Genomic DNA, 56,568 nt, shown 5'->3' with positions numbered 1-56,568 from the left:
AGGGGTGCGATCAGTGTTGCATCTCCGGTTGTGTCGTCGCTTCGAGCAAAGCGTCCTATGAACTGAATCGTCGGCACCAGGGAGCGATGAGGCGCGTGCAAGGCGGCGACCTTCAACTTGGGAAAATCGTATCCCTCGCCAAACATGTCGACGCACACAATGCCTTGCAGCTCTCCAGACAGAAGCTTCTTCTCGTATTCGTCCTGCTTTCGCTTGCCAACTTTGCTGTCGATAGCTTCGACCGCGACCCCAAGGCCGCGGTAGATTGGTACAAGCTCCCGCGCGGCTTTGATGTTCGCCGCTCGAACAAACAATCGATGGTCCTTCCCCTGTTGCGCATCGGCTTGCAATTGAGCGACGGCGGTCACAGCGATGGATCGATCAATCTCAGCGTCGTTGAGGGGATCAACAACCGGAGCGGCGCGGAACGACACTGGACGGAAAGCGCCTTCGTCAACCGCACGTGTCACTGGGTAGCGATAGACCAATTTTCCCGGAATAACGCGGCCGTCACGCCTGAATGGTGTTGCCGTGAGAAAGAGGAATCGAGCGCTCTTGAAATGCGCCAAGAAGGCGGCCCACGTATCTGCAGGGGCATGGTGAGCCTCATCAAAAACGATGAGGTCGAACAGATCTTCGCGCGCACCTGGCGCCAAGGAGGGAGAAGCGCTTGACGGCGTCGAGACTACAACGTCCTGTTCAGCAAGCTGCTCCCACGCGGCAGCATCTTCAGGCCGCCCTTCGAGCCTGGCGACCATCGGATTTGGAAGCTCCGCAGGAATAGCACCGATTCTTCGAAGCGTGGAGAGCTCACGAAAATGAGAGGTGACTTGTTTACGCAGCGCGTCGGAGGGCTCAACGATGAGAACACGCTGCGCGCCTGTGAGCAGCGGCAAGGCCATCATCAACGACGTCTTTCCGTAGCCTGTAGGCAGACACACGATGGCCGGGTCCTCGTGAATGGTGGCGTGGGCGAGAACCGCATGAAGCGCGCCAAGTTGCCCGAGTCTGAAACCTTGATTCGGCGTCGAGCCCTGCTTTGCAAGGTTCAATGCGTCGCAATGTGCCGCGAAAAATCCAGCCATAGCCCCTCCAATAGTTCTTCTTGTTTATACGCGCTACATAGGGTGTAGGGACCTCCATTCCCATCAATATCATTTCAAACGCCTCTGACTCAACCGTCGTTCACTTGCAGGAAAACACCTGTCAACCCATCCGCCGGATCAGTGTGCCGTGCCCTGCGGATGGGTTGGCGATGTGCATGATGCGACGCCGTGCATGCATTCCAGACTGGTTGCATAGGCGGGATGTTTCCCACCTCAGCTATGGTCTCAAGCTGAGAGCCTCAACCACCTCCGAGGGTGCGGCCTTGTGCTGTCAATATATGGCGGGAAAGAAGCCCGTTCCCCATCGGGTGTCGCATTGATGAGACTTCTCAATTCCCGGGTCTTCGCAGAGATCCGAAGCATCGCGAACTGCATGAGCAAGCCGCTATTGCGTCGCCAATCGTTCAGCAATCTCACGCGCACCCATATCTCGGACTGCAGCGAGATTTTCGAGCTGTCCTGCCCGCGGACGGGCCTTGCCTTGCTCCCAGTGATAGACCGTCTGTCCGGACACACCAACCAGCTGTCCGTAGCTCGCGGCGGATAGACCAAGCTTTGCGCGATGTGCCACCAACCTGGTTGCGCTGAATCGACGCTTCGTACTCGCAGGCGCTTCATGATCTGGGCCAGTCGCTGGGACAGTCCGCGTCGTTGCCTTCGCGAAACGACGTAGCTCCTTCTCGAGCGCATTCACTTGGCGGCGTAGCTCGGCAATTGACGCGCGATGCGCGACCGATGCCTTCTTGAGCGTTTCGATCTCAGCGCGCACTTCTTTGCGAGCAACGCGAGAGATTTCGGTTTTAAGGATCGAGGCAATATTTGGCATGGGTGCATTGTGCCGCTTGATGGCGATACTGAAGTACGGAGGAACAGGCGGTGTTGAAAGCAACGGCAGCGGCGTCCCTGGCGTCACTTCCAAGTCGCCTCGATCTACGCATCCTGGCTTATTGGATGCGAATGACAGCGACGTTTTCCAAACGCGCATTGCGCGCATTGATCGGCACCCACACATGACCGCCACGGAGCACGCCCAGCATGGCGATCAGCGTCAGTGCGCTATTGGGCGCGTAGATGGCGACGTGCGCGCCATCCGGGATACCCGCTCGACGCATCGCGTCAGCCGCCTGATGACTCAATTGTGCCGCTTCGCCGTAGGTGTACTGCGCGGCGGAGTCCTTCACGAACACCCGCTCCGGATCCAGCTGCACGCCGCGGTCAAAGAAATCGATGACTCGCATGCATCGGCCTGGTTTGCACGGTAGCCTTCACCGCCTCCATTGCGCTTGATCTCTCGACTGATCGTCGATGCCGCTCGACCGAGCCGAGCTGCAGTTGATCGAATCGATTCGCCTGCCGCAATCGCTCTCGAGATCTACTCGCGTTCGGCCAGCGTCAGCACAGTCGATGCGCGCGATCGCTGCGCTGGTCGGAATCCCGCCTGTCTCTGCAAGTATTCGGTGGATCGACGTGTGGGGTCGATCGAAGAGCTTGCCGATCTCATGCAGCGTCCAGCCTTGCTTCCAGCGCTCCCACATCAGCGCCTTCTGGCTGTCCGAATAGTAGATCCGTGGCCGCCTCTTCATCTGTAACACTCGTTCCGCCTACGCGGTGGTTAGTGTGTTGCAGCGACCGGTTGAATCCGCCGCTCTTGAGCAGTCGTAGGCGGGCGGCTGCGGTCACGAACGTCGGCAGCGACCGCTCGCAACTGTGCAAGATGGCGCTGGATGCACGCGAAGCAATGGGAAAGACCAAGCTGCAAGCGCCGACCGATCGCGGGTACTTCAATGACACAGAGTTCAAGGCTTGCGAAGACGCGAGCATCGCGCCCTACGTTCCAAAGCCGATAACCTCGCCGCGAAGGCCGAGGGACGCTTCGACAAGAGCGACTTCATCTATATCGTGAAGTACGACGAGTATCCGTGCCCGGCGGGCGAGAGGGCCATCTTCAGATTCATCACGATCAAAAAAAAACGGTCTCAACTCACGCATCTACTGGACGAGCGCTTGCCCCAAGTGACCCATAGCGGGGCAACGACAGCGCGATGAACTGCGACGCCGACTCCGCAATCGTCGTCGACGATGGAACTGGATTCGCCCCGCGTCCGCGACGCCATTGATGCACAAGGTTGACAACGAAAAAGATCGCAAGAGTGAGTCTCTGATCATTGCCCAGTGGATTTATCTCGATCGGCGCTCGGGAGCCACGTAGCTTGCCGCCCACGCTAGAAGTGCCTGCGCAAATTCCCGCACCGCGGGCTGCTGCTCGGCAGCACGCATCAAGGCGTGAACGTCGCCGGACGGCGTGCCAGCGCCCAATTTGCAGATTGCCACAGCATCTGCGCGCAAGCGCGCCATGGACACCGGTACAAGGGCAACACCTAGTCCTGCGGCGACCAGGTTCACGACCGCAGGCACCTCTACCACCTGCTGCACGATGCGTGGCGTGAAACCTGATTCCACGCAGGCGCCGAACAGACGCTGCGCAAATGCGGACGAATCCAACCGCAGGAAGACGAAATCGTCGTCTTTGAGTTCTGCCAGCCGCAACGTTTTGCGTACCGCCAGTCGATGGCCGCGCGGCAAGGCTGCCACCACCGGGTCGCGCCACAGCAGATGGCTGGAGAGCTGATCGTCGGTCGACACGCTGCGCGAGACGCTGATGTCCACGCGGCCTTCGCGCAAGGCCAGCAGGCTGTCGATCGGGCGCAGTTCGTGCAACACCACCTCCACGCCAGGTCGCGCTTCGCCAAATATTCGAATAAAAGCTGGCAGCGGCCCCAGGAAATGCGAGCCGGAGAGGCCTAGATGTACGCGTCCCTCCAGCCCGCTGGCCACCGAGCGGACATGGCTGCTCGCTTCTTCCAGCCGCGCCAGTACGGCGCGCGCGTGCGGCAAGAATGCCTTGCCCGCTTCGCTCAGCTCTACGCTGCGACTGGTGCGGTGAAACAGGCGTGCGCCCAATTCAGTTTCGAGGTTGCCGATCTGAAAGCTCAGCGGTGGCTGCGACACGTGCAGCTTCGCCGCTGCGCGCGTGAAATTTAGCTCGGAGGCAAGCACGGTGAAGTAGCGCAGCTGACGGAGTTCCATGGCAACCATCTATCTGGATCTGGTATCAATCTATCCAAATTATGTATTTGCCTGTATGGATTGCCAAGCTCAACATTGCTCCTCCCAAGGCAATGACACATTCCCAGATGAATACTTCTCGACCCCATCGAATCGGCCTCATCGTGCCAAGCTCCAACACCACGATGGAGACTGAGATCCCCGCGATGCTGCGTGCACGCGAGGCGGTGCTGCCCGAACGCTTCAGCTTCCATTCCAGCCGGATGCGAATGCAAGAAGTGACCCGCGAACAACTGGCCGCGATGGACCGCGACTCCGATCGCTGCGCCATCGAACTCTCGGACGCGCGCGTGGACGTCATGGGCTATGCCTGCCTGGTGGCCATCATGAGCATGGGCCATGGCTACCACCGCGAATCTCAGCAGCGACTGCACCAGGTCACGGCAGACAACGATGCACCAACGCCGGTGATCACCAGCGCGGGTGCGCTCGTCGAAGGTCTGCAAGCGATGGGCGCCAAGCGCGTGTCCATCATCGCGCCCTACATGAAGCCGCTTACTCGCATGGTCATCGGCTATCTCGAGAACGAAGGCATTGAGGTGATCGACAGTGTGTCGCTGGAGATTCCCGACAACCTGGCGGTGGGCGCGCGCGATCCCGCGGCGCCGGCCGAGCTCTGGAAGAAGTTGAACGTCCAGGGCGCCGATGCGATCGTCGCCTCGGCTTGCGTGCAGATGCCGTCGCTGGCCTCCATTCCGCTGATCGAGCAGGCCAGCGGCCTGCCGGTCGTGTCCAGCGCCGCATGCACGACCTGGTCGTTGCTCAAGGCGCTGGGTCTGGAGCGCCGCACCCCGCATGCGGGTGCGCTCCTGTCCGGACGCTACTGAGCTCATACATAACTAAGTAGGAGTAGGAATGCCAGTCACCCAGCACCCCCTCCACAGATCCGTACGTGCGGAGCTACCGCATACGGCTCCTGCCTTGGGTCATGACGATCAGACGCTGGTTCGGGTACGGGTGGCAGATGTTCGCAACAGGCAGCCAATGCGCCATCAATCGATACATTCGACGCCACGTCAGGCCATGGCTCTGACTGCGGCGGCACAGCGTGCGATGCCACAGCCCGGCGACCTGGAAGCGGAATGTCCTCAGCCGCGCGCCGTTGCACGGCACGCCGAAGTAGCGCGCATGCCCGGCCACCACCGCCCGCAGGTACTGGCCCTGCTCCGGGATGGGTTGGTGCATGCGCCTTCTGAGTTCGAGCTTGACCACCTGCAGTTTGGCTCGCAGGCGTTTGGCACTGGTGAGCCGCAGGACCATGAAGTGGCCCTTCCTCGTCGTCCCGCAGCAATGCGTGAACCCCAGGAAGTCGAAGGTCTGCGGCTTGCCTTGTCCTCGGCGGCGTCGATTCTCCCGGGCGAAGCGCCCGAACTCGATCAGCCGCGTCTTCTCGGGGTGCAGCTTCAGCCCGAATTGGCCCAGCCGCTCGGCCACCGCGCGCTGGAAGCGCTCGGCATCGTCGCGGAACTGGAACCCGGCTACCCAATCGTCGGCGTAACGCACGACGATCACGTCGCCTCGGGCATGGCGCCCCCTCCACTGCTTCACCCACAGGTCGAACGCATAGTGCAGGTAGATGTTGGCCAGCAGCGGACTGATGCTCCCACCCTGAACCGTACCCACCTCACTTTGCCTCAGCCTGCCTTCTTCCAGCACGCCCGCGTGCAGCCATTTCTTGATCAGCCGCACCACGCGCGTGTCCGCCACGCGGTGTTCGATGAACTTCACCAGCCAGTCCCTTTCGATTGTGTCGAAGAACTTGGCAATGTCCGCATCGAGAATCCAGCTCACTCGTCTGCTGTGCACACCTACCGCCACGGCATCCAGCGCGTTGTGCGCACTCTTGCCGGGCCTGAAGCCGTAGCTGAACCCGAGGAAGTCCTGCTCATAGATGGCGTTCAACACTTCGACCGTGGCGCGCTGGACGAGCTTGTCCTCCAGCGCCGGCACGCCCAGCGGGCGCTTGCTGCCGTCGGCCTTGTCGATGTACACCCGCTTCACAGGCTGGGGCCGGTAGCCCCCTCGGGCCAACCGTTCGGACAGATCCAGGAGGTTGCCCTCCAGGTCCTGCCCGTACGCCTGCCAGGTCTGGCCGTCCACCCCAGCGGCCGCGTCGCGCTTGAGCGCAAGGTAGGCCGCCTCAAGGCGTTCGACCGCGTAGATGTGGTGCAGCAGTCCAGTGAACCTCGCACCACGACGGCCCTTTGCCGTCTGTCGTATGCCATCGAGCGCGGTTCCCATGTCATAGACCCGCACCGATCTGCGGGACATGCGCGCCGCGATGGCATTTCCCTTGGCCTGCCGCCTTCCCTCCACCGCCTCCGCCGCCGCAGGAGCTTCCCCCGCAGCCTTGTTCGGCAGCTTCTTCGGTACTACGCAGCAGTCCGACTTCCCGCTCCTATCGCTCATCGTCGTACGCCCTTGGGCTTCACGATGCGCTCTGCACTCGACGCTTCCCAGCGCGTTGCAGAAGGACGCGGGATCTCCCGGTTTCCGTGCAAGGTGTTTCCGCGCGTGCGCGGGGTCTCTGACCGCGCGGGGTCCCATGCCACCTCGCCAAAGCGGCAGCATCGGTGTGGCCTTCGGCAATCTCCTACTGCCTCGGCACCCCGGACCACCCGCAGCTCTCGCCGCGGGGCATGTATTACGCGGCTCGATACCCGGCCCGCGCGTACCCCTGTCAACGCTTCGCCCACACCCTCACGAATGTGCACGCATGACTCGGGGCCGCCGTAGCTGGCTAAGCCTTCAACGTATGACTCTTTCATTCACAACACCTCGCCGGCTTTGACCGGCGCACAGGAGACAAACATGACCCACCGCCACCCTGCCTTATGGGGCCGCATTGCACTCGCCGCCGGCTTCGCCCTGAGCAGCACTCTTGCCGCAGCGCAGCCGTTCCCGAACAAGCCGATCACCCTCATCGTTCCCAACCCCCCCGGTGGCCTGGTAGATGGCGCGGCACGCTTGCTGAGCGATCCGTGGGCCCGCGTCCTCAAGCAGCCCGTGGTGGTCGACAACAAAGGCGGCGGCAGCGGCAATGTGGCGTATGGGCTGGTCGCGCGTTCGCCCGCCGACGGCTACACACTGCTCGCGTCCTATTCGGCCTACCATGTGGGGAACCCGGCGCTGAACCCCAAGCTGCCCTGGTCCCAGAAGGACCTGGCGCCGATCGCCTTGATCGCCGCGGCCACCAACGTGATCGCGGTGCATCCTTCGGTGCCAGCCAATTCCCTCGGCGAGTTCATTGCCTACCTGAAGAAGAACCCGGGCAAGCTCAGCTACGCCTCCCAGGGCAATGGATCTCTATCGCACATCGGTACGGAGATGTTCAAGGCGCAGACAGGCACTGCCATGGTTCATATTCCCTATCGAGGCTCGGGGCCGGCGATCCAGGACGTGTTGTCGGGCCAGGTACAGGTCTTCATGACCACGCCGCCCTCGGTGATGGGGCACGTGCAGGCCGGCAAGCTCAAGGGCCTTGCGGTGACCGGCAAATCGCGCCACCCCAGCATGCCCGATGTGCCGACTACAGCGGAAGCGGGCCTGAAGGGCTTCGAGCTCGAGGCTTGGGTCGCCATCTTTGCACCTGCTGGCACGCCACCAGACGTTGTGAACAAGCTCAGCAGCGCCATCCGCGCGGCCCTGGATGAGCCTTCAACCAAGGCACGCGCCGCCACGGCTGGCATCGACTTGCGCTATATGCCGCCGAATGAACTCGAGGCACTGGTAGCCCGCGAAGCCAAGTTCTGGGCGAAGACCATCAAGAGCGCCGGCATCACTATCGACTGACGAGACTCAAAAGAAAAGGGGACAGCATGAAAAGCATGGCCGTATTCATCTCCGCTTGCATCGCTCTCGCCAGCATGGTCCAAGCACCGGCACGCGCTGCGGACACGGGCGACACAGCGTGCCGAACGACCGCCGAGTGCCAGGCGCAAGTCGAGCGCATCAAGGGTGGCGCCACCAGCGATGCCACCAGTGCGCAATCAAAGGCGCAAGACTTTTTCTACTGGGTGGGCCGCATCAACATGGCGTCCACCGTGGTCAACGTCGAGCAGGGAATCATTCCCGCGCCACTGGCCAGCAAGATCGCAGCCGGTGTCGCGCATTCGATCGACCAGGCCGGCAAGCCCGGCGGCAGGCGCCCCACCGATGTGCTGCAGATCGAAAAGCTCATTACCGATCAGGCAGGCCCCGAAGCCACGCTGATCCATTCCGGGCGCAGCCGCCAGGACATCCACGCCACACTGTACGCAGCCCAGTTGCGTACCGAGTTGCTGGACTTCAACGACGCACTCAATGAAGTGCGCACGCGGCTGCTGGCCAGCGCGGCAAAGAACGTGGAGACCTTCGTGCCGGCCTACACCAATGGCGTGCAGGCCATGCCCATCAGCTACGCGCACTATCTGCTCGCCTTCGCCGATTCGTTCGGGCGCGATGCAGAGCGGCTGCAGCAGGTGTACGTGCGCGTCAACCGCAGCGCGCTGGGCACAGCGGTGCTCTCCAATTCCAGCTGGCTGCTGGACCGCCGGCGGCTGGCGTCACTGTTGGGCTTTGACGCACTGCTGGTCAACTCGCTGGATGCGGGGCAGATCAGCACTTACGACATCCCCATCGAAGCCGCCAACCTCGCCGGCTCCAGCGCGATTCGCGTTGGCGCCTTCATGCAGGATGTGCACGTGCAGTACCATCAGGTCCGGCCTTGGCTGCTCTTGGCGCCTGGCAAAACATACACCAGCAGCGCAATGCCGCAAAAGGCCAATCCCGGCGTCATTCAGAACGCGCGCGGCAAAGCGTCCGACGTGGTGGGCGCGGCGCAGATGGTGACACTGCGTGCCCACAACGTGACCCCGGGCATGACCGACTATAAAAACGCATGGAGCCCGGCGGGCGCTAAGACTTTTGTCCAGGCGGTGGACATGATGAAGCAATTTGCCGACGTACTGGACTCGCTGCGCATCGACCCGAAGCGCTCGCTAGAGGAACTGGACGCCGAATGGACGACATCGATGGAGTTGGCTGAGACGCTGCAGCGCACGAACCGGATTCCATTCCGTGTCGGGCACCATTTTGCGTCCGAGGTTGTGGTCTACGCGCGCGCCAAGGACCTCAAGCCCAAGGAGTTTCCGTATGCAGAGGCCGTGCGCATCTATGCCGAGGCCGGAAGAAAATACCAGCTGACCGAACTGAAGTTGCCGCTGGATGAAATTGCGTTCCGCCAGGCCTTGTCGGCCGAAAACATGGTGCGCACCCGCGTTGGTATCGGTGGCCCGCAACCCGAGGAAGTGCGGCGCATGCTGGCTGAAGCCAATGACCTCCTGGCGCAGGACCGCGCCTGGGTTAGTGAACGACGCGCGAAACTGACGCAGGCGGATGCGAGCCTGAATCAAGCTTTCTTTAGCCTTATCAAGCGATAGGCTGTAGATTTTCGTGCTCGGTTGCCCCACTTTTCCACTAAGAGTGGCTAACAAAACCCTGTCATCGCCATGCGCGGGGCATGCGTTTGACGAGCGATGGGACGAATCAGAAACAAAGAAATCAGCGCGGCGCTGTACAAGAAGATTGCGCCATTGCTGCCCGTGGTGACACCTTCAGCCAAGGGCGGGCGGCCACGCCTGAGCGACGCGCAAGCTCTCAACGGCATCCTCTTCGTGCTGCGCACGGGCATCCCCTGGGAAGACCTCCCCCAAGAGTTGGGCTTTGGCAGCGGCATGACCTGCTGGCGGCGGCTTCGTGACTGGCAAGCTGCCGGGGTGTGGCATGGCCTGCATCTGGCACTTCTGGGGGAACTGCGCAGCGCCGACAAGCTCGACTTCAGTCGCGTCAGCATGGACGGGGCCAGCGTGCCCAGCCCCCGGGGGGCCCGCACACGGGGCCCAACCCCACGGACCGGGGCAAACTCGGCAGCAAGCGCCACGTCATCACGGACCGCCAGGGCATCCCGCTGATCTTCTGCGTCACCGGGGCCAACCGCCACGATTCGGTGGTCTTCGAGGAACTCGTCGACGCCTTGCCGGCAGTGAGTGGCAAGCGCGGCAGGCCGCGCCGGTGGCCCGAGAAATTGCATGCGGACAAGGGTTACGACTACGCGCGATGCCGTGCTCATCTCAGGCGCCGAGGCATCAAGGATCGCATCGCCCGCAGAGGCATCGAACGCAATGATCGGCTCGGACGCCACCGCTGGGTGGTCGAGCGCACTCACGCCTGGCTGGCTGCCTTCGGCAAGCTGCGCACCCGATTCGAGCGTCGCATCGACATTCATGTCGCGCTGCTTTCCCTGGCGTGTTGCGTCATCTGCATTCGCAATCTCCCCCCGTTTTGTTAGCCGCTCTAAGTGCTAGCCCACTTCTGCGCCTTGCCGTGCAGAGCTAGAGACACGCGCTCTACGATTCAGGGAGGTCCCGTGTTTACGGAAACGTGGATCACGTAGGTTTGGAAATCAACAGTCTATCGAGGCAACAAACTGCAATCACCCAGGCCGCGCAATACCCAGATCACGAATGCGGCGATGAAGGGTTGCGCGCGACACACCTAGCGAAATGGCTGCTTCGGAGACGTTCCATCCGCAGCGCTGCAGGGCTGCTTCGATCGCAGCACGTCGGCCCGTCGGGGATCCGTCTCGCAAGGCCCCTCGTTGTCCCAAGGGCGGAGGAAGGTCGGCCAGATCGATCTTTCCGTCCGAGTCCATCGCGACGGCGAACCGCATGGCATGGTGCAGCTCGCGCAGATTTCCCGGCCAACCGTGCGCGAGCAACGCCTTCATGGCAGCAACCGTCAGCAGTGGGGCCCGCCGTCCGACGCGCTGCGACGCGCCGATGACGGCCCGCTCTATCAGTTGCTCGAGATCGTCGCGCCGCCGCAGCGCCGGCAAGCGCACCGTAGCCCCAGCCAGCCTGAAATAGAGGTCTTCGCGAAAACGCCCTTCCCGCACCAGCTGCGCCACGTCGTGCAGGCTGGCCGCGATGAGGGCAAAGCGCACCTGCACCGGCCGCGTCGCTCCCACAGGCGTGAACTCACCATCTGACAGGACCTGCAGCAACCGGGTCTGCAATCCGAATGGCATGTCGCCGATTTCATCGAGGAACAAGGTGCCGCCGTTCGCCTCCAGCAACCGGCCTCGCGAGCCGTGTCGGGATGCGCCGGTGAAGGCACCGGGACGGTAGCCAAACAGTTCGCTTTCAATCAACTCCGCGCTGATCGCGGCACAGTTGATACCAACGAACTTGTCGGGCCTGCCGCCTGCATCGACATGCAATGCGCGCGCCAAGGCGCTCTTTCCTGTTCCGGTCTCTCCGTGCACGAACACCGGTACTTGGTGGGCCATGAGCCTGCGCGCCATCGACACCGCTTCGCCGACTGCCGGGTCGTCTCCAATGATCTCCTCCACCGCAGGCTGGCTGATGTCGAAGGTGCGATCGAGCTTCTCCGGCGCCGACACGGCCTGAAGCTGCCGTCTCGGCTGCTCCACGCGAAAGAAGTGCTGGCCGCTTGCAAGCTGGAGCACGAGATCCCTGCCATCGAAGGCCTTTTGCCACTGGTCCATTCCGCAGACATCGGACAAAGGGCGGCCGATCAACGGCGCTCCTGCCGGAAGGAGAATGCGCTGCGCCAACGGCGTGGCGTCGAGCACTCTGCCCGATGAATCGAGGGCGACGCGCGACTCGACAGCCGCATCGCAGAAGTCGCCATGCCTGGATACGCGAAGAATCGTCTGTCCCACATTGCGACGATCGAAATAGAGGTTCTCGATGCGTCGCGCCGACGCAATGACCACCTGGCGAACCACAGCCTGGGTCGCGCGGTCGGATGCCCGGAGCGTCGTGACATTCAACGCCGCGGCGAACTGGCCGCCGGCGCCGAAAACGGGCGCCACCGTACAGCTCACACTCGCCAGGCTCGAAGCAAAGTGATCCTGCATCACAACGGAGAGCGCCCTCTGCTCGCGGATGCACAGTGCGATTCCGTTCGTGCCTTGCATCTCCTCCGACCAGATCGAACCGGGCAAGACGCCCGCATTGCTACAGGCGTCCAGAACCAGTTCGGTCGAGCGGAAACCCAGAGCGACGCCCTGGGGATCGGTCAGCATCACGACATAGTCCTGTTCCGCCAGGAGCTCGAACAGGCGTTGAACTTCGCCCTGCGACAGCGACAGAAGATCGGCGATGGGCTCGCGATGGTCCTGGATTTCGACCGCTGTGAGAACACCAGGGCGACCCACCCTTTCCGGGTTGAGGCCATGGAGCGAAACACAGCGTTCTCTCGACGCGGCAACGCTCCCACGTTCCATCACTTCGTCCTGGATAGGGGCCAGCACTGCGGCAGCGCGCAGCACGTTCGAATGGGATGCTTTGTCCACAGCGCGTTGTCTCCTGCAGGGGGCCTGGAGCCGGCCCTTGTCGAAGGATTCTGCATCCTTTGCCCCCTGGTGTCACGCTGGCGGAACTGCGTGTCAGCCCCGCGCAGACGCCTTGCGCACCTTCGGCATCACGTCCTGTGCAAGCCTGCGCATGGTCTCCCATTCCCATTCGCGGTTGACGCCGGATCCGTCCATCGATGCCATCATCAGTCCATGGAATGGCCCCGTGCGTTCGCGGAACGCCACCAGCTTGTCCGCCACGGTGCCGGGAGATCCGTAGATCACCATGCTCTCGATTAGTTGCTCAACGGTCACGGCGTCGTCGGGTTGCTTGGGGTCGTCCTTCATGACAGCCGTGTAGTTCACGGACTTGAGAACACGCCACAAATAGTCGAAGTAGTAGTAGTTGCTGCCGGCCGGATCCATCACCCGCTCACGGGCTTCAGCATCACTGGCAGCAATGACGATGTTTCGGGCGACCCGCCAGTCATTCCCGGTGGGTTCGCGGCCCGCGGACTCGCACCCCTCGACATACTTTTTCCAGTGACTGGCAATCACATACTCCGGACAGAAGTTGGCGCTCATCGCGCCGAACCCGCGCGCTGCAGCCGTCTTCACGCTGTCGGAGAACGGCGACATCGCGGTCATCGAGATCTCGGGGTGCGGGAGCTGGTACGGCTTGGGCATGAAGCCCACGCCCAGCTCGGGGATGACCATGTCCTTCAGAGAGATCTTCCAGTGCTTTCCCTGGATATCGTAGGGCGGGTCCTGCGACCAGAGCTTGAGGATCGTGTCGATCGATTCCATCATGCGCTCGGTGCGATACGCACCATCGAGCACTTCGAACAACTCCATGTCGCTGGCCAGGCCACCGGGGCCGATGCCGAACATCAGGCGTCCTTTGCTCATGTGATCGAACTGTGCAATCTCTGCGGCCACCACGGCCGGATGGTGGTTCGGCAAGGCGATGACGCCCGTTCCGAAGCGGATGCGCTTGGTCTGGTGGATCAGTGACGCAAGGAAGATGAGGGGTGACGAGATCGGCTCCGTCGTGCAGGAAATATGCTCACCGATCCACACCTCGTCGAAGCCGATTTCATCGGCGTACACGATCTTCTCGGTAGTTTCCGTGAAGCTTTCCGACTTGGGCCGGGCGGGTGGATGCAGAGGCATGCCGAACAATCCGAGTTTCATGAAGTCTCCTTTTTTGCAGGGTTGAAAAGCGCAGCGGATGCCGCGCGGGGAACATGGAAAGACTCAGGCCACGGCTTGTTCCGCAGCGGCCTTGCAGCGGCTCGAAACGGCCACGCCCGCTCCGTCGAACCAGACGAGCGGGTCCGATTGGCCCTCTGCCAGTTGCACGGCCGTGACGCGACCGATGAACAAAGTGTGGGTCGCGTACTCGACGCGCTGGTCGACTTCGCAGGAGACCGCGGCAAGTGCCGAGGTCAGGCAAGGGAGCGAGTCGGAGCTGTCTTGCCAATCGCCGGTAACGAAGCGCTCGCCTCTGCGCGAACTCTGCGAGAACGCGCCCAGCAAGGGGTGATGAGCCCCCGCCAGCAGGTTCACGCAGAACCGCCCCTGTGCGCTGAGCGCAGGATGCAGCCCTGACGTGCGATTCACCGCCACCAGGATGGCCGGCGGGTCCATGGACACCGGAATGACGGCGGAAGCGGCCATCCCGTGAGGCTCGCCATTCGCATCGCGTGTGGTGATCAGGGTGACCGAGGACGCAACGCGACGCATGGCGTCTCGAAATGCGGTTGCGACATCGAGTGCGGCAGAGGAATCGGGGAGCGAGGACATGGCGGGAAGTCTCCTGAGTTGGTTTGGTGATGCGCTCCCAACGATCTCTGCAGATCGCATGCCCGAAGCGGATCTCAATCAAATCAAGGACTTAGTCGCGATGCGCCGTCCCGGCCGCGACACTTTGCGACACATCGGTGTCGCATCGGAAAGCCGAGCCAGTGCTTTCCTGTTGGCTTTTGAAGAAGCTCAGACGGCGCTAGGCGCCGACCTTCAAAGCCCTAGTCGGGCGCGCCTTCCCCATGCAGCCCGACGATCAGCGAGCGCAGCCACGTGATGGCCGGGTCCTTGTGAAAGCGACCATGCCAGAACAGGTTGATCGCAATCTCCGGCAGCTTGGCCGGGTGCCGGATGTAGGACAGGCCAAAGGGCCCCGCCAAAGCCTGGGCGAGCCGCTCAGGAACGGTTGCCACCAAGTCGGAGTCGTGAAGGATGTGGCCCACCGCCACATAGTGCGGAACGGTGAGGACCACCTTTCGCACCACCTTCTTCCGTCCAAGGATTTCGTCGGCGTTGCCGTGCCCCGTTCCCGCGGAGATCACGACGACGTGGTCGGCCGAGGAAAACTCACTCAATGAAACCGTCTTCTTGTCGAGGGGATGACCTCGCCTGAACATGCAGACGTACTGCTGCTTGAACAGCCGGCGCTGAAAGTAGCCCGCCTTGAGCTGCGGCAACAGACCGATCGCAAGGTTCACATGACCCGCTTCCATCTCATCCTGCAGATTCACGGCCGTGTTGCGAACGGTGCTGATGGACACATTCGGCGCAAGACGTGCCACTTCCTTCATCAGCTTGGGCAGGAAGTAGATCTCGCCGATGTCCGTCATGCCCACCGTGAAGGCGCGCTTCGAAGTCGACGGGTCGAACGACGCCTTCTGGTTGATCGCCGCGTGGATGACTTGCAATGCGCTCGCGGTGGGTCCCGCAAGCTGCTGTGCATACGGCGTCGGCTCCATGCCGTTGGGCGTTCGAAGGAACAACTGGTCATCGGTGAGCTTGCGCAGTCGAGCCAGCGCGTTGCTCACGCCCGGCTGGGAAAGACCAAGGCTGCTGGCCGCCTTCGAGACGCGCCGATCGACGAGCAACTGATGGAAAACGACCAGAAGGTTGAGGTCGATGTCTTTGAGCTCCATGACGCCTCACATTCGCGGAATCAATCTGAACTATTCCCCATATTCTATTGAGCGATGGCACCGGAATGGCGATCATTGCTGCACACAAGACGCTGTTCCCCTACGGCAGCACAGGAGACACAAGACATGGACGACACATCGGCCGTCTTCCCCCAGAAGATCCACTGGGAAAGCCAAGGCACCAGCCGGATCCCCTTCATGGCCTACACCGAGGCCGATCAGCATCGACAAGAGCTGGAGCGCTTCTTCTATCGAAACCACTGGTGCTACGTCGGCCTCGAGGCCGAGGTTCCGGAGATCGGGGACTTCAAGCGAACGGTCGTCGGCGAACGCTCCGTGATCATGGTGCGCGACGCCGCGGATTCCATCAGCGTCGTCGAGAACGTGTGCGCTCACCGGGGCATGCAGTTCTGCCGCGAGCGCCATGGGAGCCGCAAGGCGGAGGGGTTCACCTGCCCTTATCACCAGTGGAACTACACGCTCACCGGCGACCTGCAGGGAGTGCCCTTCCGCCGGGGCGTCAAACAGGATGGAAAAGTCAACGGCGGGATGCCCGCCGACTTCAAGCCCGCCGAGCATGGCCTGAACAAACTCAAGGTCGCGACCCGCGGGGGTGTCGTCTTTGCATCCTTCGACCCCGACGTCGAATCGCTCGAAGACTTCATGGGGCCGGAGATCCTGGGTTATTTCGATCGGCTGTTCAACGGCCGAAAGCTGAAGATCCTCGGCTACAACCGCCAGCGCATTCCGGGCAACTGGAAGCTGATGCAGGAGAACATCAAGGACCCATACCACCCGGGCCTGCTGCACACCTGGTTCGTCACCTTCGGTCTCTGGCGTGCCGACAACAAGTCGGAGCTCAAGATGGATCGGCACCATCGGCATGCCGCCATGATTTCAACGCGTGGTGCGAGCGGCAAGGCCGACCAGGTCACCCAGGTGTCGAGCTTCAAGGAAAGCATGCAGCTCAACGACCCCCGCTTCCTCGACATCGTGCCGGAGCCCTGGTGGGGCGGACCGACGGCTGTGATGATGACGCTGTTCCCGAGCGTGATCTTTCAACAGCAGGTCAACAGTGTCTCTACGCGCCACATCCAACCGAGCGGCCCCGGTGCCTTCGATTTTGTTTGGACCCACTTCGGATTCGAGGACGATACCGAAGAAATGACGCAGCGCCGGCTGCGTCAGGCCAATCTCTTCGGACCCGCCGGATTCGTGTCCGCGGACGACGGTGAAGTGATCGAGTTGTCGCAAAAGGGTTTTGAGCAGAAGCCTTTTCATCGCACGCTCGCCGAGCTTGGCGGACGCGAGGTCGGCGACACGGATCACATGGTCACCGAGACCCTGATCCGGGGCATGTACGAGTACTGGCGCAAGGTGATGGAGGCTTGACGTGGACTTCAAAGACTACTTCGAACTGTCTCAGCTCTACGCCAGCTATGCCCAGGCCGTCAGCTCCAGCCAATGGGAACTCTGGCCCGAATTCTTCACGGAAGACTGCATCTACAGGCTTCAGCCACGAGAGAACTACGACCGCGGCTTTCCGCTGGCGACGCTCTCGTTCGAGAGCAAGGGGATGCTCAAGGACCGTGTCTACGGGATTCGCGAAACCCTGTTTCACGACCCCTACTACCAGCGCCACATTGTCGGAACACCGGTTGTGCTGAAGGCCGAAGCCAATCGCTTCGAGTCGGAGGCCAACTACGCGGTGTTTCGCACCAAGCTCTCCGAGCTTTCAACAGTCTTCAGCGTCGGGCGCTACATCGACGTCGTCGTACGGACCGAACAGGGACTGAAATTCGCTTCGCGGCAGGTCATCTATGACAGCGAAATGATCCCGAACTCCGTCATCTACCCGTTGTGAGGCAACCCATGAGCGATCCTGATTTCCAATGGACCGACGCGACTCCGGTCGATGAAGTACCGGCAGACGATGTCGTGGGCATGCTCGTCGGCGGACGCGACATCGCCTTGTACAGCGTAGACGGTCAGATCTATGCGACCGACAACATCTGCACCCACGGACACGCCCGCCTGTGCGAGGGCTTTCTGGAGGGACACGAGATCGAGTGCCCTCTGCACCAAGGCAAGTTCGACGTGCGCAACGGCGCACCGACGTGCGCCCCCGTGACGGAAGCGATCCGCTCCTATCCGGTGAAGATCGAAGGCGGTCGGGTGTTTCTTTCACTGGGCTGATTCAGCTGCATGGCAATGCCCTTGCGGCGGCGTGAAGCGCCGCTGCAAGACGGCAGTTCGACAAGCGAAACACGAACGTCCGCTTCCCCTCGCGCCAAGAAGAATGGAGACATCAATGCGTCACATGGCGATGCTCGCGCACCGAGCGCAGACACACCGTTCCCCAGCGGCCCGGAGGCCCCATGAGTGATCGAACGATCGTGATCGTGGGCGGTGGTCAGGCCGGAGGATGGGCTGCGCAGACGCTGCGCAGCGACGGCTTCGATGGCCGGGTGGTGCTGATCGGCGACGAACCTCACCGCCCCTACGAAAGGCCGCCCCTGTCAAAGGCGGTGCTCGCAGGCGATGCGCATCCGGACACGACCTACCTGCAGAAATCGGAAGCGTTCGATGCGCTGAACCTCGACTGGCGCCCCGATGTCAGCGCAACGCGCATCGACAGGACCGCGAAACGACTGCATCTGAGCCACGGCGAGCCGATTCACTACGACAGCTTGATCCTCTGCACCGGAGGACGGGCGCGCCGTTTGGGCATCCCGGGTTCCGATCTGCCTGGCATCTTCACCCTGCGCAGCATCGGCGATGCGGCAGCGCTCGGAGCGGCGCTCGTCGCCGGAAAGCGGCTGCTTGTGGTGGGCGGAGGATGGATCGGACTGGAGGTCGCGGCAACCGCCCGAAAGAAGGGCCTGGACGTCATCGTCGTCGAAGCCATGGACCGGCTGTGCGAGCGCACGGTTCCTGCGGAGATTTCCAGCTACCTGCTGCGGCTTCACACCGCGCATGGCGTTCAGGTCGAGTTGGGTGCGGGGATCGAGCAGTTGGCCCAAGGGCCGGGCGAAGACCTGACGGCAACCCTCAGCGACGGACGGGAGCTGGCTTGCGACGTGGTTCTCTTCGGCGTTGGATTGATCGCGAACGATGAACTCGCACGCGAAGCGGGTCTGGCATGTGAAGGCGGCGTCCTGGTCGATTCCCAGTGCCGGACCTCGGATCCGGACATCCTTGCCGCTGGCGACGTCGCGATCTGGCACTGCGACTGGGCTGCCCGGCGCATGCGACTGGAGTCCTGGCAGAACGCCCAGGAGCAAGGGATCGCGGCCGCGCGCGCCGCGCTGGGAGCCACGGTGAACCATCAGCCGCTGCCGTGGTTCTGGTCCGACCAATACGACGTCAATCTGCAGATATTCGGCGTTCCGACGCCCAGGCACCAGGTGGTCGTACGCGGCGACGTGGGCTCCAACAGCTTTGTCATGTTCTTTCTTGAGGCAGACAGAGTTGCCGCGGCGCTCGGGCCGAACGCGGCACGCGACCTGCGCTTTGCGCGACGCCTGATCGAGCGCCGCACAAGCGTCGATCCCCAACAACTCGCCGACCTCCAGGTCCCTCTTTCCAAGCTCTGAAGGTCGAAAACGACCGGACGGATTTTCACCTTCAACAGACCTAAATCATGACCCCCACCTATCTCTGGAATCCCCCTGCCGTTCCTTCGCTGCCGGTGCGCGGCACCTCGCAGCGCCTGCCCATCAACCGGCTTTTCTTCGTGGGCCGCAACTACCACGCGCATGCGGTGGAGATGGGACGACCCGTCGACAAGACCATCGAGGTCCCGTTCTATTTCACGAAGAGCCCCTCGACGTTGGTCGAGTCGGGTGTGACCGTCGCCTATCCGCCCGAAACCAAGAACTACCACCATGAGATGGAGTTGGTGCTGGTGGTCGGAGCGCCTGGCTTCCGTGTCAATCGCGACGACGCCCACAAGTTGATCTATGGGTATGCCTGCGGTCTGGACATGACGCGACGGGACCTCCAGCTGGTCGCCCGCGACAAAGGTCGGCCATGGGATCTCGGCAAGGACGTGGAGCAATCGTCGGTCGTATCCGAAGTGGTGCCGATGGCCGGCAAGGTGATCGACCAGGGCGCCCTGAGGCTCAGCGTGAACGGCCAGGAGCGGCAGAGCTCCGACCTTTCGAAGCTGATCTGGAACATCCCCGAGCTGATCGAGGATCTCTCGAAGTTCTACCACCTCGAGCCGGGAGACCTGATCTTCACGGGAACACCCGAAGGCGTCGGTGCATTGCAGCCGGGCGATCGCGTCGAAGGCAGCGTTGCCGGCGTCGGAGAGATCGCCCTCACGGTCGGCCCGGCCGAATGATGCAACAACGCTCCCCAGAGCACCGCTGAATAGCCAAGCTGCGGGCGTGCACCAGTCGCGCTCGCAGCCCCGCAAAGGAACCGCCGATGACCGCCGATACCGTCCCCTCCCCTGTGCACCTGAAGGCCGTCGCCGGCCCGTCCCAGCCCGACCCCAGTCCGGCGCTCGAGCAGCTTTACCGAGGCTTCGAGCGCGAGTTGCTGGTTCCTCTCTGGACGGAGATCGGCGACCTGATGCCCCGCCAGCCACGCAGCAAGGCCGCCCCGCATCTCTGGCGGTGGGACCGCCTTGTGGAGCTCGCCGCCGAAGCCGGACGCATCGTGCCGGTCGGCCGCGGCGGGGAACGCCGCGCGATTGCGCTGGCCAATCCGGCGCTCGGCGGCAGGCCGTTCGCCACACCCACGCTGTGGGCTGCGATCCAGTACCTCATGCCGGGCGAAAACGCCCCGGAACACCGGCATACGCAGCATGCCTTCCGTTTCGTGGTCGAAGGCGAAGGCGTATGGACCGTGGTCAATGGCGATCCGGTCCGAATGTCGCGTGGCGATTTCCTGCCGCAGGCCGGCTGGAACTGGCACTCGCACCACAACGCAGCCAGCGCACCGATGGCCTGGATCGACGGGCTGGACATTCCGTTCTCCTACTACACCGAGTCGCAGTTCTTCGAGTTCGGACGCGAACGCGTCAGCACGGCCGAGCAGTCGACGCCCGAGCGTTCGCGATCGGAGCACTTGTGGGGACACCCTGGTTTGCGCCCGCTGTCGCAGCCCGAGTCCCCGGTGGCCACGCCCTTGCTCGCTTACCGTTGGGTCGACACGGACAAGGCGCTCGCAGACCAGCTGATCCTGGAAGCCGAGGGCCATGCAGCCACGCTCAGCCCGGGTCATGCGGCCGTTCGCTTCACCAACCCGAGCAACGGGCGCGATGTGCTGCCCACGATCCGTACGGAGATGCACCGCATCCGAAGCGGTGCCAGCACCCTTTCGCGGCGCGAGGTGGGCTCGTCCGTGTACCAGGTGTTCGACGGCAGCGGCAAGGTGAAGGTCGGTGACCACGCTTGGACGGTCAGGCGTGGGGACATGTTCGTTGTGCCGTCGTGGCAGGCGTTTTCGGCCCACTGCGACGAGACCTGCCCCGGATCGCTCGACCTGTTCCGCTTCAGCGACGCACCGATTCTCGAAGCGCTCCACGCGCACAGAGCCGCCTCGGCCGAGCAAGAGTGACGCGAATGCCCCGGCCATTCCCCCGCGGGCGGACGCAGGGATAGCCCGGCTTGCCAGCCGTGCCGGCCGGGGGACACTCGCGTGAGAAACACACGGCCAGAAGATTGACCACGCAGCTGTCGATGAACTCCCCCGGAACATCGTTGTTCTTCAACTCCAGGATCGAGCGTCTTGCGCTCGCGCGTCGGCGCTACTTCGAAGAAGGACTGCTGCCCTCGGGGATCGTGAGCGACGCTGTGTATCAGTCGTGGGCGCGGTGCCAGCGCCTGCATGACGGTCCTGGCGCGAAGGTCTCCTTTCAGCCGGTCTCGACGAGCCGGGCACATCTGGCGCTTCAGAAGAATCGCGATCTCGTCCACGCCTGGCTCGAAGAACTCCCGCAACTGCAGTCGGTACTGGGTGCGACCTCTTGCGCGGCCATGCTGACCGATGCAACGGGCGTACTCATCGGAGCCACGTGTGTGGGCCGCTCGCACGAACGCATCATGCCGATCGCGACCCGCACGGGCGTGAACCTCTGCGAGGAAGCGGTGGGCACGACCGCACCCGGCGTGGCCGCGCGCACGGGTCGCGCGGTGTCGGTCGACGGCGCGGAGCACTTCTTCGACGAGGTCAAGGCGATGCATTGCGCCGCAGCGCCTATTCACGACACCCGCGGCCGGCTGGTTGGCGTGCTCGACATATCGAGCGAGGCCATTCCGTTCAGCTTCGATGCAACCTCTGTTGTCGGGCTGTATGCCGCGGCCATCGAGAACCGGCTCTTCATCTCGCAGTCCGACCAGCATCTCGTAGTGCGATTTCAAGTGGATGCAATGCTGCTCGATTCGAGATTTGTCGCGCTGGTCGGCATCGACATCAACGGCCAGCTCGCCTGGATGAACGGTGCGGCAGCCCGCCTACTAGGGTTGCCGCCAGCCGAGCGCGGCGCGAATACCTCGTCCGTGGAAGAGGCCATGGGCGCCAGCATCGCGCAACTGGCTTCACTGCCCCGATCGGGCTCGGCGCCATTGCAACTGGCGAATGGACTGATGGTCTGGGCCCGCGGCGAGATGCGCGCCGCCGATGGTCACCGTGGCCTTGTCCCGGGGGTCGATGAGTTCGGGAAACGTGACCCCACTCCTGCACCAGCAGTGACTTCCCCCTGCGCCCTGGCCGCGCCAAGCGACGAAGAGACCACTGCCGAGCTTGCGACCGCGAGCGCAATCGAAGAGCCGGACGTCGCCTCCGCGCCGCCCGGACCTGAAGCGCCTCGCGATGCCAGCGAGCCATCGGTCAGGCTTCGCGAATGCGGCAACGATCTCATCGATCGAACCTTGGAAACCTACGGCGGCAACGTCACCAAGGCGGCCGAGAAACTCGGCGTTTCGCGCGGGTTGATCTATCGACGACTGCGCAATCGCGCGCAGGCCAGGCGCTAGCTTCGCATCGCCCACCGTTCCGAAACGGAACACCCGTATCGGGTCGGGTTTTCCCGATGCTTCGGCCACCGTATCCGGTGACTTACCTTCCCCCTGCGATACGACTTCGGCCTTCGTCCGGAGCGTTATCCAACGAGCATTTTTCTCCCAACCCGAGGTGGATACGCCATGCGACTCTCTCTGCATCCCCAGAACGAAAAAGACAACGACGACAAGCTGGACCGATTGGAACGTGCATTGATCGCCGGACGGCTCGACCGACGAGGCTTCCTGCGAGCAGCCGCCGCAGCAGGCATTGCCGCGACGAGTCTGCCTTCGCTCGCCGACGAGTTGGATGCCGCGCGAGCCAACCAGGCCGAGCGAACCGCCTCGCTGCTGCCCGCTTACGACTACATCGTTGTCGGGACCGGCAGCGCCGGCTCCGCACTCGTCGGCCGGCTGGCGGCAAAGACAAGCGCGAACATCCTTGTGATCGAAGCGGGCGATTGGGATGCCGCGCCCTCCGTCATGGACCCGCGGCTGTGGTTCACCAACCTGGGGACCGAACTCGACTGGAAGGACGTCGCCCTGCCATCCCCCAGCACGAACGGCCGGGCCATTCCCGAGCACATGGGCAAGGTGGTTGGCGGCGGCAGCAGCATCAACGCCACCATCTGGGCGCGCCCCTTTCGAAACAACCTCGAACACTGGGCTCGAGAGAGCGGCGATGCCGCCTGGGGCTATGAGCACTGCCTCGGCATTTACCGCCGCATGGAGAACTGGCAAGGCAAGGCCGACAGCCACTACCGCGGCAAAGGCGGCCCGGTGTGGGTCCAGCCGGCATTCGATCCGCCACCCGTCGCGCTGGGCATGCTGGCGGCATGCCGCTCGCTTGGCATGCCCATGCTCGATGACCTGAACGGCGCCCGGGAAATTGGTGCTGGCGGCTTTGCGCTGATGAACCAGATCATCCGGGATGGCCGTCGGCAAAGCATGGCGCGTTCGTACCTCTACCCCGTCCTCGGGCGAAAGAACGTCACGGTCCTCGTCAAGACGCACGTCAACTGCCTGACGTTCAGCGGCACCCGCGTCACGGGAGTGGAACTGACCCGCGACGACGCAGCGCCTGTTCGCATCCAGGCGAGGTCCGAAGTCATCCTGAGTTCCGGGGGCATCAACACGCCAAAGCTCCTCATGCTCAGCGGCATCGGCGACGAAGCGCAGTTGCGCGCACACGGCATCCAGACCGTGGCGCATTCGCCGGATGTGGGGCAGAACTTCCACGACCACCTGCTGCATGGCGGCTGCATCTGGGAGCCGAAGGAGCAGGTTCCCCATCGCAACAGCGCCGCCAACGTATCGGGCTTCCTGAAGAGTCACGCTGGCCTGAACACGCCGGACTTGAATCTCGTGCAGATCGAGTTGCCCTATGCCAGCGACGTCGTCGGAAAGCAGTTCTCTCCGCCGCCAAGCAGCTGGGCGCTGTGCGCGGGCCTCGTGGCCCCCAAGAGCCGCGGCGAGATCCGGCTTCGCTCAGCAAATCCGGCGGACCGTCCGATCGTCGACGCACGCTTTCTCAGCCACCCCGACGACGTCAAGGCGCTGGCGCATGGCATCGAGGTGTGCAGGGAGATCGGCAATTCGGCGGCCATGCGCGATTTCGTGAAACGCGAAGTCGCACCGGGCGAGAAGCTGTCGGGCAAGGCGATGGAAGACTTCGTGCGCAACGGCGCAACGACCTACTTCCATCAGGTCGGCACCTGCCGCATGGGCAAGGATGCGAGAGCCGTGGTCGATGCCAGATTGCGCGTGAACGGCGTGCAGAACCTGCGAATCGCGGACAGCTCGATCATGCCAACCATCCCGGCGGTCGCAACCATGGCGACTTGCGCGCTCATCGGCGAACGCATGGCGGAGCTCCTGCGCCTGAAAGCCTGAACACCCGCTCCCCCGCCGCTCTCACTCATCCCGTTTTATTCAACACTCCATCGACGGAGCACTCTCATGCAAACAGAACTGATCATCGACAACCAGAAGCGCGCTGCCCACGGAAATGCCATCTTCGAGCGCCGGCATCCGACCAGTGGCGACATCGTCACCCGCGCTGCCGCGGGGGACGTGGCCGATGCCATCGCGGCGGCTGACGCGGCCAGCATCGCGTTTCAATCGTGGCGGCACAGTTCGCCGTCGGAGCGTCGCCGCATCCTGCTGAAGGCGGCCGACGCGCTGGAAGCGCGGATGCCGGATTTCATCGAAGCCATGGCGGCCGAAGTCGGCGCCGCCGCACTCTGGGCAGGATTCAACGTCGTCCTGGCTGCAACCGCATTTCGCGAGGCCGCATCGATGACCACGCAGATCCAGGGCGAGACCATCCCGACCGACAAGCCCGGCGCGTTGTCGATGACCGTGCGTCAGCCCGTGGGCGTGATCCTGAGCATCGTGCCGTGGAACGGTCCGGTGGTGCTGGCCGCCCGGGCCATCGCCTACCCACTGATGTGCGGCAACACCGTGGTGTTCCGAGCATCCGAAGCCAGCCCGCGCACCCACATGCTGGTGGCGGAGGCGCTGGTCGATGCAGGGCTTCCGCCCGGCGTGCTCAACTTCCTGACCAATGCGCCCCAGGACGCACCGGAGGTGATCGATGCGCTGATTGCCCACAAGGCCGTGCGGCGCGTCAACTTCACCGGTTCGACGCGTGTCGGCCGCATCATTGCGCAAAAGGCCGCCGTGCATCTGAAGCGCTGCCTGCTGGAGCTCGGCGGAAAGTCGCCGCTGGTGGTCCTGAAGGACGCGAACATCGACGATGCGGTGAACGCAGCCGTGTTCGGATCGTTCCTCTATCAAGGCCAGATCTGCATGTCCACCGAGCGAATCGTCGTCGATGAATCGATTGCCGATGAATTTGTCGCGAAGTTCGCCGCACGCGCGAAGGAACTGCCTGCGGGCGACCCGATGAAGAACCCGCAATGCGTGATCGGCCCCATGGTGTCCAAAGACTCCGGCCCGCGACTCAATTCGCTGCTCGAGGACGCTCTCGCCAAAGGTGCAAAGCTGGCGTGCGGCGGACGTGCCGAAGGTGCGTCGATGCCGGCGACCATCGTCGATCACGTCACCCGCGACATGAAGATCTACGACGAGGAAACCTTCGGGCCGGTCACGACCATCGTTCGCGTCAACGGCGACCAGGAGGCCGCGACCGTGGCCAACGACACGGCCTACGGGCTCTCCGCGGCTGTCTTCTGCAAGGACGTCATGCGTGCCCTGGATGTTGCGATGCAGATCGACACCGGGGCGTGCCACGTGAACGGCGCGACGGTGCAGAACGAAGCACAGGCGCCCTACGGCGGAACCAAGCACAGCGGCTATGGCCGCTTCGACGGGCGCGCGGTCATCGATGAATTCACCGAGCTGAAGTGGATCACCATCGAGCCGTCCGGACAGCAGTATCCGATCTGAGGTTCATGCAAGGCATGATGGGTGCTCCCAGCCGTCATCGCTGACCAATGGCCTGCTCAAGCCACCTGTTTCGCGGGTCGTCGAACTCCCCATTCGATGGCCACGAGCAGGAGGTAGAGCAGGCCCAGCGCGGAGATGCCCCAGAAATAGTCCGTCGTCGCCATGAAGGTCGATTGCACAGCTACCTGCTGTCGCAGGTATCGCCCGTGGTACTTGAGCTTCTGAGCGAGCGAAGACACCCAACTCATGCGGCGCCAGGCCATCCCTTGCCCGTTCAAAAAAGCCATGCGGTTACTGCCTCGCACTCCGCTGCCTCGGAATTGAACGAACGAATTCCAGGGGTCGGCCCACTGAAGACCGAGGCCGTATCGCGTCGATTTTTCTTGCGATTCGCTGCGTGCGAAAGGCATCTTTCCCGACGAGGCGTTCGACCGGTAAGCACACACCAAGCCCCCAGAGAACGCTTGGCTATCGGTGGCGGCCCGCCCCTTGGTCTCGACTCTTGAGAAGCGAATGCTATCTGCCCGAATATTGCAACCGAGCCAACCCTATGGCCTGCTCACCGCCCGCGGCATACAACAAATACTCCTTGCCCCCATCGACGAACACCGCAGGATCGCGCAGCTGCTGCACCAACTCAAAGACAGGGCCTCGGCGTGATGGCGTGTCGGGCATCGCTGCTCCCTCCCAGGCCAGTTCAGGCCGCAACATCGTGGTGACATCCCCGTGCCTCCAGGTGGTCCAGTGGGGCCTGAGATCGACGGTGGTGTGAAGGATGCGCTCCGGCGTATCGCCTACGCGCGTGAAATAGACGTGCAGCAGCAAACCATCCACACGTACTGCGCAATGCCGAAAGCTTGGCTCGAATGGCACGGGGCCAAGCTCGAAATCGCCGTGTTCGTCGATGCGATAGAACGCCCCGGGCATTGCCAGCGCATGCCGGCGCCCTTGCCATTCGAACACGCGGAAGTAGGAGGCTCCCAGCACCTGTGGTTGTGCCGAAAAGTGCAAGCCATCATCTGAAATGGCCAGCTTGCTGCGCTGGTTGCCGATCCAGCGCGCTGCTTCCCCGAACTGCGTTTCGTGCCCATCCGTCTGGCCTGCGGCGAACGCCACACCGTGAAAGTACATGCGTATCTTTCGCGCAGCGTGATCCACATGCACGTCGGGCGAGGCAACGTGATCGAAGCAACTCGAATTTGCAACCGGCAGTACGCCCGGAGCATGGATGGTCCACGGGCCCATCAAGTCATCAGCATAGGCGAGCCGGATGTGCTGGCCCTGATGGTGCGCAAAATACAGGTAGTAGCGCCCGAGCGGGTTTGGCAACCAATCGGGCACCCGAATCAGCGACGGGCCGTTGATGTTGTTGCCAAGCGAGGCATCGAGTCCCGCATGTATCAGTGGCTGCGACAGGCAGCGCTGCGCACGCATCATGCGACGCCCTCCGAAGTCGGGCGGGTCTGGCGGTAGACGGTTTCCACCACCATCATGTGCGCGCGGACTACCGGTGCCAGCAGATGAGCATCGACCTCACCAAGATCATCTGCGCGTGTGTGAAAGGCTCGCGGTATACCCAATACCGCCAGCGCGCGGCCATAGCCCCGCTCTACGATCGCGCCAAGCTCGCTGACGCCAGACATCGGTGTCGTGACTCGCTCCAGACCGGGGAGGCCGCGAAAGGCCGCCCGCGCGGCGTCGTGCAGCGACTCGGTCGCCATCGTCATGCGGTTCGCGTCGGCTGAAGGAAGCTCGAAGAGCTCGCCGCGAAACTCGAGCCGGTCACGCGCCGCAAGCGCTGCGCCCAGATGGATCCATGCCAAGGTGTCGGCGGGCGCGGGGGCTTGTGCCAGCGCGCGATGCGCGCCGGCAAACCGATATTCATGCGCCCCTGTATTCAGCAGGAACAGCGAGAGGTCCGGAAAGCGCTCGACGGCCCACGCCGCCATGGCCAGAAATGCCGCAGTTCCCGTGCCACGTTCGGCAACGCAGCCGAACCAGCCAGTGCGTGGCGTGGACAGGCACAGCCATCGCGGGCCGCGCCGTAGCGTAGCTCGCAGATTCGAGCTCTGCCGCACGTTCATCTGGCCGTGCAGAAACAGCGTGGCGCGCAGCTCGCTGCGCGCTGCGCGCAAGAATGGTTCGGCAAGCACCGGCGCGAGAACCGCGGTTGGCACTGGTGCGACGGGTGCCCCGATACCGGCATTCAATGCCACCACCTCACCGGTTGGACCGACTGGCACGATGACCAGCGCGACGGCGCCCGCTGCCGACGCAGCCGCAATCAGGGGCGCGACGAGAGGTGAATCGACCGAGGCATGGCGTGCATGTGGCAAGACCAGCAGCGCAATACGGCCGGCCGCATCCACAGCCTCATACGGCGCGCGCACCACCGCCAACGGTGCGCTCAAGCCTTGTATCCCGGTTGCCGTGGCGGGCGATTGCCAGTACACCGGCGCCGTGGTCTCGCCCGCTGCCAGGCGGCAATCGATCGGATCGAAGAAGGGCACATCGATGCCCTGATGCTCAACGTCATAGCCCAACTCGGCGAGGCGGCCCGCGATCCATTGCGTGGTCGCCGCATCGCCGGGTCCTCCCGAGATTTTGTCTCCCAAAGCGGCATGTCGAACCATGTCCGCCGCCAAGGTGCTGGTCAGCGCATCCATTTCGTCAACCATGCGCATCACTCCTTCTGCACACCCAAGGATGCGGCGATCTTTCCCCAACGCTCGTAAGCCTCTCGAACCATCGCCGCAAATTCCAAGGGCGTTGAGGAGACGGCCTCGTACCCGCCTTTCTCGAATTCACGCTTCAGTTCGGGTGTCGCAAGCACTTTGACGAGCACTGAGTTCAGGCGCGCCGTGATTGGTGGTGGCAGGTTCGCTGGCGCAAAGACGCCGACCCAACCATCGATGTCCAGGCCCGTGCCGCCTTGCTCCACGAGTGTCGGCACGCCAGGCAGCAGCCGCGAGCGCTGCGGCGCTGCGATGCCGATCATCCTGACGTTGCCAGTGCGTACGAATTGCAAGGCACCCCCTGCGGCGGCGAACATGATCTGCACACGCCCGCCGATCAAATCCTTCTGAACGTCACCGGCACCCTTGTAGGGGATGTGCACCATGTCGAGGCCGTAAAGCCTGGCCATCCACTGGCCGAAGAGGTGCGACGAACTGCCATTGCCGAACGAGGCGTAGTTCAGCTTGCCCGGGTTGGCCCGGGCATAGGCCACGAGTTCCTTCAGATTCTCCGCCGGCACTGACTTGTGAGCGACGAGCACGAGCGGACCGACGCTGGCAAGCGACAGCGGTGTGAAGTCCTTGAAGGGGTCGAATGGCAGCTTGGCGAACGAGTGCGGATTCTGGGCGAAAGGGCTCAAGGGGCTGTAGAGCAGCGTGTAGCCGTCTGCCGCGGCCCGGGCGACCTCCGCCGTGGCCATGTTCATGCTCGCGCCAGGGCGATTTTCAACAACCACAGCGGTACCCAGCTCCTTGCGTAGCTGCTCAGCCAGGAAACGCGCCTGCTGGTCCGTCGGCCCACCTGGGGCAAGACCGACGACGAGACGGATTGCTTTGCCGCCCGTCGGGAAATCGGCCGCGGTCGCACTCATCGTTGGCAGCGCCAAGAAGGTGGCAAGCAGCGCGGCAAAACATCTTCTCATCAGACCTGTCTCCATCATTGTTGGCGCAGGAGCGCCGTTGACAGAGCATAGGCCGCACAGCACTTATGAGAACATTGATATGTTTTCAATCAGCCATAACTTAATGGAATGCCTTGCCATGCAAGACGAGCTCGATAGCCTGGTGTCACGCCTGCGCTTCCGGCATCTGCGGTTACTGGTGGAACTGCACCGCTGCGGCACCCTGAGCAAGGCCTCAGCCACGCTGCATCTGTCTCAGCCCGCGTTGAGCAAGACGCTCAAGGAGGTTGAGGGAGCCTTCGGGTTTCCGTTGTTCCGGCGCGGTGCACGCGGCTTGGTGCCCACGTCTCGTGGCGAAGTGATCGTGCAGGGCGCGGCAACGCTGCTGGCAGGGCTCGGGCATCTGGCCGAGGCGGCACAGGCCTCGAGCGAAGAACCCGTCGCAGTGTTGCATCTCGGCGCACCACCCGCCGTAGCGGCCGGCGGCGCGCTGCCCGCTGTGCTGGCAAGGCTACAGGCTCGTCGTGAGCGCGTTGTCGTTCGGCTGCGCGAGCAGGCGGTACCGCAGCTGTTTGAGGCCCTGCTGCAGGGAGAACTCGATGCCTTGTTGACCTCATTCAATCAAGCGGCGTTTGCCGCCAAGCGAGCCACGCGTCTGATCTACAAACGTTGTGCGGAGCACGAGTACGTGGTGATTGCCCCGCCCACGCATCCCTTGGCAAGAAGAAGACGCGTCGGGTGGGATGCACTTGTGGATTGCCGATGGATCATGCCGGAGCCGGCGCTACTGAGCCGCCAAGCGCTTGAGGGCCAGTTCCTGCGGGCGGGTGTCGCAGTACCAGCGCCGTGCATCGTCTCGAACAGCCCATCCACCAACGTACAACTGGTGGCGGCCGGGGCGGGACTGGCCGCAGTGCCACGGGCCATGGCCACGGCAGAACAGCGCTTGGGGCGGATCGCGGTTCTTCGCGTCGAGATGACGCCCTCTCGAGTTCCGGTCGCGCTTGTTTACCGCGCTGCGTCAGCCGGTGAGCCGGTGATAAAGCTGCTGCACGCTGTCGTTCATGAACTCACGCTTTAGCAGGCTATGGCAGGCACTGGCTTGCATCGAGACCGTGGCAGTATCGTTATTCGGGGTGCTAGCGATCCTTGCCCACTTTCGCCACAGTGGGCACTCTGTGGGAGTGCCGGTATCTTTGTAGGTACCTTTGGCGCCCAAATCGTCTGAATCAAGCATTCACGGGCATCTCAGCCTGATGCTCGATACCTCCACGCGCCATGACGACGCGAAATCAATATTCGCCAAATCTATGCGCTGTATTCACTACATACTATTGGCTTACGTCTCCGGTGGCGCAATGATTGCGCCACCCACACCCACGAACAGGCGCCCAGCGAGCAGCCTACAACGGAGACAAAAATGCACCGGTTCCATCTCTCATAGGGCCTCGGCGCCCGCCGCAGGAGCGTCAATACGCGCTGACTCGCAGACCGAACGAGCAGTTTGAACGCGATGCCTTGACGCCCTTCCCGTGACGATCGAAGTTTGAACTTCGAGCTTCCTTGAGCCAACACGAGCTCCCCTGAGCACTCCTGGCGCATCCCCCAAATGATGCGCACAGATCGCGCTCGGCCCGGCTACGCGCGGCCGCATCTGCCTTCGCTTCGACGCAACGGCAATCCACCTTTCCTGCTACCTCACGCAACCCAGGACCTGGCTTCGCCAGAACGACCATGACGACACCGAACACCTCTTTCCGCCGCACTGCTTTGGCACTCACCGCACTGGCCAGCGCGGGCATAGGTCATCTCGCGAGCGCAGCCACGATCGGCCTCATGGCGCCGCTTTCCGGGCCTATTGCTGTCGTGGGTCAGGACCAGGTCGACGGCTTCATGCTGGCCGTCGAACAACTGGGCGGCAAGCTCGGCGGCCAAGCGGCCACCGTGCTGAAAGAGGACGACCAGCTGAAGCCGGAGATCGGCGGCCAGATCGTGCGCAAGTTCATCGACAAGGACAAGGTCGACGCCATCGTTGGCCTGAGCTTCTCGAACGTCATGATGGCAAGCCTGCCGCGCATTGCCGAAACCGGCACCGTGGCCATCGCGACCAATGCAGGACCGTCGCCAGTCGCTGGCGCCGGCTGCAAGGCGAATGTCTTCTCGACGGCTTGGCAGAACGACGGTGCAGCCGAAGCGATGGGCAAGTTCGCGCAGGACCGCGGTGTGAAGAAGGTCTACCTGATGGCGCCGAACTACCAGGCCGGCAAGGACATGCTGAGCGGCTTCAAGCGCTACTTCAAGGGGCAGATCGTCGAAGAGGTCTACACGCAGGTGAACCAGCCGGACTACTCCGCCGAACTCGCTCAACTCCAGGCGGCCAAGCCTGATGCGGCGTTCGTGTTCTATCCGGGCGGCATGGGTGTCAACTTCATCAAGCAGATGGCACAGGCCGGCCTGATGGCGAAGATTCCGCTGTACTCAGTCTTCACGGTGGACGGCACCACGTTGCCCGCATTGCGCGATGCGGCCGTCGGCAGCATCAGCGGCGCGATGTGGGACGCCGCGCTGGACACGCCCGAGAACAAGAAGTTCGTCGCCGCCTTCGAAGCCAAGTACAAGCGCACGCCAAGCGAATACGCAGCCACCGCGTACGACGCGGCCAACCTGTTGAACATCGCGCTCGGAAAGGTCAAACCGGGTGACAGCAAGGCCCTGTCTGCTGCGGTCCGCGCCGCCGGCAGCGAGCTGAAATCGGTGCGCGGCCCTTTCGCATTCAACAACAACAACATGCCGGTGCAGAACTACTACGCCTTCGAGACCGTGAAGGACGGCGGGCGCATCACCGGCAAGCTGCTTGCAACGCCACTGACGAAGCACGTCGACGCGTATCACACGCAGTGCGCACAGAAGTGATCTCATGAGCAGCACGCTCGTTCTCGCACAGCTTCTCAACGGGCTCCAGTACGGGGTCCTGTTGTTCCTGCTGGCCGCCGGCCTGACACTGGTCTTCGGCATCATGAGCTTCGTCAACCTGGCGCATGGATCGCTCTACATGATGGGCGCGTACTTCGCGGCCACCGCCTTCCAGTACACCGGCTCGTTCGGCCTTGCCGTTGCCGCGGCCATGGGCGGCGCGCTGCTGCTGGGCCTGGTGCTCGAGCTCGCAGTCGTGGCTCGGCTCTATCGCCGCGACCACCTCGACCATGTACTGGCCACGTTCGGACTTGTGCTCTTCTTCAACGAGCTGGTGCGCATCGTCTGGGGTTCGCAACCGGTCTTCCTGCAGGTGCCCGACTTGCTGAGCGGCGCCATCGACATCGGCGGGTTCAGCTATCCCTCCTATCGGTTCGCGATCATCCTGGTCGGACTCGCGGTTGCAGTGGGTTCCTGGATGTTGATCAACAAGACAAGAGTGGGCATGCTGATCCGCGCGGGCGCCGTCAACCCGGCAATGGTTGCGGCCCTGGGCGTGAACATACGGCTGCTCAACGCCATGCTGTTTGCCGTTGGCGCCATGCTGGCAGGACTGGCCGGCGCGATGGCCGGGCCGATTCTTTCGGTTCAGTCGGGCATGGGCGAGTCTGTCCTGATCACCACGCTCGTGGTCATCGTCATCGGGGGTATCGGCTCGGTGACGGGGGCCTTCTATGCCGCCTTGATCGTGGGCATCGTCGACACGATGGGCCGTGTGTTCCTGCCGCTGATCCTCCGGCAGATGACGGAGCGCTCCTTCGCCGACGCGGCCGGTCCCGCGTTGGCCTCGATGCTGGTCTACCTGCTGATGGCGGTGGTTCTGGCCTGGCGGCCCCAAGGGCTCTTTCCGGCCAACAGGTGATCCCATGAAATTACTCCTCTCACGCCCCAGTGTCTGGGTGCCGCTACTTGTCCTACTGCTCCTTGCAAGCGTCCCCCTGGTCGCGCAAGCGATCGGCGAGACCTTCTACATCGCCTTCTTCGCACGCATCATCATCTATGCCATTGCCGCCTGCGCGCTCAACATCGCACTGGGCTACGGTGGGCTGGTGAGCTTCGGTCACTCGCTGTTCCTGGGGCTGGGAAGCTATGCGGTGGGCCTTGCGGCGTTTCACGGCATCGGCAGCGGCTGGGTCCATCTGCTCGTGTGCCTGGTCGCGTGTGGCCTCGTGGGGCTTGTCACAGGCGCGATCAGCCTTCGCACAAGTGGCATCGCCTTCATCATGATCACTCTGGCCTTCGCCCAGATGGGCTATTTTCTGTTCGTGAGCCTGAAGGCCTATGGCGGGGATGACGGCCTGTCGATCGCGATGGGCAGCCGCTTCGGGCCGTTCGATCTTTCTTCGGCCACCAACGTCTACATCGCCGCATTCGTTGTTCTCGTCTTGTCGCTTTGGTGGTTAGCGCGCCTTCGCGTAGCGCCGTTCGGCATGGTGATTCGCGGCGCTAGGCAGAACCTGCGGCGCGTGAATGCGGCAGGCATTCCGGCCAGGCGTTACCAGTTGCTGGCCTACGTTATCTCTGGCATGTTGTGCGGCGTCGCAGGCCTGTTGCTGGCCAACCTCAATGCGTTCGCATCGCCCAGCACGCTTGCCTGGTCGGTGTCCGGCGAGCTGATCGTGATCGTGGTGATCGGCGGGCTCGGGTCGGTCTTCGGGCCACTCCTGGGTGCCCTGGTCTTCCTCGGCCTGGAAGAAGCGCTGAAAGGCGTGACGGAACACTGGATGGTGATCTTCGGCCCACTGATCGTGCTGGTCGCCCTGCTGGGCAAGCGCGGCATCGTCGGCCTGCTCGAACACTTCGACGCGCGCGCACCGGTCAACGTATCGACGACCGTGCCCATTGCAGAAAACGCAGCCATCGATGCGACATCGACAGCCAGGAAGACGACATGACCTCAACCGTTCTTCGCACTGATTCGCTGACCAAGCGCTATGGCGCGCTGCTCGTCACCGATGCCGTATCGCTGGACATCGGCGAAGGCGAACTGCACGCGATCATCGGGCCCAATGGCGCCGGCAAGACGACGCTGATCAACCAGCTCTCGGGTGAACTCGCATCAGACTCCGGCGCCGTATGGTTCAACGGCGCCGACGTGTCCCGCCTTCCCATCCAGGAAAGGGCGCAGCGCGGCCTGCTGCGTTCCTACCAGATCACTTCGGTGTTCGAAGATTTCACCGTGATCGAGAACGCCACGTTTGCTGCACTTGCCTCCAAGCGACATGCATTCCAGTTCTGGCGCCCGATGGCCGCCGATCGTCGAGCTCTGCGTTCGGCCGAAGAGGCCCTTGCAGCGACCGGCCTCGGGAGCCGCCATCATGTGGCCGCTGGCGATCTGGGGTACGGCGAGAAGCGGCAGCTCGAACTCGCCATGAGCCTGGCCGCAGGTCCAAAGTTTCTGCTGCTCGACGAGCCGATGGCCGGCATGAGCGTGCAGGAGTCCAGCGGCGTGATCGCGCTGCTTCAGCGGCTCAAACGTCAGTACACCATTCTCCTGGTGGAGCACGACATGGACGCGGTATTCGCATTGGCCGATCGCATCAGCGTCCTGGTCTACGGCAGGATCCTGTTCACCGGGACCCCCGACGAGATCCGCAACCACCCTGAGGTACGGGCTGTGTATCTGGGCGAAGAAGAGGCCGAAGCATGAGCACATTTCTGTCTGTCAAAGGCGTGAAGGCTTCCTACGGCCACGCGCAGGCGCTGTTCGACATTTCCTTCGACGTGGGCGCCGGCGAAGTCGTCACGCTGCTCGGGCGCAACGGCATGGGTCGCTCCACCACGGTGAAGTGCCTCTTCGGCATGTTGCCTGTGACGGGCGGGAACATCTGGGTCGGTGGCACCCGGGTCGATCGAATGCCCTCGCACCGCATTGCCCGGCACGGGCTCGCCCTGGTGCCCGAGGGGCGCCAGGTTTTCTCCAACCTCACGGTGGAAGAAAACCTCGTCGCCACAGCGCGTGCAAGCAAGAAGGACGTTGTTCGTCAATGGGATCTGGACCGCGTCTACGCCTTCTTTCCCCGGCTCAAGGAAAGGCGCGGCAACCTTGGAACGCAGCTTTCCGGTGGCGAACAGCAGATGCTGGCCATTGGCCGTGCACTGATGACGAATCCTCGCCTGCTGGTGCTCGATGAAGCCACCGAAGGCCTGGCACCGCTGATCCGCAATGAGATCTGGCGCGCGCTCACGGAGCTCAAGCAGGACGGCCTCTCGCAGATAGTCATCGACAAGAACGTCAAGTCGCTTTTGAACCTCGCGGATCGTCACTTCGTGATCGAGAAGGGACGCGTCGTATGGAGCGGTAGCTCCACCGAACTGCGCGGGCAGCCCGAGATCGTTCATCAGTACATGGGCGTTTAGTACGCCCCCGAACGGGAGTGCGAACTAGCCGACCTGCTCCTGAACCTTCCGACGCCCGCTTTTTCCGGAGTCCAACACCATGAAGCTCTACAACTTTTTCCGAAGCGGCACCTCCCACCGCCTGCGCATTGCACTGAATCTCAAAGGTCTGAGCTATGAACAGATCGCGGTCGACTTGCGCAAAGAGGAGCATCTCGCCGAAGCCTACACGGCCATCAACCCGCAGCAGTTGGTGCCGACACTGGACATCGGTGACACCCGGCTCACCCAATCGCCAGCGATCATCGAGTGGCTGGAGGAACGCTATCCGGATGTTCCACTGCTCCCCTCGGGGTTGCTCGAACGCGCACATGTCAGAACCTTGGCCGCGATCATCGGATGCGACGTTCATCCGATCAACAACCGTCGGATTCTGGAGACGCTCCGCCGCCGCTTCGGCGCTGACGAAGCAGCGATCAATCAGTGGTGCGGCACCTGGATCACCAGCGGGTTCGACGCATTCGACGCATTGATTGCAGCCAAAGGGTCCCGCGGTGACTTCTCTTTTGGCGACCACCCGACGCTGGCCGATACCTATCTTGTTCCTCAGATCGAAAGCGCTCGCAGGTTCAAGGTCGAACTCGGTCGTTGGCCTCGGTTGCAGGCCATCGATGCCGCCTGTTCAAGCCTGGAAGCGTTCAAGCGCGCAGAACCGTCGGCGCAGCCCGACGCCGCTTGAGTGGTTCAGAGCGAGGCGGACCGCACGCACGTTGCCCGGTACACCTCAACGCGCCAGGAATGCCTGCAGATCGCTGGCGAACTTGACGGGATTCTTGAACATCAGGAAGTGATCACCTTGTTCGGCTGACGTGTAGCTGTAGAGCGTAGCGTTCGGGATCACCGACTGCGCCCAGCGTTGGCTGGGGAGATTGTTGCTTTCGTCTCCCGAGAAGATCGCAACGGGTATGTCGATCTTGTGGCGCACGACGTCGCGCCAGTCGCTCACCGTGTGATTGAACAGCACCCGTCCCATCGCCTGTGGATCGCTCTTGATGACTGCACTGGCAAAGCCCTCGGAGTTCGCAAAGTAGGGCGAGTCGAATGACTGTGCGCGCTCGAACGGTTTCATGTCCGTGATGAGCTTGTTGACCGGGCCACCCGCAGTCAAGGCGGCCACCATCCGCTCCGGCGAACTGGTGCTCCCACCCGCTTCGGAGCGCTCCTTTTCCGACCAATCGCTGTGCGAGTAGATGGAGATCGGCTCGTCGACGAAGACCGCCTTTCGCATAGCGCCCGTACCGAACAAGTCGATATAGCTCCAGAGGATAGCCGCCCCCATCGAGTGCCCCACGTAGTCGGCCGACTTCACGCCGAGGTGGTCCCCGAATTCCTTCAGGTCCATCGAATAGCGTGCAATCCGGTTGCCGTAGTCGACGTGCTGCGACAACCCCTGGTTGCGCGGGTCCAGCACATAGACACGGTAGTGCTTGGCCAACAGATACATGACGTTGATGTACTGGGCACCATTGGCCGACCATCCGGGCACAAGGATCAACGGCTTGCCCTGCCCTGCCTCCCAGTAGGCCAGTTTGACCCCGTCGTTGGTGACGAAATGGTTAACTTGAAGGCCCTTGAAATCGGACAGCCTGGCCGGCATGCCTTCGACGCGATGGGAAAACACGAAGTCTCGGCCCAAGACCTCCAGCGCGGGTTCGGCTCTGACCTGGATGGAAAGCAAGCCGCACACCGCGGCAAGCGCGAGGCCTGCGATCGTCTTTTGCATGTTCTTCCTCCGCGAATCAGCCGGCGCTTTCTTCCGACGCTTTCCCGAAAAGCTTGCCTGCCCCGGCCCAGTCGGACGCCTTGACGTCTTCGAAGATCACATAGATGTAGTTCGGGTCCGTCCCGGTATTGCGGACGATGCTCTGCGTGATCTCCGATGCGACCTTTTCCTTTTGCGCATGGTCCTTGCCTTCAAACCAACTCACACGAACGACGGGCATAAAGTGCTCCTTGAAACGGTTGAAGCCGGCACCAAAGCGCCCTTGGTGGACGTGGTGCTCCGGCTGTGGAATACCAATGCTAATGAAGAACTGAAGTCCATAATTAGCCATTCTTTCCACTCTGTGTAGCCTCTGGAGATACACCCATGCAACGCGACCCCCTGTCTGGCGTGTCCGTTTTCGTGGCGACCGCGCGATCGAGCACATTCACGGAAGCCGCCGAGCGGCTGAGCCTGACGAAGTCGGCGGTGGGCAAGACCATTGCCCGCCTGGAAGACAGGCTCGGCTTCAAACTGTTCCATCGAACCACCCGCCTGACGAAGCTGACGGCCGACGGCGAGGCCTATCTCGCCGCCTGCACTTCGGCAATCGATGAGATCACCGCGGCACAGGCGGCCCTTTCATCCGACAACCAGATCCTCAGCGGACGGCTGCATATCGACATGCCCGTCGCGTTCGGTCGACGGGTCCTCTTGCCCGCACTCATCGAGATCACGCGGCCTCACCCCGATCTGAGCCTGACGCTCACGTTCACGGACGCCACCAGCGACCTGCTGCAGGACGGAGTCGATCTGGCAATCCGCTTCGGGGCCCTCCCGGACAGTGCCGAGCTCGTTGCACGCCATCTCGTGACACAAGAGCGCGTGATCTGTGCCTCGCCAGCGTATCTGCAGGCACGCGGCGAGCCTCGAACCCTGACGGACGTCCGTGCGCATCGCTGCATCGTGGGTTCACTGAAAGGTCCACCCCTCGTCTGGTTCGTGCGCGACGATGGAACACAAAAGCGCTTCACTCCACCTGCTACACACCGGCTGAGCGATGGAGAGGCCATGGTGGATGCCGCCATCGGTGGCCTCGGGATCGTCCAGTTGCCCCACTCGCTGGTGCGCGAGCCATTGAGCGCCGGCCTCCTGAGGCCTGTACTGCAGGCTTACTCGGGCGTCGGCGTGGAGGTTCACGCCGTGTGGCCACGACAGGCACACCTGAACCCTCGTGTGCGCTACGTGATCGATCAACTTCTGGCCTATGCGGCCAAAGGTCGGCTGGGTTGACGCCCAGGCGGGGCCCTCCCGAATTAATCAATTCTTAATTTCTCTAAAGAGTTATTAAAGCCCTTCGCTCAGCATCTGCTCCAGCAAGCGAAGACATGTCGTCACGCGCATGCCTTTCAGACCGGAGACCCCATGCTGAACTGCGCAATGAAGCGCCACCCGATGCGCAGCGCGAAGCCGAGATTTACAGCATCCCTCCTGATTCCACTGCTTGCCGCACTGGCTGGCTGTTCAACGCAGTCGCCGTATGCAGCCGACGCCATTTCAGCGCCGGCAGCCTGGTCTGCGATGCAGCAGGAAGGCCTCTCCACAGCCACGGCGAACACCCAGTGGTGGCGCCAACTGAACGACCCCGCCATCGATGCACTGACCGGCGCAGCACTGGCCGACAGCCCCACCCTTGCTCAAGCCATGTCACGCGTCGATGAAGCCAGGGCTCAGTTGGGCGTTTCCAGCGCACAGCGCTTGCCGACCTTGGGCATCAACGCCGGCAGCACGCGCGGGCGCAGCCTGAACACCGATAGCAGCGATGGAAGCACGCGCACGACCACCGCGACATCCGTCGGCATTGGCCCCAGTTGGGAGCTTGACCTCTTCGGCCGCATCCGCAATTCAGTGGAGGCCAGTGAGCGCAAGCTCGACGCCCGGGATGCCGATGCCCGTGCGGCCCACCTTTCGCTGACTTCGCAGATCGCAAGCCAGGTGCTGGCGTTGCGGGCCTGCGAGTTTTCCAGCATGGTGCTGGCCGAAGACATCGATTCGCGCGAGAAAACGCTTCAACTTACCCGTCGCCGCGTCACCACCGGATTTGTCGCACCCATCGAAGAAGCGCGCGCAATCAGCGGACTGGCCACCGCACGCACAAGCCTTGCCGCTCGGCGGCAGGAATGCGCCCGCAGTGCCAATGCACTGGTGGCACTGAGTGGACAGCCACTCGACACCGTTCGCGCACTTGTTTTCGTCCCGTTGTCAGCATCGCTTCCCGCTGCAATCAGCAGAGACACCCGGTTTGGGATCGACTCGGTGATGCCAGTCGCACCGCGCGCGCGGTTGTCCTTGCCAGCCGAGGTGCTTGCGGCACATCCCAGCGTGGTGAGTGCCGAGCGCGAAGTCGCCGCTGCCTGGGCGGAGATTGGCGTGGCACGGGCAGAACGCCTTCCGCGACTGGACCTTTCAGCGGCATTGAGCGGCCAATGGCTTCACGCAGCCGGCACCACGCTCGACTACACAGCCTGGTCAGCAGGTCCCGCGCTCGTGGGCAGTTTGTTCGACGGCGGACGCGGCGCGGCCAACGTGGCAGCGACAGAGGCCCGCTACCGCGGTGCGGTAGCTGCCTTGCGCATCGCCGTGCGCTCCGCGGCTCAGGAAATCGAAGACGCCCTGGCGGCGGTCGCCTCGTCCGATGAACGCCGCCTCACCACCCATGAGGCGGTGGTCGCCGCCCGGCTGGTTCTCGAAGCCACGGAAGCGCGCTGGCGCGCTGGCGCCGTGAGCCTCTTCGAGCTCGAGGACGCACGACGCCAGTTCGCGGCAGCGCAGGACAGCGCGATCGCCGCCGCACAGGACAGCGGCCAAGCCTGGATCAGCCTCGTGCGAGCTTCTGGCAATGCCGCCACCACCGAACCCCCTCTCTCTTCATGAACTCGAACGAGTCCGACAAAACCGAACCGGCCATGCTCCAGTCCGCAAAGCATGTCGTGCGCCCTGCTTTACGTTCGGGTCGACGTCTTGTATGGGTCCTTGCCACGTTCACGATCATCGTGCTGTCCATCGCATTTACCGTGTGGAGCCTTCGGGAACACCATTCGCCGCGCCCTGCGGCACCGACCGCCTCTGCATTGACGGTAACGGAAGTTCTCGCGCGCACAACGGAATGGCCCACCACGTTGGATGCCCCCGGCGCGATTGCGCCATGGCAGGAAGCTGTCGTCGGCTCCCAGACCTCAGGGCTGCGGATTGCAGAACTGCATGTCGGCGTGGGCGACGTCGTACGACGCGGCCAACTCCTCGCGCGCTTCGATGCCGCCATGCTGCGCGCGGATGAGGCGCAACTGCTCGCCGGCCTCGCGCAGGCCGAGAGTCTCGCCGCGCAGGCCGATGCGAACCGCGAACGCGCCCTTCAACTCAAGGGCAGCGGAGGCATCAGCGAGCAGGAGATCCTTCAGTACGTCACGCAAGCCGCGACTGCGCGAGCGCAGGTCGATTCGGCTCGCGCGCAATTGAACTCCAAACGCCTGCAACTGCGCCATGCAGACGTCATTGCCCCTGACGATGGTGAAATCAGCGCGCGCTCGGCCACCTTGGGGGCGGTGGCAAGCAGCGGGCAGGAGCTCTTCCGGCTGGTGCGGCAAAGCAGGCTCGAATGGCGCGGCGAGCTCACGGCCGGGCAGATCGCAGCCGTGACCTTGGGGCAGTCGGTTTCGCTCGCGCTACCCGACGGCGGCACCGCCCAGGCGCGCATCCGTCAGATCGCGCCCCTGCTCGACGAGCGTTCGCGGCTCGGCGTTGTGTATGCGGACATTGCCCCCGGCAGCACCGCACGCGGCGGCATGTACGCCAGCGGTCAGATCGCACTGACGACGAGCAATGCGTTGGTGGTTCCTGCGTCGAGTGTGGTGATCCGCGACGGTCGCAGTTTTGTATTCCGATTCATTGGATCCGAGGCCACGCGCAAAGTGCGTGCGCAGGCCGTGACGACCGGACGTCGACGTGGCACGGAGATCGAAATCCTGCAAAACCTCGCGCAAGGCGATCACGTAGTCGCGCAGGGTGCCGGCCTGCTCAACGATGGCGATACCGTGCGCGTCGCCAGTCCATCAGTCACTGCACCGTTGGCGGCGCTGACATTGAACAAGGGCTGAACGATGAACTTCGCCACGTGGTCCTTGCGCAACCCGATTCCAGCCATCCTGTTGTTCGCCCTGCTGACATTTGCAGGTGTGCGCGGTTTTCAGCAACTCCCGATCCAGGCTCTTCCAGACCTGGACCTGCCGACCGTGAACATCGTGCTCTCTCAGCCTGGCGCGGCTCCCGCCCAGCTCGAGACCGAGGTCGCTCGCACGGTAGAGAATTCGCTCGCCACCATCACCGGACTCAAGCACACACGCACGTCGATCACCGACGGCAGCGTGCAAATCCGTGTGGAGTTTTCGCTGGAGAAGAAGCTTTCGGACGCCCTGATCGACACGAAAGATGCGGTCGATCGCGTGCGTTCGAACCTGCCAACGGATCTACTGCAACCGACCATCAGCGCCGTCACCGAACGCGGCAGCCCGATCCTCACTTACGCCATCGCATCCGATCGAATGAACGAGGAAGCGCTCTCGTGGTTCGTCGATGACGCTGTCGGAAAAGCGCTGCTCGCGGTACCCGGTGTCGGACGCGTGGACCGGCTGGGTGGCGTCCAGCGCGAAGTCCGCGTCGAAGTGAATACCGCACAGATGAATGCGCTTGGCGTGACGACAACGGACGTCTCGCGGGCATTGCGGCGCACCCAGCAGGAATCCTCCGGTGGGCGCGGCCAGATCGGCCTCTCCGAGCAATCGGTAAGAACGGTTGCGACGGTGCGACAGGCCGCCGAACTGGTGGACATGCCGGTGACCCTGGCCGATGGTCGCGAGGTGCGGCTGGACCAAGTGGCATCGGTGCACGATACGAATGCCGAACGCAACCAGGCCGCACTGCTGGACGGCAAGGCCGTCGTGGGATTCAGCGTCTATCGCGCCAAAGGCTTCGACGAGACGCGAATCGCACAGGGCGTCACCGAAGCGCTAGAACGCATGCAGGCGGCCGACACGTCTCTGGTCGTCACGCCGGTATCGGGGAGTGTGGAATACACCCGCGAACAGTTCCGCGGCTCGATGCAGATGCTGTACGAGGGAGCGATCCTTGCGGTGCTGGTCGTCTGGTGGTTCCTGCGTGACTGGCGTGCCACGCTGGTGGCAGCCTCTGCCCTGCCGCTGTCGATCTTGCCGGCGTTCGCGGCGATGTCCTGGCTCGGCTATTCGCTCAACACACTGACGCTGCTTGCTCTGGCGGTGATCGTCGGCATCCTGGTCGACGATGCCATCGTCGAGATCGAGAACATCGAACGCCACCGGCGCATGGGTAAGTCCGTGCTGCAGGCCACCGGCGACGCGGTCAATGAGATCGCGTTGGCGGTGATCGCAACCACGATGACGCTGGTGGTGGTTTTTGTGCCAACCACGTTGATGAGTGGCATACCGGGTCTCTTCTTTCAGCAGTTCGGCTGGACTGCGGTGATCGCAGTGCTGGCGTCACTGCTCGTGGCGCGCCTGCTGACACCCATCTTGGCCTCATGGCTGCTCAAGCCGCATGCACCGTCGGGAAAGCCGGAGGCAGACGGCAAGCTCATGCGCGTCTACCTGGACTCGGTGCGGTGGTGCCTGACGCACCGCTGGACAACGATGGCCGCAGCCACCGCGTTCTTCCTGATCTCGATCGCGCTGATCCCGCTGATACCCTCAGGCCTGATTCCCGCATCGGATCGCGGCTTCACCACGGTCAACGTCGAGCTACCGCCGGGCAGTTCGCTGAGCGACACCGTGGAAGTGTCGGAGCGCGTGCGCGGCGCGCTGCACGACGTCCCGGGAATTCGCAGCGTATTTACCGCCGTGGGAGCCGCACAAATCGGTGGTGCGGGCCAGGCTTCCGATGTGCGCAAGAGCGCGCTGACCTTGGTGCTGCGAGCCCGTGAAGACCGCCCCTCGCAAATGGCGATCGAAAAGAGTGTGCGCAGGATACTCACCACGCTACCGGGTGCACGCTTTGCCGTGAGCGGTGGCGGCGCAGGCGAACAGATGTCGTTGATTCTCACGAGTGACAACGCGCAGGCACTGAAAGCAAGTGCGCAAGCCTTCGAGCGCGATTTACGCGGCGTGAGTCGACTCTCGAGTATTCGCACAACAGCCAGCCTTGAGCGCCCCGAAATCATCGTGCGGCCCGACCTGAAACGTGCCGCCGGGCGTGGAGTGAGCACGGCCACGATTGGCGAGACCATCCGAATTGCCACCAGTGGCGATTTCGATGCGCAGTTGCCCAAGCTCAACCTCGACAGCCGCCAGGTCGACATCCGTGTGCGCGTGCCCGATACGACGCGCCAGGACATCGAAGCGCTCGCTAGCCTGCGAGTGCCTTCGCGCAACGGACTGGTACCGCTGTCGAGCGTGGCCGAACTGGCTGTTGAAAGCGGCCCGGCACAGATCGACCGTTACGACAGGCGCCGCTACGTCACCGTGAGCGCCGACCTCGGCGGCATGCCGCTGGGCGAGGCACTGACAGCAGCCCGTGTACTGCCAGCGGCGCAGCAGATGCCGTCGAGCGTTTCGCTGATCAATACGGGCGATGCCGAAGTGGCGGCCGAGCTGACCTCGGGCTTCGGCCTCGCGATCCTCACTGGCGTGCTGTGCATGTTCTGTGTGCTGGTGCTTCTTTTCAAAGACTTCCTGCAGCCCGTCACCATCCTTTCGGCGATTCCGCTGTCGCTGGGCGGAGCCTTCGTGGCGCTGCTTCTGGCGCGAAGTGAGCTGGATGTTCCGTCGATGATCGGATTGGTGATGCTCATGGGCATTGTCACCAAGAACTCGAACTTGCTGGTGGAACACACAGTCGTCGGCATGAGGGACCGCGGCCTTCCTCCCATGGACGCGTTGATCGATGCCTGCCATAAGCGTTCGAGGCCGATCGTGATGACCACGGTAGCGATGATCGCAGGCATGCTGCCCATCGCCCTCGGTTTGGGCCCGGACGCGAGCTTTCGTCAGCCGATGGCGATCGCTGTGATCGGTGGTCTCGTGACCTCGACACTGCTCAGCCTGCTCGTGGTCCCTGTGGTATTCACGTATGTCAACGGATTCGAGCGCTGGTTCAGGTCGCGTGTCGCGCAATAGTGCATCTCGCCGCCACAGCTAGCGGACGACTGCCCCTATTCACAGCCGCAATCGACCAAGCGCTCGGCAGCCACCACGCACCTTAAAAAGATCCTAATATTCCACGGTCATCATTCAAGATGTCCCACTTGGCCAAAAGAAGTTCCTATCCATGCACCTGCTCCTCGTAGAAGACGACGACATGCTGGGTGAGGCCGTGTGCGATGGCGCACGCCAGAGCGGCTGGTCCATCGATCGCGTCGGCAATGCATCTGCCGCCCGGATCGCCCTGATCGACCATTCCTATGCCGCCGTGCTGCTGGACCTGGGCCTGCCGGGAGGGGAGTCGGGACTGACGGTGCTGCGATCGATGCGAAGCCGCTACGACCCGACACCGGTTCTCATTCTCACGGCGCGCGATCAGTTGAGCGAACGCATCCACGGCCTCGATGCAGGCGCCGACGACTACCTTGTCAAGCCTTTCCAGTTCGATGAACTGTGGGCGCGCGTCCGTTCGGTCATCCGCCGCAGCCAGGGTCGCGTGATCCCCGTTTTTTCCCGTGGCGACGTCGCGGTCGACCGCAGTCGCCGCGTGGTCACCAAGGCAGGCGTTGACGTGCCGTTGAGCGCGCACGAGTACCGCACCCTGCTTGCCCTGCTCGAACGCCCCGGCCACGTCGTCACGCGCGACCAACTGCAGGATGTGGTCTACGGAACGGCCAGCGTCGTCGAAAGCAACACCATTGCCGTGTTCATTCACCAGTTGCGCCGCAAGCTCGGCGACGACCTGATCCGCACCGTTCACGGCCACGGCTACGTTGTCGACCAATCTCCGCCGTGAACTCGAAATCACTGTACGCGCGAATGATCCTGGTGCTGGGCGCAACCATCGCCCTATGCTGGATCGTGGCATTCGCGATGCTTTTCGCATATCTCTCGCACAACAAGGCCAGCATCTGGGACGACAAGCTCAAGACCATTGCCACGCGCATCCTGCTGACAATTCCGGCTGGCAAGGACATGGTCGCGACGGGGCCGGGACTGCAGTTGCGGGATCCCGCACTGGCAGAGAGCGAGCAGCTCGTCTTTCAAGTCTGGATCGACCGCAAACGATTGTCCGTTCGTACGCCCGGGGCACCCGGATCCCCGCTACGGCCTGACTTTGAGGATGGCATTGCCACCACGGTGATCGAGGGAAGGCGGTGGCGCGTCTATTCCGTCTCGGATTCCGAAGGCCGAATCTACGTGCAGGTCGGTAATCTCCACAGCGTGGTGGATGCCGAAATGCAGCACGAAGCGTTGGTTGGCTTGGTACTCAGCTCGATTCTTTTGCTGATCGTAGGCACGTTGATGTGGTTCGTGGTTCGCAGCTCACTCAAGCCGGTGGTGGCGCTGGAGGCCGCCATGCGAAGCCGCCGCAAGTTCGACCTCACGCCGCTGACCTCTTCTACCCTGCCGCGCGAGTTGCATCCGCTGATTGCTTCGTTCAATCATCTGTTGGAGCAGCTCTCCGAGTCAGTCGAAGGCGAGCGCCGCTTCATCGGTGATGCCGCGCACGAGTTGCGCACCCCCCTTTCCACGCTGCAGGCGCACGCCCAGATTGCGCTGCGTGCCACCACATTGGCCGACAAGGACGTGGCGCTGAAAAAACTGCTTCTGGTCGCGCAGAGAAGCACACGACTGTCCGAACAGCTGCTCGACCTGGCTCGGCTGAATTCGAGCGCCAACGCCCCACAGCATGCGCTTGCGAACTTGAGCGATCTCGCTCTGCTCGTGGTGCGAGATTTCAACACCTATGCCTTTCAGCAGGAGCGTTCGATCCAACTCGATATTCGCAACAATTGCATCATCCTCTGCAATATCGATGAGATGGGTATCCTGTTGCGCAACCTGATCGACAACGCGCTGCGCTACACCGCAAAGGGGGGACGCGTCCGCGTCAGCTGCGGGCATGAGCCTGGCGCCACACAAGAAGGCGGGCAGGCGGTTGGACAACGTGTCTATCTGGAAGTGGCGGACGACGGTCCTGGCGTTCCGCTGTCGGAACGCCAGGCGATCTTCGAACGCTTCTATCGAGTCGCAGGCACTTCCGTGCACGGCAGCGGTATTGGGTTGTCGCTGGTGGCCGGGATTTCCCAACTACATCATGCAACGATCGAGACCGGGGATGGATTGGAAGGGCGAGGTTTCTGTATACGGGTCGTTTTCCCTACGGTGGAACCCCTCTCCTAGCCTTGTACTCGCTCCCGGACCGCCGGCCGAGGAATGGTGAGGGCTGGGTCAGGAAGAGGAAATCTGTCACCTTCCAAATCGTTGCGTAGCTTCAGCACGTACCCCTGGCCGCGCACGGTGTGGAGCAGCTTCAGGTCGAACGGATCGTCCAGTTTCCGGCGCAGTCTCAGGATACCGACCGTGACCATGTTGTCCCGCTCGCCGGCGCTCGACCCCCACACCGCCTTGATCAGTTCGGCGCGCGACAGCACCTGGCCTCTGCGTGCCATCAGCGCATCCAGAAGCTCGAACAGCGTGGCACTGAGGCCGAGATCCACACCCTGACGAAACGCCTTGCCGCTCGCGCGGTCGAGGGTCAGGTCCGCCAGTCTCGGGACGGTCTCCTCCGGACAACGACCGCCAGGTGCAAGTGCCCAGGCGCGCGCCGCCAGATCGGCGGGCGCACAAGGCTTGGCCAAGTACTCGGTTGCGCCCTGCACCAGTCCTTCAAGACGGTCGGCCACCTGATCTCGTTGCGTCAGCACCAGCAGCGGGGCACTGCTGATGCGCCGAACGGAACGTATCACTACGTGCGCGGCGGCCGGCAGCGCAGCGTCGAGAAGAATCAATGCGTACGGCTTGCTTGCGAAAACCCACGTACCGGCATCGCGGGAGTCGACCACGTCGACTGCCAGGCCATATCTTCCGAGCATGCCGCCAAGTTCGTCGTGCGTTCTGGGGCCGGATATGAGAAAAAGGACATTCATGGGCACGTCCCCTTCGCCGGTGTTGAAGCCGGCGCAGCAGGGGCATTCGGGAACATGTCAGGTTGCCTGTGCGCGCAACCGTCGATCAGAAAGACGCCAACCACCATCGCGAGCACCGCGGCGTGAGCGACTGCAAAGCTGGAGAGGTATTTCATTTCTTGTCGTTTACCCTCTCGGGCTTCAGTCGAGGAGGACTACGCGATCGGTCTCGGCGGGCAGGCAGCCGTCGACGACGGACTCCCAGCCGCGATGCACCACGACCTGCTTGCGGTCGTGGCACAGTTCGATGCGCTCGCTCCCGGGGCGTTGTTCACGCACGAAGGCTTCCACCGTCGAGGGCAGGCTGACGCGCAGCCTCAGCGCATAGATGTCGTCTTTCGGGTGGTCGTCCAGATGCAGCAGCGGCACGAAGTTCGACGCGAAGACGAGCGCATGCGAGCCGACGTCGACCGGCTTCGGCTTGTAGGCCGCCTCGCGCAACCATTGCTGGGCACGCTCGCGCAGGTCGTCCCCGGCGGGCAGCCCGCCCCACGCGACGGCGAGAAGTTCCATGACCCACTGGTTGCAGTTCTGGTAGCGCAGGCTGAACGGGTAGGCATTGGCGCTGTAGCGTGCGGCCAGCAATTGCAAGGCACGCGGCGTGTCGAGTGCGGCGCTGCGCAGCGCCTGTGCCGCGTCGGAAGGCATGGCCACGATCGAGATGTAGCCCAGCGTGGAGTCGTCGATGCCCATGATGAAGCCGGCCAGGCCCTGGTCGTAGAGGCGCGGGTGCCCTTCGTCACAGGCGTAGTACAGCTGCCGTGCGGACCAGGTGCCGTTCGCGCCTTTCCACGCAATGGCAGTGTGGGAGTAGCGGATGCCAAAGCGCGAGAGATCGAGCCCGGAGCGGCTGATCAGCACGGCGTCGCTGCCTGCGTTCGAAAGCACGTCTTGCACCGCGGCGGTGAAACGCAGCAAGCGGTCCTGCTGATCTGCCGTGAGCGGCTTCGCACGATCGCAGAACTGCAAGGAGGCTGCGTGCCCAACGCCTCCCGCGAAGGCGAGGAAAGCCGCGAGACTCAGCAGCGCGAAACGGCGAGCGACGGTCAAAGGCTCACGGGACGCGCGGCGATCCCCCCGTACCAGTCATCGGCGAGCACGAGGTAGAACGCCTCGCGCGTGTCGCCGCGTGCGAAGGCGGTGCCGTAGGCGCGCTGTCGTGCGTGCACGAGATCGCCGGGGCCGAGGCCCTCCTTCGCGAAAGTAGTTTGCGGCAGTTCGAGCACGATGCGCTGCTGCGCGTCGTCACCCTGCATCGTGACGCGCGTGAAGCCCTCGCGGTCACCGGCCTGCGCGATCTCCGTGATGCGATAGTCGCCCTCGACCACCTTGTCGCCGTCGAACGAACTCTCGCTGGAACCGCGCAGTGACGTGGACGCGCTGTTGCTCGATGCGGAGCCGGCACTGGAAGCCACGGATGCTGCGAAACTGCCCGCGTGGGCATTGAATGCCGTAGCGAGTACGGCTGCGATGCCTGCAATGCGGAAGAAATGAGTGAAGGTCATGGAATGCCCCAATTGAGTGTGAGGGAGGAAGTCATGTCGCGTGAAAGATGCCGAGCTCGGACAGACGAGTCCGCGCGAAGGCGCACGGCGCTCCATGCAGGCCCTGCAATCTGAACCGCTGGTGCGCCATGCAGTCCTCGGGCCGCGCAAGCACGGCCAGGGTTTCTCAGAACCGGTAGAGATAACCCAGACGCACGCCGGACTGATTGGATCGGCTGACGAGCGGGCTGTTCTTGATGCCGCTGCCGAAGCTGGTTGCACTCACGTCCAGGAACACCGTTTGTTTGGGCGCCACGGCGTAGTCCACGCGCAGCCCCACCTCCATGTTGGCGCTCGACTTCCCTACATAGGCCGGCCGGCCGGACTGAGCTTCGGAGTCCTTCACGCCGTAGTAGTAGTCGACATACTTGCGGTCCACCCAATGCGCAGCCAAGCGCGGCGTGAAGCCGAAGGCACCTGCAGTGAAGCGTCGGTCGACCTGCACCTTGAACCGGGAGCCCTTGCTGTTGCCCGACCCGTCGGCCAGCAGTTCGGCCGACAGGTTGGCAAAGTCGTTGCGCCAGATGGCCGCGCCGCCCAACCACAGGCTGCTCTTGCGCTTGTCCATGCCGTTGAGGAATGGGGAGTCGTCGGCCTCGTAGCCGTCTCCAGCGAGCCGCGCGCGCAGCCGTAAAGACACAGGACCGACGGAAGTCAGCTTCAGATCGGCGCTCGGTAACGCGACGCTGACCCACTTGTTCTCGTAGGTGATCATCGGAATGCCCTGGGCCTTGTCGTTGAAGTCGCGATAGGGCTTTTTCTCCATGGCCACGCCAATGCCGAGGCCCCATTGCGAACTCGCTTCGGAGCTTTTTTCTTCATCGGCCTGTGCCCAGGCCGGTGAAAGGAAGGCGGCGCAAGCAACTCCCACGGCGATGGCCGTGAAGGGCAGGTGGTCGCGAAAGTTCTTGCCTTGCTTCGCAAGGCGGATTCGTTCTGTCATGGAGATCCTCGGGGTTGAAAAATTCAGTGATTTGCAGCGGGCGCCGCCGCGCTGTCATCGCTGCTCCGCCCGGGCTGCGAGGCACCACGGACGAGGCTTTGTCTGCGTTGCAGATAGGTATCGCGAACAAGGAGATAGCGATCGAGCGCGACGTCGTCGAGCAGGCGCGTTGCCGGCAGAAGATCCGCACGCTTGCTCGCGAACTGCGCCACGGTCAAGCCACCGCCGAGCGCGCTGTTGGAAACGAAGGTCTGCGGCGTCAGCATCATGTCGATCGGAATGTTGGCGGTGTCGCGCACGGTCGAGGGGCCCATCAGGGGCAAGACAACGTAGGCTCCTGATCCGACGCCCCAGCGCCCAAGGGTCTGGCCCAGATCAGCGGATTGGCGCGGCAGCCCCAGCGGTGTCGCAACATCGAACACGCCGAGCAATCCCACCGTGGTGTTCGTCGCCACGCGCGCCAGATCGGTCAGGCCTTCTTTCGGCCGACCTTGCAGCACCAGGTTGACGCCGGCGCCAAGGTCGCGGGGATTGGCGAAGAAGTTCCTGACGCCACCGCGAACCGGCTCTGGCACAACGCGCTCGTAGCCGCGGGCGACAGGGGCCATCACAGCCTTGTCTACGGTTTCGTTGAAGCCGAAGACCTGGCGGTTCATGGCTTCAAGGGGATCGGGGCGCTGGGGGGTGGCGCAACCGCCCAGCAACAAGGCGCCAGCCAGCGACAGGACCAGCGTGGCCTTTGCCGCGCGGGCCCTCGGGGCCAGCGTAGACCTGAGCGGGACGCCAGCGAATACGAGGCAATTCAGCATGGGGACTCCAGTAGGGATACCTGGCGATCGACACCATGTCGTCGCCCTCTGGAGCGGATGCTGAGGGAGCGGCTTTAATAACTTTTTAGTGGTTTTAAGATTTGATTAACCAACCAGAAATCGGATGGGCTAAAAGAACCGCCCGTCGACGCACAGTCCCCGCAGCCCGCCATCAACACATCACACGTGTGAGCTTGGCTCCCGGCCCCAAGGCGGATCCCGCAACGCGTCCACCAGAAAGTCGATGAGTCGCCGCACCTTTAGTGGCAGTTGCTTTCGCGTCGGGTACACGGCGAAGATGCCCAACTCAGTTGCGCGAAACTCTGGCATCAGCTCGACAAGGGCGCCACTACGCAGATCCTCGTGAACCAGGAAATCGGGCTGCAGGATGATGCCTTGATGCGCGAGTGCCGCTGCGCGGCAGGTGTCACCGTTGTTGGCGTGGATGCGCGAGTGCGTGCGCACCGTGACCTCGCCTCGTGGCCCCTGGAAGCTCCACACGTCCCCGGATGACCAGTAGGTGTACGACACCACATCGTGCTTCTCCAGCGCGTGCGGTTGTGCCGGCTTGCCGTGCTGCGCGAGGTAGGTCGGCGAGGCGCACAGCACCATGCGCGTACTGGCAAGCGGACGACTGACAAGGTTGGAGTCGGACAGCCGCGCGATGCGCACGACCAGGTCATAGCCCTCCTCGACCAGGTCGACCACGCGGTCCGACAGCACGATGTCCAGCGTGACCTGGGGGTTCTCTGCCGCGAATCGCCCCCAGAGCGCCGCCAAGTGCAACGCGCCGAAGGTCTGCGGCGCGCCGATGCGCAGACGTCCCTGGGCCTGACCGGTGCTCGCCCCCACTTCGGCCTCCGCTTCCTGGACGGCTTGCAGGACCTCCTTGCAACGCTGGTAGTAGAGCTGTCCCTCGCTGGTGAGCGAGAGCCGGCGCGTCGTGCGCTGCAGCAGCCGCGTGCCCAGGTGCCCCTCCAGCTCGTTGACATGCCGCGACACGGCGGGCTTGGACAGCGCCGTCGCTTCCATCGCACCGACGAAGCTGCCGGCCTCGACAACCGCAGTGAAGGTTTTCATGGCTTGAAGAACGTCCATTGTTTCGACTTTCAGAACAATATATGTTGCACGCAGTTATTTATCTCGACATTCGATATTAATAAAGTCCTTCCCATGCCAGCACAACTTGCTGGCGGACAGGCCGCTGGGCACCTCGATCTCCGCGGCTCCACCCAACCACTGAAGGACTTTCATCATGAACATCACACTCATCGGCGCCGGCAACATGGGCGCGGGCTTTGCCAAACAACTCACCGCCGCCGGCCACAAAGTGCGCGTGACCGCGCGCGATCTGGCCAAGGCTCAGGCGCTGGCCTCCGCGCATCCGGGCGTCACGGTCGCGGCCCCGGCCGACGCGCTGGGCGATTCGCAAGTCGTGATCGTCGCCACCGGCTTTGCCGATGCCGTGCCCGCGCTGAAGGCACTCGGCTCGCTCGAAGGTCGCGTGGTGGTGGACATCACGAACCCGCTGACGAATGACTACATGGGTCTGACATTGGGCTTCGAGACGTCCGCCGCCGAAGAAATCGCCAAGGCGCTGCCTGGCGCGCAAGTAGTCAAGGCTTTCAACACCGTGCTGGCCCAGGTGCTGGCCGAAGGCCCGGCGTTCGCAAACGGCCAGACCGTGCCCGTGTTCTATGCCGGCGACGACGAGCGTGCCAAGCAGACCGTGCGTGCACTGATCGAAAGCATCGGCTTTGCCGCCGTGGACGCGGGCGGGCTGAAGAACGCGCGCTACCTGGAGCCAGTGGCAGGTCTCAACATTTACTTCGCCTACGGCGCTGGACAAGGCACGCAGATCTCGCCCACCTGGATCCGCCGCGCCTGATTCACCTCGATCGTCATCGCCAAAGAGAACACACATGCACAAGAAGCTGACCCGAGTTACCGCCGCAATCGCCCTGGCGGCTGCCACCACCCTCGCTGCTGCGCAGGATCGCCCGGCCGACATCGTGAGCCCGATCACCGACAAGGCACTGTCCACCAAAACCAGCCCGGCGGACGCCCGCAAGGCCGGCCGTGCGGCCTACGAAAAGCCCACCCCCGACAACAGCATCATCCTGTTCATCGACCATCAGGTCGGCCTGATGGCCAGCGTGCGCGACTTCGCCCAAGCCTCGGGCTACAAGGCCAATGTGGTGTCGCTGGCGCAGATGGCCAAGGCTCTCAAGATCCCGGTGCTCCTGTCGTCATCGAATGCCCAATGGCAGAACGGCGACCTGCTGCCGGAACTCAAGGAAATCTTCAAGGACCAGCCTATCTACCGCCGCACCGGCATCATCAACGCCTACGAGGATCCGACCTTCCGCAAGGCACTGGAGAACCTGGTCGCCAAGACGGGCCGCAAGCACATCATCATCTCGGGTGTGACGCTGGGTACATGCGTGGCGCTGCCGACGCTGGCGATGATCAACGACGGCTACGTTGTACACCCGGTGGTCGATGCATCGGGCGCCTGGAGCAAGTACGAAGCCGAAGCCGCGATGCAGCGCATGAGTGCCGCGGGCGCGCAACTCAACACCGTCTATGCCCTCGGTGCGGAGCTGCAGGCCGACTGGAAGCTTCCGTCGGGCAACGACATGCTGCCGCCGTTCATCAACGGCCTGCCCGAGTACGGCTGGATCGTGCAGCAATTCTGGAACAACGCCGACCCCGCCAAGCGCCCGGTGAAAGACCCGTTCGGCCTCGTCAAGTAGTCCGCCTGCGTCCCCTGTGCCTTGCGGCGCGGGGGACGCCAGCGCCAAGGAGCGTCCCATGAAGTTTCCTGCTCTCTTCGTCTCACACGGTGCCCCCACCTTTGCGGCGGAACCTGGTCAGGCCGGCCCGCTGCTGCACGCCATCGGCAAACGTGTCCTCGCGCTGTCCGGGCTGCGGGCCGTCCTGGTGATATCGCCGCACTGGCGCACCCGCGGCCTGCGCATCGGGGCCAGTGCGCGGCCTCAGACCGTCCACGACTTCGGCGGTTTCCCCGCATCGTTGTACGCGCTGCATTACCCCGTTGAAGGGGCGCCGGACGTAGCGCGTGAGGTGGCCGAGTTGTTGACGCAGTCCGGGCTCTCCGCGCAACTGGTGGATGAGCAGGGGCTGGACCATGGTGCCTGGGTGCCGCTGATGCACATGCTGCCTGACGCATCGGTGCCGGTGTTTCAACTGTCGCTGCCGATTGAACTGCGTCCCGCCAATGCACTCGCCCTCGGGCGCGCTCTGGCGCCGTTGCGTGAGCGAGGTGTACTTGTCGTGGGTTCGGGCAGCCTCACGCACAACCTGTATGAGTTCCACCAGTCCGAAACCGAGGCGCCCGAGGACTACGTGCGAGAGTTCGTGCAGTGGGCACGCCGGGCGGCCATTGAGCATGACGTGAGCGCCTTGGTCGACCTCCGAGGTGCCCCGCACGGCCGTCGCGCCCACCCTTCGGACGAGCACTACTTGCCGCTGCTCGTCGCAGCCGGTACCAGCAGCGCGGGGGAACCTGTCGAAGTCATCGAAGGCGGCGTCACCTACGGTGTACTTTCGATGGAAGGTTACGTATTCGGTGAACTGCCCGGCGTGTCCGCCGCGGCCTGACTCATCGCATGTCCAGGAAAAAAGCACGTGTCTTCCATGTCCATCATCGTCCAACAACCCGAAGGCCCAGCGTCCAGTCTGGTGCTGCTCACGCACGGTGTCGGCTCCGTACCGCAATCCATGCTGGGCGTCGCGCGCTGGTTCACCAACCACGACCGAAACGCCATGGTGGTCAGCGTCGCATCGCCCGAACCTTCTGATATTTCCAACGGACTCCAGTGGTTCTCGGTGCGCAACGTGACCGAGGCCAATCGCCAGGCACGCGTGGATGCGGCCATGCCAGTCTTCGTGGCGACCGTGCGGCACTGGCAGCAGGCTTCGCGTGTCAATGAACAACGCACGTTGATCGCCGGTTTCTCACAGGGCGCGATCATGGCGCTCGAATCCACCAAGCTCGCAGCGCCTCCCGCGCTGCGCATCGTCGCCATTGCGGGACGATTCGCCACGCTGCCGCAGCAGAAATCCGCCGCTGCGATTCATCTTTTGCATGGCAGTGCAGACCCAGTGATGCCCGCTGCTCTGGGACAGTCCGCGCAAGCGCGGCTGCTTGAATTGGGCGTTGACGCGACCTTGGACTTGGCGCCCGGCGTCGGGCACGAACCTCATCCCGCGTTGCTAGCAAATCTAGCAACGCGACTTGCGCCAGCCTGAGCGACAAATAGCGCGTGCTCTTCGCGACGTAGCTCCCGTCCATCACTCCGAGAGGCGCGACAGAAAGACCTTGGGCAGCCTCTTCGCGCGGGGCCCTACTCCCGCCCTTCGAAGAAGGAGGTCCGGGGCATCATGCCGAAAGCGAGGCGCAGAACTCGAAATGCTCGACGAAGGGAGGTTGCGCGAAGAAGGGGCCGACGATAGCCCGCCATTGCGCATATGCCGGCGACGCGCGAAACCCGATTGTGTGGTCTTCCAGAGTGTCCCAGTGAATCAGCAGTACGAATCGTTCGGGAGTTTCGACGCTTCGGCGTACCTCGTATTTGCGAAAGCCATCCGCCTTCGAAAGAACCGTTTCGAGGCCATGGCGCGCGGCCTGTTCAAACTCGGCCTGCTGGCCGGAATGGACGCGAATGTCGGCAAGTTCCAGGATCATCGTTCGTCTTTCCTCAGATGGGCATCTCGTTGCGGATCCACGCCAGCGCGGAATCATGGCGAGGCGTCCATCCCAATTCGCGCCGCGCTCGCCTTGCGAAGACGCGGCTGTTGCTTCCATAGGTGTAGTACGCGCGGCCCGGCCCCCACAGCCTTGCCGCTTCCTCTGCCGGGAGCGGCTCGACACCGGTTGTCCCAAGGCGAGCGGCGATAGCCTCGCCGATGGCTGCGAACGAGGCTTCTCCGTTCTCGGCGAAGTAGAAGGAGCCGGCCGGCGCCTTGTCCAGCGCAAGCGCGTACAGGTCCGTCAGGTCGTCGATGTGCACCGTGGACCAGCGGTTGAGGCCGTGGCCCACGACTCGCACCACACCTTGTGCTCGCGCCTGCTCCACAAGGAATGGGATCTGAATGCTGTGCGGGTTCAATCCTCTGCCCGCACCGTAGATCAAGGTCGGACAGATCACGACCGTGCGCACACCGCGCCTTGCGGCGGCCAGCACGGCCTCGTTGAGCGCGTGCCGGGCGCGCTTGCCGGGTTCGACCACGAACGGCGTGTCTTCATCGAAGACGGTGTCCGAGGGGCGGTTGCCGCGGGCATCGTCGCCGATGACGCTCGAGCCGCTGGTGTGCAGAAGCGGCTTGCCGGATCCTTCCAGCGCTGCGAGCATCACCTCCAGCGAAGGCAAATGATCCGCG

Annotated in this window: 53 protein-coding genes and 2 pseudogenes (2 of these 55 only partly in view); 31 read left to right on the top strand and 24 right to left on the bottom strand. The window is 63.1% G+C overall.

Annotation, left to right across the window (positions count from 1 at the left end):
• The 4 genes and pseudogenes from VAPA_RS03570 to VAPA_RS03555 all read right to left on the bottom strand — a co-directional run.
• Positions 1-1,085, bottom strand: the 5' end (the start) of a protein-coding gene (locus tag VAPA_RS03570; protein WP_021005407.1) for a DEAD/DEAH box helicase. 1,879 nt of this gene lie to the left of the window's left edge; the window shows 1,085 of its 2,964 coding nt (coding positions 1-1,085); it begins with the start codon at positions 1,083-1,085; the stop codon falls past the left edge of the window.
• A gap of 406 nt (positions 1,086-1,491) precedes the next feature.
• Positions 1,492-1,932 (bottom strand): helix-turn-helix domain-containing protein, encoded by a 441-nt coding sequence (locus tag VAPA_RS33740; RefSeq protein ID WP_021005406.1) that lies wholly within the window; start codon positions 1,930-1,932, stop codon positions 1,492-1,494.
• 118 nt (positions 1,933-2,050) lie between these two features.
• Entirely contained in the window at positions 2,051-2,344 is a 294-nt protein-coding gene (locus VAPA_RS03560; protein WP_021005405.1) for an AMP-binding protein, read from the bottom strand.
• Positions 2,344-2,689, bottom strand: a pseudogene (locus tag VAPA_RS03555) (helix-turn-helix domain-containing protein); the annotation flags it as partial. The gene VAPA_RS03560 and the pseudogene VAPA_RS03555, both read right to left, overlap by 1 nt.
• An 83-nt stretch (positions 2,690-2,772) precedes the next feature.
• Here VAPA_RS03555 and VAPA_RS35695 point away from each other — a divergent pair.
• Positions 2,773-3,120, top strand: a pseudogene (locus tag VAPA_RS35695) (IS5/IS1182 family transposase); the annotation flags it as partial.
• A gap of 164 nt (positions 3,121-3,284) precedes the next feature.
• Here VAPA_RS35695 and VAPA_RS03545 read toward each other — a convergent pair.
• Positions 3,285-4,193 (bottom strand): LysR substrate-binding domain-containing protein, encoded by a 909-nt coding sequence (locus tag VAPA_RS03545; RefSeq protein ID WP_041946324.1) that lies wholly within the window; start codon positions 4,191-4,193, stop codon positions 3,285-3,287.
• 107 nt (positions 4,194-4,300) lie between these two features.
• Here VAPA_RS03545 and VAPA_RS03540 point away from each other — a divergent pair, with 107 nt between their 5' ends.
• Positions 4,301-5,059: a maleate cis-trans isomerase family protein gene (locus VAPA_RS03540; protein WP_021005401.1), complete on the top strand. Its 759-nt coding sequence runs from the start codon at positions 4,301-4,303 to the stop codon at positions 5,057-5,059.
• Positions 5,060-5,132: 73 nt separating this feature from the next.
• Here VAPA_RS03540 and ltrA read toward each other — a convergent pair whose 3' ends face one another.
• On the bottom strand, positions 5,133-6,641 hold the full coding sequence (gene ltrA / locus VAPA_RS03535; RefSeq protein ID WP_041946173.1) for a group II intron reverse transcriptase/maturase: 1,509 nt from the start codon (positions 6,639-6,641) through the stop codon (positions 5,133-5,135).
• Between the two features lie 402 nt (positions 6,642-7,043).
• Between ltrA and VAPA_RS03530 the strand changes: the two genes are divergently transcribed.
• The 3 genes from VAPA_RS03530 to VAPA_RS33730 all read left to right on the top strand — a co-directional run bounded on the left by VAPA_RS03530 (position 7,044) and on the right by VAPA_RS33730 (position 10,560).
• Entirely contained in the window at positions 7,044-8,024 is a 981-nt protein-coding gene (locus tag VAPA_RS03530) for a Bug family tripartite tricarboxylate transporter substrate binding protein (RefSeq protein ID WP_021005400.1), read from the top strand.
• A gap of 26 nt (positions 8,025-8,050) precedes the next feature.
• Positions 8,051-9,652, top strand: coding sequence for an argininosuccinate lyase (locus tag VAPA_RS03525; protein ID WP_021005399.1), 1,602 nt, complete (start codon positions 8,051-8,053; stop codon positions 9,650-9,652).
• A 96-nt stretch (positions 9,653-9,748) separates the two neighbouring features.
• Positions 9,749-10,560 (top strand): IS5 family transposase gene (locus tag VAPA_RS33730; protein ID WP_196232540.1). Its coding sequence is split into 2 segments (ribosomal slippage): positions 9,749-10,079 and positions 10,079-10,560, totalling 813 coding nucleotides; the frame shifts between segments, so codons are not numbered across the junction.
• Between the two features lie 144 nt (positions 10,561-10,704).
• Here the strand turns inward: VAPA_RS33730 and VAPA_RS03515 are convergent.
• The 4 genes from VAPA_RS03515 to VAPA_RS03500 all read right to left on the bottom strand — a co-directional run bounded on the left by VAPA_RS03515 (position 10,705) and on the right by VAPA_RS03500 (position 15,533).
• Entirely contained in the window at positions 10,705-12,591 is a 1,887-nt protein-coding gene (locus tag VAPA_RS03515) for a sigma-54-dependent Fis family transcriptional regulator (RefSeq protein WP_021005396.1), read from the bottom strand.
• A gap of 93 nt (positions 12,592-12,684) precedes the next feature.
• Positions 12,685-13,785: an LLM class flavin-dependent oxidoreductase gene (locus VAPA_RS03510; RefSeq protein WP_021005395.1), complete on the bottom strand. Its 1,101-nt coding sequence runs from the start codon at positions 13,783-13,785 to the stop codon at positions 12,685-12,687.
• Positions 13,786-13,848: 63 nt separating this feature from the next.
• Positions 13,849-14,397, bottom strand: coding sequence for a flavin reductase family protein (locus VAPA_RS03505; protein WP_021005394.1), 549 nt, complete (start codon positions 14,395-14,397; stop codon positions 13,849-13,851).
• 221 nt (positions 14,398-14,618) lie between these two features.
• A complete protein-coding gene (locus tag VAPA_RS03500) occupies positions 14,619-15,533 on the bottom strand; it encodes a LysR family transcriptional regulator (RefSeq protein WP_021005393.1) in 915 nt (304 codons plus the stop codon).
• 126 nt (positions 15,534-15,659) lie between these two features.
• Between VAPA_RS03500 and VAPA_RS03495 the strand changes: the two genes are divergently transcribed.
• The 9 genes from VAPA_RS03495 to VAPA_RS03455 all read left to right on the top strand — a co-directional run bounded on the left by VAPA_RS03495 (position 15,660) and on the right by VAPA_RS03455 (position 25,957).
• Positions 15,660-16,925: an aromatic ring-hydroxylating dioxygenase subunit alpha gene (locus tag VAPA_RS03495; RefSeq protein WP_021005392.1), complete on the top strand. Its 1,266-nt coding sequence runs from the start codon at positions 15,660-15,662 to the stop codon at positions 16,923-16,925.
• Between the two features lies 1 nt (position 16,926).
• The gene (locus VAPA_RS03490; protein WP_021005391.1) at positions 16,927-17,397 is read left to right on the top strand and encodes an aromatic-ring-hydroxylating dioxygenase subunit beta; all 471 of its coding nucleotides are present in this window, start codon (positions 16,927-16,929) and stop codon (positions 17,395-17,397) included.
• Positions 17,398-17,405: 8 nt separating this feature from the next.
• Positions 17,406-17,729: a non-heme iron oxygenase ferredoxin subunit gene (locus tag VAPA_RS03485; protein WP_021005390.1), complete on the top strand. Its 324-nt coding sequence runs from the start codon at positions 17,406-17,408 to the stop codon at positions 17,727-17,729.
• A gap of 182 nt (positions 17,730-17,911) precedes the next feature.
• On the top strand, positions 17,912-19,129 hold the full coding sequence (locus tag VAPA_RS03480; protein ID WP_021005389.1) for an NAD(P)/FAD-dependent oxidoreductase: 1,218 nt from the start codon (positions 17,912-17,914) through the stop codon (positions 19,127-19,129).
• 47 nt (positions 19,130-19,176) lie between these two features.
• The gene (locus VAPA_RS03475; protein WP_021005388.1) at positions 19,177-19,881 is read left to right on the top strand and encodes a fumarylacetoacetate hydrolase family protein; all 705 of its coding nucleotides are present in this window, start codon (positions 19,177-19,179) and stop codon (positions 19,879-19,881) included.
• 86 nt (positions 19,882-19,967) lie between these two features.
• On the top strand, positions 19,968-21,104 hold the full coding sequence (locus VAPA_RS03470) for a cupin domain-containing protein (protein WP_021005387.1): 1,137 nt from the start codon (positions 19,968-19,970) through the stop codon (positions 21,102-21,104).
• Between the two features lie 104 nt (positions 21,105-21,208).
• On the top strand, positions 21,209-22,522 hold the full coding sequence (locus VAPA_RS03465) for a GAF domain-containing protein (RefSeq protein ID WP_143072539.1): 1,314 nt from the start codon (positions 21,209-21,211) through the stop codon (positions 22,520-22,522).
• A 168-nt stretch (positions 22,523-22,690) separates the two neighbouring features.
• Entirely contained in the window at positions 22,691-24,439 is a 1,749-nt protein-coding gene (locus VAPA_RS03460) for a GMC family oxidoreductase (RefSeq protein WP_021005385.1), read from the top strand.
• A 66-nt stretch (positions 24,440-24,505) separates the two neighbouring features.
• Positions 24,506-25,957 (top strand): aldehyde dehydrogenase, encoded by a 1,452-nt coding sequence (locus VAPA_RS03455; RefSeq protein WP_021005384.1) that lies wholly within the window; start codon positions 24,506-24,508, stop codon positions 25,955-25,957.
• Between the two features lie 56 nt (positions 25,958-26,013).
• On the opposite strand, the gene VAPA_RS03450 is transcribed toward VAPA_RS03455, so the two are convergent.
• From VAPA_RS03450 to VAPA_RS03435, 4 genes are all read right to left on the bottom strand, one after another.
• On the bottom strand, positions 26,014-26,196 hold the full coding sequence (locus VAPA_RS03450) for a hypothetical protein (RefSeq protein ID WP_155248048.1): 183 nt from the start codon (positions 26,194-26,196) through the stop codon (positions 26,014-26,016).
• A gap of 277 nt (positions 26,197-26,473) precedes the next feature.
• Positions 26,474-27,394, bottom strand: a complete 921-nt coding sequence (locus VAPA_RS03445) for a glycoside hydrolase family protein (protein WP_041945998.1) — start codon at positions 27,392-27,394, stop codon at positions 26,474-26,476.
• On the bottom strand, positions 27,391-28,635 hold the full coding sequence (locus VAPA_RS03440; RefSeq protein ID WP_155248047.1) for a hypothetical protein: 1,245 nt from the start codon (positions 28,633-28,635) through the stop codon (positions 27,391-27,393). The genes VAPA_RS03445 and VAPA_RS03440 overlap by 4 nt, the downstream gene beginning before the upstream one ends.
• A 5-nt stretch (positions 28,636-28,640) precedes the next feature.
• Entirely contained in the window at positions 28,641-29,615 is a 975-nt protein-coding gene (locus VAPA_RS03435; RefSeq protein ID WP_021005381.1) for a Bug family tripartite tricarboxylate transporter substrate binding protein, read from the bottom strand.
• Between the two features lie 118 nt (positions 29,616-29,733).
• Here VAPA_RS03435 and VAPA_RS03430 point away from each other — a divergent pair, with 118 nt between their 5' ends.
• From VAPA_RS03430 to maiA, 7 genes are all read left to right on the top strand, one after another.
• Entirely contained in the window at positions 29,734-30,675 is a 942-nt protein-coding gene (locus VAPA_RS03430; RefSeq protein WP_021005380.1) for a LysR family transcriptional regulator, read from the top strand.
• A 653-nt stretch (positions 30,676-31,328) separates the two neighbouring features.
• Positions 31,329-32,507: an ABC transporter substrate-binding protein gene (locus VAPA_RS03425; protein WP_021005379.1), complete on the top strand. Its 1,179-nt coding sequence runs from the start codon at positions 31,329-31,331 to the stop codon at positions 32,505-32,507.
• A 4-nt stretch (positions 32,508-32,511) separates the two neighbouring features.
• Entirely contained in the window at positions 32,512-33,429 is a 918-nt protein-coding gene (locus VAPA_RS03420; RefSeq protein WP_021005378.1) for a branched-chain amino acid ABC transporter permease, read from the top strand.
• Between the two features lie 4 nt (positions 33,430-33,433).
• On the top strand, positions 33,434-34,462 hold the full coding sequence (locus VAPA_RS03415) for a branched-chain amino acid ABC transporter permease (RefSeq protein ID WP_021005377.1): 1,029 nt from the start codon (positions 33,434-33,436) through the stop codon (positions 34,460-34,462).
• The gene (locus tag VAPA_RS03410) at positions 34,459-35,217 is read left to right on the top strand and encodes an ABC transporter ATP-binding protein (RefSeq protein ID WP_021005376.1); all 759 of its coding nucleotides are present in this window, start codon (positions 34,459-34,461) and stop codon (positions 35,215-35,217) included. Before VAPA_RS03415 ends, VAPA_RS03410 begins: the two co-directional genes overlap by 4 nt.
• Positions 35,214-35,927: an ABC transporter ATP-binding protein gene (locus tag VAPA_RS03405; RefSeq protein ID WP_021005375.1), complete on the top strand. Its 714-nt coding sequence runs from the start codon at positions 35,214-35,216 to the stop codon at positions 35,925-35,927. The genes VAPA_RS03410 and VAPA_RS03405 overlap by 4 nt, the downstream gene beginning before the upstream one ends.
• A 79-nt stretch (positions 35,928-36,006) precedes the next feature.
• Positions 36,007-36,645 (top strand): maleylacetoacetate isomerase, encoded by a 639-nt coding sequence (maiA, locus tag VAPA_RS03400; RefSeq protein ID WP_021005374.1) that lies wholly within the window; start codon positions 36,007-36,009, stop codon positions 36,643-36,645.
• A 45-nt stretch (positions 36,646-36,690) separates the two neighbouring features.
• Here the strand turns inward: maiA and VAPA_RS03395 are convergent, their stop codons facing one another.
• Together VAPA_RS03395 and VAPA_RS35030 are read right to left on the bottom strand one after the other, a co-directional pair.
• Positions 36,691-37,689, bottom strand: a complete 999-nt coding sequence (locus VAPA_RS03395; protein WP_021005373.1) for an alpha/beta fold hydrolase — start codon at positions 37,687-37,689, stop codon at positions 36,691-36,693.
• Between the two features lie 16 nt (positions 37,690-37,705).
• On the bottom strand, positions 37,706-38,020 hold the full coding sequence (locus VAPA_RS35030; RefSeq protein WP_230558953.1) for a tautomerase family protein: 315 nt from the start codon (positions 38,018-38,020) through the stop codon (positions 37,706-37,708).
• A gap of 35 nt (positions 38,021-38,055) precedes the next feature.
• Here VAPA_RS35030 and VAPA_RS03385 point away from each other — a divergent pair, with 35 nt between their 5' ends.
• The 6 genes from VAPA_RS03385 to VAPA_RS03360 all read left to right on the top strand — a co-directional run bounded on the left by VAPA_RS03385 (position 38,056) and on the right by VAPA_RS03360 (position 47,081).
• Positions 38,056-38,961 carry a LysR family transcriptional regulator gene (locus VAPA_RS03385; protein WP_021005371.1) on the top strand — a complete coding sequence of 302 codons (906 nt, stop codon included), beginning with the start codon at positions 38,056-38,058 and terminating at the stop codon, positions 38,959-38,961.
• 132 nt (positions 38,962-39,093) lie between these two features.
• Entirely contained in the window at positions 39,094-40,602 is a 1,509-nt protein-coding gene (locus VAPA_RS03380) for an efflux transporter outer membrane subunit (RefSeq protein WP_230558952.1), read from the top strand.
• Positions 40,599-41,822, top strand: coding sequence for an efflux RND transporter periplasmic adaptor subunit (locus VAPA_RS03375; protein ID WP_230558951.1), 1,224 nt, complete (start codon positions 40,599-40,601; stop codon positions 41,820-41,822). The genes VAPA_RS03380 and VAPA_RS03375 overlap by 4 nt, the downstream gene beginning before the upstream one ends.
• A 3-nt stretch (positions 41,823-41,825) precedes the next feature.
• Positions 41,826-44,870 carry an efflux RND transporter permease subunit gene (locus VAPA_RS03370; RefSeq protein WP_021005368.1) on the top strand — a complete coding sequence of 1,015 codons (3,045 nt, stop codon included), beginning with the start codon at positions 41,826-41,828 and terminating at the stop codon, positions 44,868-44,870.
• A 151-nt stretch (positions 44,871-45,021) separates the two neighbouring features.
• Positions 45,022-45,690: a response regulator transcription factor gene (locus VAPA_RS03365; protein ID WP_021005367.1), complete on the top strand. Its 669-nt coding sequence runs from the start codon at positions 45,022-45,024 to the stop codon at positions 45,688-45,690.
• Between the two features lie 23 nt (positions 45,691-45,713).
• Complete coding sequence (locus VAPA_RS03360; RefSeq protein WP_041945996.1) at positions 45,714-47,081, top strand: HAMP domain-containing sensor histidine kinase; 1,368 nt, start codon at positions 45,714-45,716, stop codon at positions 47,079-47,081.
• On the opposite strand, the gene VAPA_RS03355 is transcribed toward VAPA_RS03360, so the two are convergent.
• The 6 genes from VAPA_RS03355 to VAPA_RS03330 form a co-directional block, all read right to left on the bottom strand.
• Entirely contained in the window at positions 47,078-47,827 is a 750-nt protein-coding gene (locus VAPA_RS03355) for a winged helix-turn-helix domain-containing protein (protein WP_021005365.1), read from the bottom strand. The genes VAPA_RS03360 and VAPA_RS03355 overlap by 4 nt on opposite strands.
• A 180-nt stretch (positions 47,828-48,007) precedes the next feature.
• Entirely contained in the window at positions 48,008-48,916 is a 909-nt protein-coding gene (locus VAPA_RS03350; RefSeq protein ID WP_041945995.1) for a DUF2145 domain-containing protein, read from the bottom strand.
• Positions 48,913-49,371, bottom strand: coding sequence for a hypothetical protein (locus tag VAPA_RS03345; RefSeq protein ID WP_021005363.1), 459 nt, complete (start codon positions 49,369-49,371; stop codon positions 48,913-48,915). Before VAPA_RS03345 ends, VAPA_RS03350 begins: the two co-directional genes overlap by 4 nt.
• A 166-nt stretch (positions 49,372-49,537) precedes the next feature.
• Positions 49,538-50,353 (bottom strand): MipA/OmpV family protein, encoded by an 816-nt coding sequence (locus VAPA_RS03340; protein WP_021005362.1) that lies wholly within the window; start codon positions 50,351-50,353, stop codon positions 49,538-49,540.
• A gap of 23 nt (positions 50,354-50,376) precedes the next feature.
• Positions 50,377-51,162: an MlaA family lipoprotein gene (locus tag VAPA_RS03335; RefSeq protein ID WP_021005361.1), complete on the bottom strand. Its 786-nt coding sequence runs from the start codon at positions 51,160-51,162 to the stop codon at positions 50,377-50,379.
• Positions 51,163-51,342: 180 nt separating this feature from the next.
• Positions 51,343-52,260, bottom strand: coding sequence for a LysR family transcriptional regulator (locus VAPA_RS03330; protein WP_021005360.1), 918 nt, complete (start codon positions 52,258-52,260; stop codon positions 51,343-51,345).
• 157 nt (positions 52,261-52,417) lie between these two features.
• On the opposite strand from VAPA_RS03330, the gene VAPA_RS03325 reads away from it, so the two are divergent.
• The 4 genes from VAPA_RS03325 to ypfH are packed head-to-tail and all read left to right on the top strand — an operon-like array spanning position 52,418 to position 55,437.
• A complete protein-coding gene (locus tag VAPA_RS03325) occupies positions 52,418-53,050 on the top strand; it encodes an NADPH-dependent F420 reductase (protein WP_021005359.1) in 633 nt (210 codons plus the stop codon).
• Positions 53,051-53,084: 34 nt separating this feature from the next.
• Positions 53,085-53,918 (top strand): isochorismatase family protein, encoded by an 834-nt coding sequence (locus VAPA_RS03320; RefSeq protein WP_021005358.1) that lies wholly within the window; start codon positions 53,085-53,087, stop codon positions 53,916-53,918.
• 58 nt (positions 53,919-53,976) lie between these two features.
• Positions 53,977-54,786, top strand: coding sequence for a dioxygenase family protein (locus VAPA_RS03315; protein WP_021005357.1), 810 nt, complete (start codon positions 53,977-53,979; stop codon positions 54,784-54,786).
• Between the two features lie 36 nt (positions 54,787-54,822).
• Positions 54,823-55,437, top strand: a complete 615-nt coding sequence (gene ypfH / locus VAPA_RS03310; protein WP_021005356.1) for an esterase — start codon at positions 54,823-54,825, stop codon at positions 55,435-55,437.
• Positions 55,438-55,567: 130 nt separating this feature from the next.
• Here the strand turns inward: ypfH and VAPA_RS03305 are convergent, their stop codons facing one another.
• Together VAPA_RS03305 and VAPA_RS03300 are read right to left on the bottom strand one after the other, a co-directional pair.
• Positions 55,568-55,873, bottom strand: a complete 306-nt coding sequence (locus VAPA_RS03305) for an antibiotic biosynthesis monooxygenase family protein (protein WP_021005355.1) — start codon at positions 55,871-55,873, stop codon at positions 55,568-55,570.
• Positions 55,874-55,886: 13 nt separating this feature from the next.
• Positions 55,887-56,568, bottom strand: the 3' portion of a protein-coding gene (locus tag VAPA_RS03300) for an NAD-dependent epimerase/dehydratase family protein (protein WP_021005354.1). It continues 218 nt past the right edge of the window; only the last 682 of its 900 coding nucleotides appear in the window; its start codon lies off the right edge, out of view — the gene reads right to left on this strand; its stop codon occupies positions 55,887-55,889.

Origin of the sequence: Variovorax paradoxus B4, assembly GCF_000463015.1 — a bacterium.
GTDB lineage: Bacteria > Pseudomonadota > Gammaproteobacteria > Burkholderiales > Burkholderiaceae_C > Variovorax > Variovorax paradoxus_E.
This window is presented reverse-complemented; position numbering and strand designations above follow the sequence as displayed.

Excerpts from the sequence above, each read along its gene's own strand:
- VAPA_RS03545 (WP_041946324.1), bottom strand. The coding sequence starts at position 4,193 with ATGGAACTCCGTCAGCTGCGCTACTTCACCGTGCTTGCCTCCGAGCTA.
- VAPA_RS03435 (WP_021005381.1), bottom strand. The coding sequence starts at position 29,615 with ATGAGAAGATGTTTTGCCGCGCTGCTTGCCACCTTCTTGGCGCTGCCA.
- VAPA_RS03495 (WP_021005392.1), top strand. The coding sequence starts at position 15,660 with ATGGACGACACATCGGCCGTCTTCCCCCAGAAGATCCACTGGGAAAGC.
- VAPA_RS03445 (WP_041945998.1), bottom strand. The coding sequence starts at position 27,394 with ATGATGCGTGCGCAGCGCTGCCTGTCGCAGCCACTGATACATGCGGGA.
- VAPA_RS03485 (WP_021005390.1), top strand. The coding sequence starts at position 17,406 with ATGAGCGATCCTGATTTCCAATGGACCGACGCGACTCCGGTCGATGAA.
- VAPA_RS03330 (WP_021005360.1), bottom strand. The coding sequence starts at position 52,260 with ATGGACGTTCTTCAAGCCATGAAAACCTTCACTGCGGTTGTCGAGGCC.
- VAPA_RS35030 (WP_230558953.1), bottom strand. The coding sequence starts at position 38,020 with ATGGCTAATTATGGACTTCAGTTCTTCATTAGCATTGGTATTCCACAG.
- VAPA_RS03500 (WP_021005393.1), bottom strand. The coding sequence starts at position 15,533 with ATGGAGCTCAAAGACATCGACCTCAACCTTCTGGTCGTTTTCCATCAG.
- VAPA_RS03540 (WP_021005401.1), top strand. The coding sequence starts at position 4,301 with ATGAATACTTCTCGACCCCATCGAATCGGCCTCATCGTGCCAAGCTCC.
- VAPA_RS03460 (WP_021005385.1), top strand. The coding sequence starts at position 22,691 with ATGCGACTCTCTCTGCATCCCCAGAACGAAAAAGACAACGACGACAAG.
- VAPA_RS03425 (WP_021005379.1), top strand. The coding sequence starts at position 31,329 with ATGACGACACCGAACACCTCTTTCCGCCGCACTGCTTTGGCACTCACC.
- VAPA_RS03335 (WP_021005361.1), bottom strand. The coding sequence starts at position 51,162 with ATGCTGAATTGCCTCGTATTCGCTGGCGTCCCGCTCAGGTCTACGCTG.
- VAPA_RS03395 (WP_021005373.1), bottom strand. The coding sequence starts at position 37,689 with ATGCAAAAGACGATCGCAGGCCTCGCGCTTGCCGCGGTGTGCGGCTTG.
- VAPA_RS03470 (WP_021005387.1), top strand. The coding sequence starts at position 19,968 with ATGACCGCCGATACCGTCCCCTCCCCTGTGCACCTGAAGGCCGTCGCC.
- VAPA_RS03525 (WP_021005399.1), top strand. The coding sequence starts at position 8,051 with ATGAAAAGCATGGCCGTATTCATCTCCGCTTGCATCGCTCTCGCCAGC.
- VAPA_RS03325 (WP_021005359.1), top strand. The coding sequence starts at position 52,418 with ATGAACATCACACTCATCGGCGCCGGCAACATGGGCGCGGGCTTTGCC.
- VAPA_RS03360 (WP_041945996.1), top strand. The coding sequence starts at position 45,714 with ATGATCCTGGTGCTGGGCGCAACCATCGCCCTATGCTGGATCGTGGCA.
- VAPA_RS03420 (WP_021005378.1), top strand. The coding sequence starts at position 32,512 with ATGAGCAGCACGCTCGTTCTCGCACAGCTTCTCAACGGGCTCCAGTAC.
- VAPA_RS33740 (WP_021005406.1), bottom strand. The coding sequence starts at position 1,932 with ATGCCAAATATTGCCTCGATCCTTAAAACCGAAATCTCTCGCGTTGCT.
- VAPA_RS03440 (WP_155248047.1), bottom strand. The coding sequence starts at position 28,635 with ATGGTTGACGAAATGGATGCGCTGACCAGCACCTTGGCGGCGGACATG.
- VAPA_RS03320 (WP_021005358.1), top strand. The coding sequence starts at position 53,085 with ATGCACAAGAAGCTGACCCGAGTTACCGCCGCAATCGCCCTGGCGGCT.
- VAPA_RS03370 (WP_021005368.1), top strand. The coding sequence starts at position 41,826 with ATGAACTTCGCCACGTGGTCCTTGCGCAACCCGATTCCAGCCATCCTG.
- VAPA_RS03340 (WP_021005362.1), bottom strand. The coding sequence starts at position 50,353 with ATGACAGAACGAATCCGCCTTGCGAAGCAAGGCAAGAACTTTCGCGAC.
- ypfH (WP_021005356.1), top strand. The coding sequence starts at position 54,823 with ATGTCCATCATCGTCCAACAACCCGAAGGCCCAGCGTCCAGTCTGGTG.
- VAPA_RS03355 (WP_021005365.1), bottom strand. The coding sequence starts at position 47,827 with ATGAATGTCCTTTTTCTCATATCCGGCCCCAGAACGCACGACGAACTT.
- VAPA_RS03345 (WP_021005363.1), bottom strand. The coding sequence starts at position 49,371 with ATGACCTTCACTCATTTCTTCCGCATTGCAGGCATCGCAGCCGTACTC.
- VAPA_RS03455 (WP_021005384.1), top strand. The coding sequence starts at position 24,506 with ATGCAAACAGAACTGATCATCGACAACCAGAAGCGCGCTGCCCACGGA.
- VAPA_RS03430 (WP_021005380.1), top strand. The coding sequence starts at position 29,734 with ATGCAAGACGAGCTCGATAGCCTGGTGTCACGCCTGCGCTTCCGGCAT.
- VAPA_RS03375 (WP_230558951.1), top strand. The coding sequence starts at position 40,599 with ATGAACTCGAACGAGTCCGACAAAACCGAACCGGCCATGCTCCAGTCC.
- VAPA_RS03480 (WP_021005389.1), top strand. The coding sequence starts at position 17,912 with ATGAGTGATCGAACGATCGTGATCGTGGGCGGTGGTCAGGCCGGAGGA.
- VAPA_RS03365 (WP_021005367.1), top strand. The coding sequence starts at position 45,022 with ATGCACCTGCTCCTCGTAGAAGACGACGACATGCTGGGTGAGGCCGTG.
- VAPA_RS03475 (WP_021005388.1), top strand. The coding sequence starts at position 19,177 with ATGACCCCCACCTATCTCTGGAATCCCCCTGCCGTTCCTTCGCTGCCG.
- VAPA_RS03315 (WP_021005357.1), top strand. The coding sequence starts at position 53,977 with ATGAAGTTTCCTGCTCTCTTCGTCTCACACGGTGCCCCCACCTTTGCG.
- maiA (WP_021005374.1), top strand. The coding sequence starts at position 36,007 with ATGAAGCTCTACAACTTTTTCCGAAGCGGCACCTCCCACCGCCTGCGC.
- VAPA_RS03305 (WP_021005355.1), bottom strand. The coding sequence starts at position 55,873 with ATGATCCTGGAACTTGCCGACATTCGCGTCCATTCCGGCCAGCAGGCC.
- VAPA_RS03380 (WP_230558952.1), top strand. The coding sequence starts at position 39,094 with ATGCTGAACTGCGCAATGAAGCGCCACCCGATGCGCAGCGCGAAGCCG.
- VAPA_RS03385 (WP_021005371.1), top strand. The coding sequence starts at position 38,056 with ATGCAACGCGACCCCCTGTCTGGCGTGTCCGTTTTCGTGGCGACCGCG.
- VAPA_RS03410 (WP_021005376.1), top strand. The coding sequence starts at position 34,459 with ATGACCTCAACCGTTCTTCGCACTGATTCGCTGACCAAGCGCTATGGC.
- VAPA_RS03415 (WP_021005377.1), top strand. The coding sequence starts at position 33,434 with ATGAAATTACTCCTCTCACGCCCCAGTGTCTGGGTGCCGCTACTTGTC.
- VAPA_RS03505 (WP_021005394.1), bottom strand. The coding sequence starts at position 14,397 with ATGTCCTCGCTCCCCGATTCCTCTGCCGCACTCGATGTCGCAACCGCA.
- VAPA_RS03530 (WP_021005400.1), top strand. The coding sequence starts at position 7,044 with ATGACCCACCGCCACCCTGCCTTATGGGGCCGCATTGCACTCGCCGCC.
- VAPA_RS03560 (WP_021005405.1), bottom strand. The coding sequence starts at position 2,344 with ATGCGAGTCATCGATTTCTTTGACCGCGGCGTGCAGCTGGATCCGGAG.
- ltrA (WP_041946173.1), bottom strand. The coding sequence starts at position 6,641 with ATGAGCGATAGGAGCGGGAAGTCGGACTGCTGCGTAGTACCGAAGAAG.
- VAPA_RS03405 (WP_021005375.1), top strand. The coding sequence starts at position 35,214 with ATGAGCACATTTCTGTCTGTCAAAGGCGTGAAGGCTTCCTACGGCCAC.
- VAPA_RS03510 (WP_021005395.1), bottom strand. The coding sequence starts at position 13,785 with ATGAAACTCGGATTGTTCGGCATGCCTCTGCATCCACCCGCCCGGCCC.